Source organism: Pseudomonas sp. CFBP 13711 (assembly GCF_014842265.1).
In the GTDB taxonomy this organism is placed as follows: Bacteria; Pseudomonadota; Gammaproteobacteria; order Pseudomonadales; family Pseudomonadaceae; genus Aquipseudomonas.
In genome coordinates this window covers 1-56334 of sequence record NZ_JACYVI010000013.1, presented here as the reverse complement: position 1 = coordinate 56334, position 56334 = coordinate 1, and the positions used below count along the sequence as shown (strand labels likewise).

The window sequence follows — 56334 nt, the reverse complement described above, 5'->3', positions numbered from 1 at the left end:
GCCGACCCACAATCAGGTGTTCAGCCGGCCGCTGACGGGGGATACGGCGGTCGATGCGGTGAACAACCGCAGCAAGCGCAAGTTCGACGACCGCACCGGCATTCGCTGCGGCAGTCACCAGCAGCCGGTGCTGTTGCAGACCTACACCCGCGACACCGGCGAACTGATGCACGATCTTTCCGTGCCCATCGTCGTCAAGGGCCGACATTGGGGCGGGCTGCGGCTGGGTTATAGGCCGGAGAAAAGCTGAGGATCAAGCTGCAAGCTGCAAGTGAAGAGCAGTTATCAGTGATCGCGCGTCTTGTGGCTTGCCGCTTGAAGCTTGCAGATCTTCGGGGAGCGTCAATTGTACGACTTAGGCCCTTTAATTATTTAACCGTCCGATATTGAAGTAGGACGCGTCTGAAGTGCAGTTCCATCGGTTGACGGAACGTTAACTGCGATCATCCTGTGAGTATATGTCCGAATATGTAATCGCCTGTTCGGGACTCATGTCAGTACTCACGGATGAATCAAATGACAAAAACAACTATCAGTCACGCGTCGACCGATTCCCGCGCCGGCGCGCAGCAGGTCACCGTTCGCCTCGGTGTGTTTTTCGACGGGACCGGCAATAACCGGGTGAACAGCCAGATCGGCGCCGACTGCCAGGCCATGGCGGAAGTCTACGGCGGCGTGCATATAAAAGAATGTGGCGGTCGGCACACTGACGCCGGCAGCAGTTACAGCAACAGCCCGACCAATATCGCGCGACTGGCGGGGTTATATAAACAACAGCGCAAGGCAATCGTTAATGCAGACGGCCTGTTTGTGTATGGCGCGGTGTATGTCAGTGGCGTTGGCACAACATCTGGCGGGCGCGATTCTCGCTTGTCGGGCCAAGGCTTCGGTCGCGGCACCACTGGCGTGGTGGCGAAAGTGTCGCGTGGCATCAAAAAGCTTGCCGATGAACTTCACACGTTTGAAAGCGACAACCCGGGTTGTGTCATCGGGGCGCTGGAGCTGGACGTGTTTGGCTTCAGTCGGGGAGCGGCGTCGGCCCGGCATCTGGCCAACGAAGTGCTGAAAAAATCCCGTGGCGCGCTGGACCCCGTGCTCGACCCCCGCAAACTGCCGCTTTCGGACAGCTTTTCATGGGCCAGTGGCAGCGTGCGGTTGAAGGTCATCGGCCTGTTCGACACGGTCGCCGCCGTGGGCGGGATTTCCGATCTGGGCAGCGTTCGGGATGCGGTCAACAAGCGGGTCAATCTGTTTTTGCCCCCCGGGTGCGCGCAGCAAGTGCTGCACCTGGTGGCCGGCGATGAGCATCGGCGCAACTTCGTGCTCAACAGTGTCAAGCCCGACTGGCCCCAGGAAATCGTACTGCCCGGCAGCCATTCGGACATCGGTGGCGGCTATCAGCCCCAGGAAATGGAGAAAGTCTCGCTGTTCCGGCCTCGCCGCAGCCTGGTCAGCGTCAGCACGCCTTATGACACGACGGATGCCTGGCTGCAGGCCCACGCCGAGCTGTCCACTCTTGATGCGGGGCGTCTGCTCGACCCCACCGATGACAGCGCCTCGCTGGGCGTGGAATGTTTCGAACGGTTCGCCAGCAGCTCACGCGGGGTCAAGACAGTGGTGGCGACGGTGAAGCTGGAGCGACGCGTCTACAACCACCTCGCCCTTGTTTACCTGCGGCTGATGCACGCGCTCGCATGCGACGAGGGCGTGCCGTTCCTGCCCATCAAAGAATCAGCGGAAACAAGCTTGCCACCGGAGTTGCGGCCCATAGCCGCCAAGCTGATCAGCCACGCCAAAGGGGAGGGCGGTGCGTTGAGTGACGCCGAGCAGACGCTGTTGTATCGGCGCTACATCCATCGCTCGGCCCACTGGAACAATGCCCGACGCGACGCGTTGGTCGATGGGTTGTTCGTGCATGCCCCTGCGCTCAATGGCCGGCAGATGTTCACCAATCTCGGTCAACTTGCTTATCCACAGTGAGCGGCATTGAAGCAACGGGTGGCGATGATGGCGAATCCGGCAAAAAAAAGGCGGCCTTGGTAGGCCGCCATTTTTTTGCACGTGCGACGGGTCAGGTCGGAGTGTGCAGCAAGACGTTCAGCTCATCGACGATGGGTGCCCAGTCATCATCTAGCTGGATTTTTTCCTTGAGCAGCGCCCCTTGTTGCGGCGACCAGAACTCGGCTTCGGACACTTTCACACCTTCCGGCAGATGATGCCCGGCGACGAACGCGTCGATGCTGGCCTGATCGGACTCCAGCCCCAATTGTTCGAACAACAGCTCAAGCGACGGCGTCATGATTTCCATTTTTTCTCCCGAACGGGTCAAGGACCCGGATTGGCGTGGTCAGTGAGTAACCTTCTGTTGCATGGGAGTGCGCGGGGCAGGCAAGAGTTCTAACTGATTGCCTGAAGGGGCACTGACACTCGCGTGCTTTTAGAGGGACCGGCTTCAGCCGGGAAAGCGTCAGGTGTCACGCCGCAGAATTGAGGGCGCCCAAACAGGCCTCTACCCGGCTAAAGCCAGTCCTACGGACACCCTGCGTGCTTTTAGTGGGACCGGCTTCAGCCGGGAAAGCGTCAGGTGTCACGCCGCAGAATTGAGGGCGCCCAAACAGGCCTCTTCCCGGCTGAAGCCAGTCCCACTGAACATCGTCTGACAAAAACCACTTCACACCGTACGAAAGGGATATATCCCGTATAGACTCACTGCCGGTAGAATCCATGCTAACGCCAGCGTCCGGCTTCAGGACGCACCATTTCTCGTTTCTTTCCCGCCCGGTCCGCTGTCCGGGCGGGTTCCTATCTGGTTGGGAGTTTGTACATTGGCAGTAGGTAATCTGGATACCCACGCATTATTCGTGCTCGGAGACGTGCGCGCGAAGTTGGTAAAGCTGTTCCAGGCGCGATTCGTTTATGTCATCGAACAATCCCCTGAAGGCATTTACATGTCGGAGATCGACACCGAAACCGCACTGGTGGTCGATGATAAGCCCGGGCTGGAACTCAAAGTGGGTGACCACTTCCGAGCCGCCGTATTGCCCAGCCGTGAAGGCGGCAAGTTCGAAATCCGCTTCCGCGACATCAAGATGACCATCTACGGTCTGGGCGAATACGCGTTTGTCGAAGTGCCCGAAGGCCACGGCATCGTCTTCAAAGAGTCCCACAGCATTTTCATGGTGTTCGCCGCCCACGAACAGATTCAAACTGGCCTGAGCAAAGTCCTCAAAGCCGCCACCGCCAAAGCCGCCAAATGGCGCAAGGGCGAACTGACGTTCAAAGCCAGCGAGTAAGCACAGCGCTTCAATACGCCTGCACACGGATCGCGCCCACATCCCCCACGCCCAAGCGATGGGTAGCGGGCCCGTCTGCGCCCTGAAAAAACCTTTAGCCCAGGCTCAATGCCCCTGCTGTCTGCCGTCGCTGACCTCGGGTGGCACGTCGTCGCCGGCCATGCGCTTGCGGAACAGCCCGGTGCGTGCCAGCAGCAAAGTGGTCACCGGAACGGTAATGGCCAGCAGGATCGGGATCAGCCACGCGTGCAACACGGGGCCGTCCTTCAGCGCCGAGAAGTAGACGATCGAGGCCAGCGCCACACACCATGCGCCGAGGGTCGAGGCCAGTGCGGGCGGGTGCATGCGCTGAAAAAAGTCCTTCATGCGCAGCAGACCCAGCGCGCCGATCAGGCCGAACAGGCTGCTCAGCACCAGCAGCGCGGCGGTCAGGACTTCGACCCAGAACGGCAGAACCTGCAACGAATTCATTCGATCACCTCACCGCGCAACAGAAATTTGGCCAGCGCGAATGAGCCGACGAAGCCGAACAGCGCGATCAGCAGCGCCGCTTCGAAATAGGTATCACTGGCGTAGCGAATCCCCAGCACCAGCATCATCAGCATCGCCAGGATGTACAGGTAATCCAGCGCCAATACCCGGTCCTGCGCCGACGGGCCTTTGAACAGGCGAATCAGGGTCAGGACCATGGCGATGGCGAACACCGACAGCGTAAAAAGGATCGCGTTTGTGAGCAGGGCGCTCATTGGAAAATCTCCATCAGTGGCCGTTCGTACGTGCTTTTGAAGTGCTCGATGAAGGCCGCTTCGTCGTCCAGATCGAACACATGCATCAGCAGCACGCTGCGATCCAACGCCAGTTCGGACCAGACCGTTCCCGGCACCACCGTGCAGATCATCGCCAGCGCGGCGAGGCCGTGGGCGTCGTGCAGGTCCAGCGGGACTTTGACGAACATCGAGCGTGGCGGACGGCGCCCCGCGCGCAGCACGCCCCAGGCGACTGCCAGGTTCGACACCACCACGTCGCGACCCACCAGCAGGAACAAGCCCAGGGCGACGCCGGGTTTGCGGATCCGCGCCGGTGAGGGGCGCAACGGCGCGAAGATGTAGGGCGCGAAAAAACCGAGCAGGGCGCCCAGCAGCAGATTGCCCGGACTCAGGGACAGGTTGAGCAACAGCCACAACCCCCACAGCGACAGTGACAACAGCGGCGCTGGAAACAGACGCTTCATGGCTGCACCTCCGGCGTCGCCGAGGCCGGCCCCGGTATCGGCCTGGCTGCCTTGACCGACAGCACGTATTGCTGCGGATCATGCAGCGCCTGGGCGGTGTCCTGGGTGTAATGCAACAGCGCCTGGGCCTTGAACGTCAGTACGACCGCGCAGCCCACCAGCAAGGCGATCGGCAGGCATTCGTTGAGCCGCAGCAGGGGCGCCGCATGTTCCTGGGGCGTCCAGAAGCGCTTGATGCCGACACGCACGAAGGCAAACAGCGACGTCAGCCCGGAAATAATCAGCAGCGCCACCAGCGTCCAGCTGTCAGCTCGAATGGCTTCGGCCTTCGCCACATCAAGGCCCAGGGGATTGAGCAGGGCGCTGATCAGCGTCAGCTTGCCAAGAAAGCCTGACAGCGGCGGCATGCCGATAATCAACAGCGCGCAGGCAATGAAACTCAAGCCCAGAAACGCCATGGTCCAAGGGATGACATGGCCGACCACGGCTTTCTGCTCGTCATCCAGATTGGTCCCGGGCACTGGGTGCAACGACTCCAGCGCCTTGGGCAACTGGTCGGCGTCTTCGTCGAGGGCGATGTCATTGGCCGAGCGCGAGCGCTCGATCAACTCCGCCAGCAGGAACAGCGCACTCAGCGCCAGGGTTGAGCTGACCAGATAGAACAATGCCCCCGCCGTGAGGCTAGGCTGCGCGAAACCGACCGCCGACAGCAGAATCCCCGCCGACACCAGAATGCTCAGACTGGCCATGCGCTCCAGGCGCTGGGCGGCGACCACGGAAATCGCCGCCACGCTGACGGTGGCCATGCCGCCCCAGATCAGCCAGTCCCCGCCGAAGAACGCCGACGCGCCGGCCTGACCGGAAAACAGCAGCGTCCACAACCGCAGCAGGGTGTAGAAGCCGACTTTGGTCATGATCGCGAACAGCGCCGCCACCGGTGCGCTGGCGGCGGAATAGGCCGGCACCAGCCAGAAATTCAGCGGCCACATGCCGGCCTTGGCCAGAAACGCGACCGCCAGAATGGCCGCGCCCGCGTGCAGCAAGCCCAAGTCGCCTTCCGGCACCTGAGGGATCTTTATCGCCAGATCCGCCAGGTTCAGCGTGCCGGTCACGCCATAGATCAACGCCGCGCCGATCAGGAACAGCGACGAGGCCAGCAAATTGATGGTGATGTAATGCAGGCCCGCCGACACCCGAGCCCGCCCCGAGCCGTGCAGCATCAGGCCGTAGGACGCCGCCAGCAGCACTTCGAAGAACACGAACAGGTTGAACAGGTCGGCGGTGAGAAAGGCGCCATACAACCCCATCAGTTGAATCTGAAACAGCGCGTGAAAACTCGCCCCCGCGCGATCCCAGCGGGCCAGGGCGAAGAGCAGGGCGCAGAAGGCGACGATGCCGGTCAGCACCAGCATCAGCGCCGACAGGTGATCGACCACCAGCACGATGCCGAATGGCGCCTCCCAGTTGCCCGGCAGGTACACACCGATGGAACCGGTGGTGCCGGTTTTCTGCACCCACATCATCAGCGTGATGGCGATGGCGAGGCCGAGCCCGGTGGAAAACAGGTTGATCCGCGCTTTCAGCGGGCGATGTTTCTCGCCGAGCCACAGCATCAGCGCAGCGGTCAGCACCGGCAGCAGGATCGGTGCGACGATCAGTTGATTCATCACACTCATTCACCCAGCTCCCGACCGTCGACATGGTCATTGCCGGTCAAGCCGCGCGACGCCAGCAGCACCACCAGAAACAGCGCGGTCATGGCGAAACTGATGACGATGGCCGTCAGCACCAGCGCCTGGGGCAGGGGATCGGTGTAATTGAGCAAATCCTGGGGCACGCCGTCCTTGATGATCGGCTCCTTGCCGATGAACAGACTGCCCATGCTGAAGATGAACAGATTGACGCCGTAGGACAGCAGGCACAGGCCCATGACGACCTGAAAGGTCCGTGGACGCAGGATCAGCCACACGCCGGAGGCGGCAAGCACGCCGATGGCAATGGCAATGACTTCTTCCATCAGATGGCTCCTTGTGAAATCGGGCTGTCGGTCGGGACCGGTTCAATGGGCTGCGGCAGCGAGGTCGGGCGATGGCTGCGCACCGACTGGTGAGCCAGCGCCGTGAGGATCAGCAGGGTCGAGCCGACCACCACCGCGTACACGCCGATGTCGAAAAACAGCGCGCTGGCGATGTGCAGATCGCCCAGTATCGGCAGGACCACGTGTGCGGTGTGGGTGGTCATGAACGGATAACCCAAGGCCATCGAACCCAGCCCTGTGGCCAGCGCGAAGAACAGCCCGGTGCCCATCCAGCGCAACGGCCGCAGGCTCATGTTGGCCTCGACCCACTGGGTGCCGGCGACCATGTATTGCAGGATGAACGCCACCGACATCACCAGCCCGGCGACGAAACCGCCACCCGGCTGGTTATGCCCGCGCATGAACAGGTACATCGACACCACGAAGGCCACCGGCAAGAGCAGGCGCACCAGCACCGCCGGCACCATCATGAAGCCCAGTGCCGTGTCGGCGGCATGACGCGGATTGACCAGATCGGTGACCACGTCACGGGCCAGCAAACGCTGTTGGGCCGGCAGGGCGATGCTTTCTTTCGGCGGGCGGAAGCGACGCAGCAGCGCAAAGACCGTCAGCGCCACCACGGCCAGCACGGTGATTTCGCCAAAGGTGTCGAAGCCACGGAAGTCCACGAGCATGACGTTGACGGCATTGGTGCCGCCGCCCTGGGCCAGGGCGCGGCTCAGGTAAAACTCGGAAATGGCGTTCGGCGTCGGACGCGTCAGCATGGCGTAGGACAACACCGCCATGCCGCCACCCACTGCCACGGCGAGGACGAAATCGCGGATCCGGCGCACCTTGGCCCGGCGTCGCGCCTGGGAAGGGGGCGGCACGTTTTCGTTGCGTCGCGGCAGCCAGCGCAGGCCCAGCAGGATCAACACCGTGGTGACGACTTCTACCGCCAGTTGGGTCAGTGCTAGGTCCGGCGCGGAAAACCAGACGAAGGTCACGCAGGTCATCAGCCCGCAGACGCTGACCATGGTCACGGCAGCCAGTCGGTGATACTTGGCTTGCCACGCAGCGCCGATGGCGCAGGCAATGGCGATAAGCCAGAGCATCACGAACACGCCGGAACCCGGGATCTTCGGTCGATCGCCCCAGCTCAGCCCGCTCTCGTACATCGGCACGAAGCCGGCAACCAGCGCGGCCAGCACCATCAGAAACAGCTGCGCCTGCAAACGACGCGTGGTCAACAGCCCCACCAGTCGGCGGGCGCCGCGCATCTTCAGCACCAGCACGCGCTCGAACATGCGCTTGCCGTTCAGGCGCCAGATCAGCGGCGGCCCGTTCACCTGCTTGCGCTTGATCGGCCCGCGCAGCAGCAGGTACAGAACGATACCGCCGGCCATGGCGATCAGGCTCATGATCATCGGCGCGTTCAGACCGTGCCAGATCGCCAGGCTGTATTCGGGCAGTTCCCCCCCGACCACTGGCTGCGCTGCGGCGGCCAGCAACGGGCCGACGGAGTGCGTGGGAAAAATGCCGACGATCAGGCAGGCCAGCACCAGCAATTCCACCGGCAGGCGCATCCAGCGCGGTGGCTCGTGGGGCGTGTGGGGCAGGCGCGTGGCTTTCGGGCCGAAGAACACATCGACGGTGAAGCGCAGGGAATAGGCCACGCTGAAAATCCCGGCGATCGTGGCGATCACCGGCAGGGCGATCTCGACCCAGTCGGTTGAGGTGATGAACACCGTTTCCGCGAAGAACATTTCCTTGGACAGGAAGCCGTTCAGCAGCGGCACCCCGGCCATTGACGCGCTGGCGACCATCGCCAGCGTCGCGGTGTAGGGCATCAGCTTGATCAGCCCGCTGAGCTTGCGGATGTCGCGGGTGCCGCTTTCGTGGTCGATGATCCCCGCCGCCATGAACAGCGACGCTTTGAACGTGGCGTGGTTGAGGATGTGAAACACCGCCGCGACGGCGGCCAGCGGGCTGTTCAGGCCCAGCAGCAGGGTGATCAGCCCCAGGTGACTGATGGTGGAATAGGCCAGCAGGCCCTTGAGGTCATTTTGAAACATGGCCGAATAGGCGCCGATCACCAGCGTGGCGGCCCCTGCGCCGCTGACGATCCAAAACCATTGTTCGCTCCCCGACAGCGATGGCCACAGGCGGGCGAGCAGGAACACGCCGGCCTTGACCATGGTCGCCGAGTGCAGATACGCCGACACCGGCGTCGGTGCCGCCATAGCGTGGGGCAGCCAGAAATGGAAAGGGAATTGCGCGCTCTTGCTCAGCGCGCCTATCAGGATCAGCGTCAGCAGCACGGGGTACAGCGCGTGGGCGCGAATCGCATCGCCCGAGGCCAGTACGCGATCCAGGTCATAACTGCCGACGACGTGCCCGAGCAGCATCATCCCGACCAGCAGCGCGAGGCCGCCGGCGCCGGTGACCATCAGCGCCATGTAAGCGCCGCGCCGCGCGTCGGCGCGGTGGTGCCAGTAGCCGATCAGCAGGAACGAGAAGACGCTGGTCAGCTCCCAGAAGAACACGATCTGAATGAGGTTGCCGGACATGACCAGCCCGAGCATGGCGCCCATGAACGCCAGAAAGAACGAGAAGAAGCGCGGCACCGGGTCGTCCGGCGACATGTAGTAACGCGCATACAGCGACACCAGGGCGCCGATCCCCAGCACCAGCATCGAGAACAGCCAGGCAAAGCCGTCCAGACGCAGGACGAAATTCAGGCCCAGACTGGGCAGCCAGAAAAACTCTTCTCTGATGACCCCGCCGTGGGCGATCTGCGGATACCACAATGCCACCTGCACCGCGCCGATCAAGGCGATCAGGCCGGCGAGGATGGATTCACTGTTGCGTGCGTTGTGCGGCAAAAGCGCCGCCAGACAGCTGCCGACGAAGGGCAGAAGCAGTAGAACTATCAGGGACATAGGTTTCTAATCTGCGGAGAAATGTCAAGGATCATACGTGCAGGGTCCGGGATGACCAAACGCCAAGATGTCGCAGAATCCTACAAAGTTTGTAGGCAGCAGCGTAGTTGACAGTCTGTGTCGCGTAAGGTTGGCGGCTACCTGCCTTACTGTGGGAGCGAGCTTGCTCGCGAAGGGGCCGGGGCAAAGTGCCGATTGGCGACCTGTACCGATTAGGCGACAATGCCGGCCTGTTTTCGGAGCCCCCCTCATGTCTGATTCGATCACCCCCATGTCTGATTCCATTGAAAGCCCCGCCGTCGATGCCGTGCTCGACGCCACCGGCCTCAATTGCCCCGAGCCGGTCATGATGCTGCACCAGAAAGTACGCGACCTGCCCCCCGGCGGCCTGCTCAAGGTGATCGCCACCGATCCGTCCACCCAGCGGGATATCCCCAAATTCTGTGTCTTCCTCGGCCACGAGCTGGTGGACAAACAGGCGGGCGACGGCGAGTTCCTCTACTGGATCCGCAAGAAGTTCGACTGATTGTTTGCGTACCGGCTGACGCTTTTCGCATCGCGCTGGCTCGGCAGGGCGCTGGCGCCTACACTGCGGCCACTCCAGGAGCCCTGACATGCGCATAGTTGCCGACGAAAACATTCCCCTGCTCGACGCCTTCTTCGCAGGCATCGGTGACATCCAGCGTTATCCGGGCCGCACGCTCGACCGCGCTGCCGTCGCCGACGCCGATATTCTGCTGGTGCGCTCGGTGACCCGGGTTGACCGCGCCTTGCTCGAAGGCACGCCGGTGCGCTTTGTTGGCACTTGCACCATCGGTACTGATCACCTCGACCTCGATTACTTCAAGGAAGCCGGCATTCAATGGTCCAGCGCCCCTGGCTGCAACGCCCGTGGCGTGGTGGACTACGTGCTGGGCAGCCTGCTCACTCTGGCGGAAATCGAAGGCGTCGAGCTTGCCAGCCGCACTTACGGCGTGGTCGGGGCGGGGCAGGTCGGCAGTCGCTTGATCAAGGTTTTGCGCGGCCTGGGCTGGAATGTTCTGGTCTGCGACCCGCCGCGTCAGGCCAGCGAAGGCGGCGATTACGTCAGCCTCGACGAAATCATCGCCCGCTGCGATGTGATCAGCCTGCACACACCGCTGGATAAAACCGGCGATACACCCACCTGGCACCTGTTCGACCGCGCCCGGCTGCAGCAGCTCAAGCCGGGCGCCTGGCTGATCAACGCAGCGCGCGGACCGGTGGTCGATAACGCCGTCCTGCGCCAGGTGCTGCTGGAACGTGAAGACCTGCAAGCGGTGCTGGACGTCTGGGAGAAAGAACCGGCGGTCGACGTCGAACTGGCCGAGCTGTGCGTCATCGGCACCCCGCACATCGCTGGCTACAGCCTCGACGGCCGGCAGCGCGGCACGGCGCAGATCTATCACGCCCTGTGTGCGCACCTTGACCAGCCGGCGAGCATCCGTCTTGAAGACCTGCTGCCCAAGCCCTGGCTGGCGCAAGTCACGCTGGACGCTGCCACCGATCCGGTCTGGGCACTGAACGCGCTGTGTCGGGGCGTTTACGATCCTCGCCGCGACGACGCGGATTTCCGCCGCAGTCTGGTGGGCCATGCCAGTAGCCAACGCCTTGCCTTCGACGCCTTGCGCAAGCATTACCCGCCCCGCCGGGAAATCGACAGCCTGCAGGTGCGCATCAACGGCGAGTCGGCGGCCTTGCGTCAGATCGTCGAGGCCTTGGGTGCGACGGTTGTGGGTGACTGATAGGCGCCCATAAAAAACCCGGCGCCATGGCCGGGTTGGAATCAAATCTGCACATCAGTCTTGTTTTTCGGGCTGTACCCAGTACTTCTCGCATTCCTGACAGGCCGCCTGAACCATTTCTTCAGTGATCAGGATTTCCTGGCCGTTTCCGTCGAGAATCGCGCCGCCCAGCTGCAGCTCGGGTTGAGGGCGGAACACGGATTCTTGATTGCTGCTGCTTTGCAAGCTCATGGCCTGTCTCCTCATCAGGTAAGTGCGCGTCGATAGTAATCACGCCGGTATGACTGCGCCGTGACAGCATTCCTTGACTGACGACGGCCGACGGAGTTCAGCGAAAGCGGACGAGCGTGCGCGGGGAGGGAGGTGTAGGCTCTGCGGCTGATTCGTCTTCCGGGTGTCCTCCATGGCTTCAGTCTTTTCCGGCCGTCAGCGGCATGCCATTCGTCTTGCCCTGCGCATGATCGCGCCGTACCGCAAGCAAGCCATCGGTGCGTTGCTCGCGCTGGTGGTCACCGCCGCCATCACCCTGTCGATGGGGCAGGGCATCCGGCTGATGGTCGATCAGGGTTTCATGACCCGTTCGCCGACGCTGCTCAACGAAACCATTGGCCTGTTCATGGGGCTGGTGGTCGCCCTCGCCATCGGCACCTTCTCGCGTTTTTATCTGGTTTCCTGGATCGGCGAACGGGTGGTCGCCGATCTGCGCAAGCAGGTGTTCGACCATTTGGTCAGCCTGCACCCCGGCTTTTACGAGAACAACCGCAGCTCGGAAATCCAGTCGCGCCTGACCGCCGATACCACGCTGCTGCAATCGGTGATCGGCTCGTCGCTGTCAATGTTCCTGCGCAATGCGCTGATGGTCATCGGCGGGATCATCCTGCTGTTCTTCACCAACCCCAAGCTCACCAGCATTGTGGTCGTGGCGTTACCCCTGGTGATCGCGCCAATCCTCATTTTCGGGCGGCGCGTGCGCAGTCTGTCGCGGGAGAGTCAGGACCGCGTGGCGGATGTCGGCAGCTACGTGTCCGAGGCCCTGGGGCAGATCAAAACCGTGCAGGCCTACAACCATCAGGAGCAGGATCGGCAGCGTTTTGCACAGACCGCCGAAGGCGCCTTCGAGACGGCGCGCAAGAGGATATTGCAGCGCTCGTGGCTGATCACCCTGGTGATCGTGCTGGTGTTGGGCGCAGTGGGCGTGATGCTTTGGGTCGGCGGCATGGACGTGATCGCCGGCCGCATCTCCGGCGGCGAGCTGGCGGCGTTCGTGTTCTACAGCCTGATCGTCGGCAGCGCATTCGGCACCCTCAGCGAGGTCATCGGTGAGATGCAACGGGCAGCGGGCGCGGCAGAGCGCATCACCGAATTACTGCAGGCGCGCAGCGAAATCACTGCGCCTGCCAGTGATCTGCTCACGCTGCCCGAACGCATCAGCGGTCGCCTGGCGCTGGAAAACCTGAGTTTCGCCTACCCCTCACGCCCGGAGCGCAATGCGTTGGACGGCTTGAGCCTGACCGTCGAAGCGGGTGAAACCCTGGCGCTGGTCGGGCCTTCCGGTGCGGGCAAGTCGACGCTGTTCGACCTGCTGCTGCGTTTTTACGACCCGCAGCAGGGACGCGTGCTGATCGAAGGCATCCCCGCCGAACGCCTGGACCCGCTGGACTTGCGCCGCTGCTTCGCCTGGGTGTCGCAAACCCCTGCGCTGTTTTTCGGCTCGGTGGAGGACAACATTCGCTACGGCAACCCGGCGGCCAGCGTCGAGCAAGTGGAGGCGGCAGCGCGGATTGCTCATGCCCATGAATTCATCCAGCTGCTGCCCCAGGGCTATCAAACCCACTTGGGCGACGGCGGCATGGGCTTGTCGGGCGGGCAGCGTCAGCGGCTGGCCATCGCGCGAGCTTTGCTGGCCGATGCGCCGATTCTGTTGCTCGACGAAGCCACCAGCGCACTGGATGCCCAGAGTGAGTATCTGATTCAGCAGGCATTGCCGACGTTGATGAAGGGGCGCACGACCCTGGTGATCGCCCACCGACTGGCGACGGTGCAGAACGCAGACCGGATTGCGGTCATGGATCAGGGGAAACTGGTCGCGGTAGGAACCCACCGCGAGCTGATTGCGAGCAACCCGCTGTACGCGCGGCTGGCGGCCTTGCAGTTCAATGCCGGGGTGGAGCAGGTCGGCTGAGTGCCGACCTGAATCTGCGCATCAGTCTTTGCGGTATTCGCAGAGGTAGGCGGTTTCTTCGGTCGCTTCGACATCGAATTTGACGTTGGCCGGGATTTTGAAACTCTCACCGGCGTTGAAGGTTTCCCAGTCATTGGCGCCCGGCAGCAGCACTTTCAGGGAGCCCGAGATCACATGCATGATTTCGCGGTCGCTGGTGCCGAAGTTGTATTTTCCGGAAGCCATGACGCCGATGGTCGCGTCGCCTGCTGCTTGCTTGAAGGCGATGGATTTGACGGTACCGTCGAAATACTCGTTGACCTTGAACATGGCTGATCTCCTTGGGAAGGGCTGGAAAAGGCCGGACAGTATGCCGAACGTACAAAAGGCCGTCATCCGCTTTGAGAGATGCGTCACGCTTCAGCCGGGAATCACCAGCGGTAACAAACGTGCGGTATTGCGCGCGTCCGACAGTGCCCGGTGTTGCTGGCCGTTGAAATGCATTCCCGCCAGTTGCAGCGCAGTGTTGAGGCCGCAGGGTTTTTGCAGGTGACGGGCTTTGGCGAAGCGTTGTTTCAGGTTGATGTGGGGCAGGGTGGCAAGTTCGCTGGTGAGCTGGTGATGGCGCCAGTCCTGTTGCAGCTGCTGCCGATCGTAATCGCCCCAACTGGACCAGGCGACCAGTCGCTCGCGGTGTTGAGCAATCCAGCGTTCAAACTGTGGCCATACCGCCGGCAGCGTCAAGGCACTGTCGATAAAGCTCTGCTGGATGTGCGTCAGCTCCCGGCAGAAGGGCGTGAGCAACGGTCGGCGCACGGGCCGCACGAAGCGTTCGAAATGGTCGATTTCACGCCCGTCCTGATTGACCAGCGACGCACCGATTTCAATGATTTCCATTTCCGCCACCGGCCATCCGCCCTCTTCAGTGGTGGCCTCCAGGTCTATCACCAGCCAGTAGGGCATCTCGAACTCCTGTTTCATAACCTGCGGCAGCGCCATGGAGCGTAGCCACATCACGGCCGTCACGTCCAATTGCCCGGCGCGGATGATCCATGATTCGGACTCGCGGCAGGCGGGAAGGTTTGCAGGACCCTCTTCTTTTGTAGCGCCTGACTGGCAAATGGCCGGGACAGCCCTTGCCTGGCTGACGCGCCTCGGCATAAATTGCATGCGGACCCGCTCCTCATATAAAGCGCAGCGCGGTCGATAACGCAAAGGACAAGGACAGCTTCAGCGCTTTATGGTGGGACCGGCTTTAACCGGGAAAGCGTCGGGCGACACCCCACAAAGCGGGGTGGCACTCAGTCGGGGTTCTTCCCGGCTAAAGCCGGTCCTGCAAAGACATCGCGCGCACTCAGCCGGGATGTGGGCCAAAAGGGAAAGGGGGCAGCAAGGCGCAAGGAGGGCGAGAGTTGGAACGACAGAGGCGATTTAGCTTCCGTTTGACCGTTGTCTAATTGATCGCGAACGCATAGCTTACGTACTCCGTTTCGCCTGAGGTCCTTGTCTTGATGTCCACGCCGATGCGGATGGCTTTTAAAACCCTGCTGTTCACGACCACAACGCTGTGGGCCTGGCAGGCCGGTGCGACCCAGATCGTGCGAATTGGCGCGGCGCATTTCCCGCCGTACACGATCCGCCCCGAGCGCGGTGAAGACACCGGGCTCTTGCCGCAGATGATCAGCGCACTGAACGCGATGCAGAACGACTACCGCTTTGAAGCGGTGCCCACGTCCATCCCGCGCCGGTTTCGCGATTTCCAGCAGGCGCGCTTTGACATGGCCATTTTCGAAAACCCCGACTGGGGCTGGAAAGGCATTCCCCACGAAGATGTCGACATGGGGCTGGAAGACGCCGAGGTTTTCGTGGCGCACCGCTTGCAGGGCAGGACCCAGACGTATTTCGAGGAGTTGCACGGCAAGCGCCTTGCACTGTTCAGCGGCTATCACTATGCGTTCGCGGGTTTCGACGCCGACCCTAAATTTCTTGCCGACAATTACAACGCCACGCTGACCTATTCCCACGACAGCAACCTGCTGATGGTGCTGCGTGACCGCGCGGACATTGCACTGGTAACGCGCTCCTACCTGAGCACGTTCATGTCGAACAACCCGCAGGACGCCGATCAGTTTCTGGTGTCGGACCGCGTGGATCAGGTGTATCGGCACTACGCGTTGTTGCGCCCGGACGCACCCATCAGCGGCGAACGCTTCAGCGAACTGCTGAAGAAACTCCGAGAGAACGGGGAGATGTTCAAGATCTTTCAGCCGTTTCGCATCGCTGTGACGCCGCAGGCCACTCACCACGCGGTGGCTCAGGGCGAAGGTGCGAAGAGCGACTGACGAAGGCACCTATTACCTGCCGGGAACGCGCAGCGGGTGATAAGGCTGGTGCGATGGGGGAGCGCTGAAAACGCGCTCCCACAGCGTGCTTCAGCGGCATCGGTGGGCAGGGTAGTTCAGCGGTCTCGCGCTTCTTTTGCGTCCATCTCGGCATTGCGCTCGTGAACGCGCTTGAGCTGTTCATCGGTCAGGGGCAGTTTCTTCGCTGAATCCTTGAGCATCAGCAGACCGCCGACGATCGAGCCGATTGCAACGACCAGAATTAACCAGGCATACCAGGGCATAACGCTCTCCTTCTTGTGATAAGGCTTGGAGCAGCGGCGCTGTCCAGTGGTTCAATTGTGGAGATGCACGACGCCTGGCGCGGGTCGGGCAGGCATTTACCGATTGCCGGGTCCCGCCCTGCGGGATGTTCGGCTACAATGCGCGCCGATTTCGACTTGCCAGAGAACCCGCTCATGTCCGCCTGCCAGACCCCCATCATCGTCGCCCTGGATTTCCCGACCCGCGAAGCCGCGTTGAATCTGGCTGATCAGCTGGACCCTAAGTTGTGCCGGGTCAAAGTGGGCAAGGAGCTGTTCACCAGCTGCGCATCGGACATCGTCGAAACCCTCAACGCCAAGGGCTTCGAAGTGTTCCTGGACCTCAAATTCCATGACATTCCCAACACCACGGCGATGGCGGTGAAGGCCGCCGCTGAAATGGGCGTGTGGATGGTCAATGTGCACTGCTCCGGCGGCCTGCGCATGATGGCGGCTTGCCGTGACGTGCTGGATCAGCGCACCGGCCCCAAGCCGCTGTTGATCGGCGTGACCGTGCTGACCAGCATGGAGCGCGAGGATCTGGCCGGGATCGGTCTGGACATCGAGCCCCAGGAGCAAGTCCTGCGGTTGGCGGCGCTGGCTGAGAAAGCCGGGATGGACGGTCTGGTGTGTTCCGCGCTGGAAGCCCAGGCGCTGAAAGCGGCGCACCCGTCACTGCAACTGGTAACCCCGGGCATTCGTCCGGCCGGCAGCGCAGTGGACGATCAGCGTCGCATTCTGACGCCGCGTCAGGCGCTGGATGCGGGTTCTGATTACCTGGTCATCGGCCGCCCGATCAGCCAGGCGGTCGATCCGGCGAAAGCGTTGGCGGCGGTGGTGGCAGAGTTGGCTTGATCCGCTCTTGCAGTTGAATCGCCGGCAAATGCCGGCGGTTCTGGCTCAAAAACCGTTGCGTTTCAGGATTGAGTCCATGCTTTCCTTCGATGGTCGGCCGTAGAACTTCAGCAGTTCCGAAGCCCGGTTGGTGAAGAACCCGTCCACGCCTTGTTCGCTGATCGCCTTGAAATCCACGGCGTCATCCACGGTGTACGGGTGAACGATCATCCCGCGATCATGGGCCATCTTGTTCATCCACGGCTGCACCAGATCACTGTAGCTCTGGTCCCCGCCGTTCTTCAGCGCTGCCGACGGCCCGGTCCCCACCGCGCCGTGGGCTTTGGCCCAGTCCATCCAGGCGGCAAATTCCTCTTTCGATTTCACCTGCTGGCTGGCGTAGAAGCTGGCCTTGTCCTTGGCCCCCGAGTCCTTGAAGGTCTTGCCCGACGCCGTTTCGATGGAGCCATCACCCAGCCACAGCAGCAGGACTTTCGGCGTGTCGGGCATGCTCTTCTGCAGCAATTCCAGGCTTGGTTTTTCAAAGGTCTGCAGCACCACGCGGCCCGGCATGTGGGCGACGTTGACATAGCCTTTCTCGGCGGCAGGACGCTGGCTCAGCCAACCACGCTGATCGAGCTTCTTCTTCAAATCCTCTTCAATGCCCGGAAACTGCGCCGGCACCTTGGTTTCGATGTACAGGCCGGGTTTGTTCTTGCCGCCTTCGGCGATGTCGATGACCTCGTCCAGCGTCAGGATCTTCAGCCCGGCGTAGGTGGCGCGGGCGCGATCGGGGTAGGCCTTGTTGAACCAGGAGCCGGCGTCCAGGCGCTGGATTTCTTCCAGCGTGAAGGTGTTCAGCGGGTCCTTGGCCCGTTGCGGGTAAACCTCGGCGATGTTGGTGGTGCGCTCCAGCGTGTTGTCATGCAGGGCGATGAGCACGCCATCCCTGGTGCGCTGGATGTCCATCTCCAGGTAGTCCGCGCCCAGCTCGCGGGCCAGCGTGTAGGACGGGACCGTCTCCTCGGGCGCATTGAACGATGCACCGCGATGGGCAATGACCGCCGGCCATGGCACGCCGATCTTCGCCGCCAGCGCCCGACCCGGTTCCTTGCCGGTGTCAGTGGCCGCCAGGGCCACGGCGGATGACAACAACACACCGGCAATCGCGGCGCCGCTCAACGTTCTGGCTAATCCTTTCAACATGGTTCTGACGTTCCTTATTGTGCAAGTCCGTTCATGGCGCAGCCGTTGCCGCACCGCGTGGCACATCGTTTTGTTGTGAAAAATCAGGTGCCGCAGGGCTCAAACCTTAAACAGCAACGGGCATGGCGGGCAACCGGGGTTGTCGTTTTGGGGGAATGGCTGTCGGTTTGATGGAAATAGTTGAGGCCACAGCTGGTCCGTTGATCCGGTATTGGGTGCCTTAAAGTGTCGGCGTTCCGTGTGACGTTAATGGGTCTGCCGGGCTAATGCGCAGCGTCATAACTATGGATTTCCATGTTCGCCCCTGCCCAACCGCTCTCACTCGCGCTACTGTCAGCACCTCGAATTTCGCTTGGCGGAGGGATGATGAAAACGGTGTTGGTGCTGGTTGAAAGCGTGAACATGTATTTACCGATTCTGGAAAGCAGCGGCTTTCGCCTGATTCTGGCGCCGACGCCGGCGATGCGCGCCGAGGCGGTGGCGAATGGCGGTGAGGAGATTGATGCGGTGCTGACCCGTGGGCCGCTGGGGTTCACTGCCGAGGAAATGGCGGCGCTGCCGAACCTTGGGATCATCTGTGTGATTGGCGCGGGCTACGAGCGTGTCGACCTCGAAGCCGCCGAGGCGCGGGGCATTGTGGTGACCAATGGAGCAGGGGTGAATGCCCCGACGGTGGCGGACCACGCGATGGCCTTGCTGCTGGCGGCGGTTCGCGACATTCCCCAGGCCGACGCGTCGGTGCGCCGCAGCGAATGGCGCAAGGTCACACGGCCCTCGTTCGCCGGCAAACGCCTGGGCATTCTGGGCCTTGGTTCGGTCGGGATGGCCATCGCCAAACGCGCGCTTGGGTTTGACATGGTCATCCACTATCACAGCCGCTCACCCCGCGCGGGCGTGGATTTCAACTATTGCGCAACCCCGCTGGCGCTGGCCGAAGCGTCGGACTTTCTGGTGGTCGCGACGCCGGGCGGCGGGTCGACGCGGCACCTGATCGACAAGGCCGCCATCGATGCGTTGGGCGCGGACGGCTTCCTCGTCAACATCGCCCGGGCCAGTGTCGTCGACACCGATGCGCTGATCGACGCGCTTCAGCACGGCCGCCTGGCCGGGGCGGCGCTGGACGTATTCGATGACGAGCCCCACGTCCCCGATGCCCTGAAAGCCTTGAACAACGTGGTCCTTACGGCGCATCTGGCAGGATTGTCGCCGGAAGCATCCCGCGACACGGTGCAAATGGTCGCCGACAACCTGCTGGCGTTCTACGCGGGCAAGCCGGTGCTGACGCCTGTTCACAGCTGATACGCGGTGGGTGCGGCGATATCGACCGCAGTACGCTCTCTGACAAAAAAGGAATCGCCCATGTCTTCATCTTCTGTATTGAAAGTCGCTCTGGTCACAGGCGCCGGCAGCGGTATTGGTCGCCCCGTGGCGCTGCAACTGCTGGCTGACGGCTTTGCCGTGGTGCTGGCCGGACGTCGGCCCGAGCCGTTGCAGGCGCTGGTCGATCAGGCCGAGGCTGCCGGGCAGCAGGCGCTGGCGGTGCCGACGGATGTGCGCGATCCGGCCAGCGTCGAAGCGTTGTTCGCGACCATTGAACGCACATTCGGTCGACTGGACGTTTCGTTCAATAACGCTGGCATCGGCGCACCAGCGGTGCCGATGGATGAGCTGTCGGTGGAGCAGTGGAAGAACGTCATCGACACCAACGTCACCGGGATGTTTTTGTGTGTGCGCGCCGCCTTCGGCCTGATGCGCCGCCAGGTGCCTCAGGGCGGACGAATCATCAACAACGGCTCGATTTCGGCGCACACGCCACGGCTGTTCAGCTCGCCTTATACATCGAGCAAGCATGCGGTATTGGGCCTGACCAAAAGTACTGCACTGGACGGTCGGCAGTTCAATATTGCCTGCGGTCAGATCGACATCGGCAATGCCCTCACCGAAATGACCGATCGCATGACCAAAGGCGTTTTGCAGCCCAACGGTGAGCTGCAGGTCGAGCCAACCATGAACGTGCAGCACGTCGCCGAAGCGGTGAGTTACATGGCCGGGCTGCCGTTGTCGGCCAACGTGCTGAACATGACCGTCATGGCCAGTGGTATGCCGTTTGTGGGGCGTGGCTGATCTGTCGGCTCGGCTCGGCTCGTTGCGTTGCGTTGTTTTGTCCAAAACCAGATGGGATCTGTCCAACCCGGCTGAGCGATCAACCGCCACACTCAACCCCATGCCGAGCCACCTTTAATCAAGGACACTGCCATGACCGAGTTCGTTATCGCCCCCGTTGTCACACCGTCCCTGGCCGTCGCCGGGACGTCCAGCCGTTTTCCGATTCGTCGGGTGTTCTGCGTCGGCCGCAATTACTCCGATCACGCCCGGGAAATGGGCCACGACCCCGACCGCGAGCCGCCTTTCTTCTTCATGAAGCCCGCTGACGCCGTGGTGCCCGCTGAAGGCCAGATTGCTTACCCGCCGCTCACCGAGGACCTGCATCACGAGATCGAACTGGTCGTGGCGATCGGCAAGGACGGCGTGAATATCGACCCGCAGGACGCCTTAACCCATGTCTGGGGCTACGGCGTCGGCCTGGACCTCACGCGCCGCGACTTGCAGGCCCAGGCCAAGAAAATGGGCCGGCCGTGGGAGTGGGCTAAAGCGTTCGACGCCTCCGCGCCCGCCACGCCGCTGCGCCCGGTCAGCGAGATCGGCCATCCGGAAGCCGGCGCGATCTGGCTGGACGTCAATGGCGAGCGCCGTCAGCGTGGCGATCTGTCTGATCAGATCTGGGCGGTCAGGGACGTGATCGCCTACCTGTCGCAGTCGGTCGGAGTCAAGGCGGGCGACCTGATCTACACCGGCACGCCGGCCGGGGTAGGCGCTTTGCAGCGCGGTGATGTGGTCACCGCCGGGATCGAAGGCATTGCCGAGCTGAATGTGACAATCGGCTGATCCCACGTTACGCCCGCCTGAGAATCCTTTGGTTCGGCTGCCGCCGTTGCCCTACCATGGGGCAGTCCGAACCCGCGATTTCAGGTGTTTCAGCGATGGCCCATCCCTCCCGCATCCAGACCTATGGCATGCAGCAGCGCAGCGACCGCATGGATTTCTACATCCGTGACAAGTCCGCCCGACCCGCGCTGACGGCGCCCCATCGTCATGACTATTTCCAGATTCAGATCAACCTCGGCGGCGACACCGTGCAGCACATCGGTGGCGCGGTCAGGCCGTTTCCGCGCAACACCCTGGCGTTCATCCTGCCCCATCGCCTGCACGTGATTCCGCACCCGGAAGACGGCAACTTTGTCGTCATCAACTTTTCTCAGGAATTTCTCCTGCAGCATCTGCAGTGCGATCCGATGGACCTTGAAGACGTGCCCGTCGCCGAGGCGCCTGAGCTGGCGCCGTTCCGGTTTCAGGAACATCTGGATTTCACCCTTGGTGACGCCGACTTCGCCGAGGTGACCGCACTGCTGGTGCAGATGCGCGACATGGATCGCGGCAGGCAGTTGGGCTCCAGCGCCATTCTGCGGGGCTGCCTGCTGCAACTGATCGGCACGGTGTGCAATCGCTATGAAGCGCAGTTGCTGGCGCTGTCGGCGAACAAGGCCGAGCGGCGGGGACGGCGCGATGCGATGAGTCGGGTGATCGCCTATATTCGCGCGCACATTGCCGATCCTGCCATGACCCTCACCGATGCCGCGGCGGCGGCCTTTCTGTCGCCCAATTACCTGACCCACCTGCTGCGCAAAGAAACCGGCAACAGCTTTTCCGAGCTGGTCCTGGAGCGGCGCATGCGGCTGGCGCGCACGCATTTGATGAACAGCAGCAAACCCCTGAGCCACATCGCCGAGATCTGCGGGTTTACCGACGAAGCGTATTTTTCACGGCGCTTTCGCAAAGCCCACGGCATGCCGCCGGGCCAGTTTCGCCGGGAGCGGCGGGGTGGTTGAGCGGGGTTGAACGGGTTGGTTCTGCCCCACATCTATCTTCAGCGAACGCGGCCCTTGTGGGAGTGAGCTTGCTCGCGAAGGCTGCCTTCCATCCGCGAGTGATCTAGCGGATGTACCGGCCCCTTCGTGAGCAAGCTCACTCCCACAGGTTTTGTATCGAAGGGGCGAGACGCTTTTTACAGCTCAATCGCCCTGGTCAGCTCGCTGAACAACGCCGACACCGAGCGCAGCGCCCGGCAATCTGGCCTAGTCAGCAGCCACAGCCCGGTGTCATGCCCGTCGATTGCCTCGCTTAACGGCTGAACCTCGCTGTCCCGAACCATGAAATCCGGCAGCGCTGCTACGCCCATGCCTGCGCGCACCAGTTGGGCGACGGCAAGCATGGAGCTGCAGCGGTAAGCGAGGTTAACGCCGGGCAGATGCTGCCGGCGCCACATCACGGTGGGGTGGTCGGGGAGGAAATCGTCGGGGGCGATCCAGTCCATGTCGTCGAGGGCCCGATCACCGCAGCGTCGCGCGTAGGCCTCGCTCGAACAGACCCGATATCCGACCGTGCCCAGGCGAGTGCCGACCAGATGCTCGGGCGGCGTGTTGGTCAGACGCAGGGCAATGTCGGCGTCGCGGCGGCTCAGGTTGGCAAAGGTGCTGGACGTGTTCAGTTCCAGGCGCAGGCCCGGGTAGTCCGGCATGAAGCGGCTCAAGGCGGGAAGCAACAGGCTTTGCAGGACGGCTTCGGTGCAGGTCAGGCGCACAGTGCCGCTGACGACTTGCCGGCCCTGCTCGAGACTCAACTGCGCGAGGGCCAGCGCGTTTTCGGCACTCTCCGCCTGTTGGGCGAGCGCCAGTGCTGCGCTGGTCGGTACGTAGCCGGCGCGGCTCTTGTCGAAGAGCGTTGTGCCCACCGACTTTTCCATCCGCCGCACCGCGCGGAACACCGTCGAGACATCGACCTTCAGCAGATCGGCGGCCTTGGCCAGCGTCCTCCCCCGCACCAGCGCGAGGATGAGGGTGAGGTCGGCATGGTTGATTCGATAGTGCGCAGCTGCATTGATCACTTGCCCGGACGCCCATTCTGATTGCAGGGCCACAAGCTTATAGTCGCCTCCGGACCCCACGCAAAGCGTTTTGATATCAGGGAGCACACATGACTCAGCGGCAGAAAATCCGGATTGCATTGGTAGGTGACTACGACCCAAGCGTGCCGGCACATCAGGCCATACCCGTGGCGCTGGACAGGGTGGCGAACGAAACGGGGCTTAGCGTGCAGGCCACATGGGTGCCGACGACGGATGTTCGGCACGGCGTGAGCTTGCAGGCGTTCGAGGGCATCTGGTGCGTGCCGGCCAGCCCTTATCGCGACATGGACGGCGCGCTGACGGCGATTCGCTTCGCCCGGGAGCGGCAGGTTCCTTTTCTCGGGACGTGCGGCGGCTTTCAGCATGCGTTGCTGGAGTACGCGCGCAATCACCTGGGCTGGGCTGATGCCGAACACGCCGAGACCGCGCCGAAATCGGAGAACGCCATCATCACGCCCTTGAGTTGCTCGCTGGTCGAGGCCTTCGCGCCGATTCGCCTGCGCCCGGGTTCGCGAATTGCCGCCGCGTACGGCGCACTGGAAACCCACGAGCGCTACCGCTGCCGCTACGGTTTGCGCAAGGAACTGGAGGCCGACGTGTTTGCCGGTCCGCTGAAAGTATCCGGCTATGACGAAGACGACGAGGTGCGCGCGATGGAACTCGACGGTCATCCGTTCTTCGTCGCGGCGTTGTTTCAACCGGAACGCGCCGCGCTGGAGGGCAGCACCCCGCCGCTGGTGAAGGCGTTTGTGCTGGCCTGCGCGGCGGAGTTGATTTGACATGATGATGGCAAACACCTTTGGCGTGCCGTATTACGCAGTGATCTTCACTTCAATCCGCACTGAGCTCGACGCTCAGGAATATGACGACGCCGCCCGGCGGATGCTTGAACTCGTTCGTCAGCAGCCGGGGTTCCTCGGCGTGGAATCGGCACGCACCGACGATGGGCTGGGGATCACCGTGTCTTACTGGGCGAACGAAGCAGCGATCCTGGCCTGGAAGGAACATCCGCAACACCGGGAAATCCGCGAGCGTGGCCGTTCGACCTGGTATCGGCGATGCACGACCCGGGTTTCCAGAGTCGAGCGCGAATACAGCTTTGCAAAGTAACCGCGTACACGCCGTGGGATTGGCGGTGACCTCGACTGTAGGACCGGCTTCAGCCGGGAAGGGGCCGGTGTTGGCGCCATCAGTCTCGTGGTGTGACCGTTGACGCCTTCCCGGCTAAAGCCGGTCCTACATTCACCCGCCGGCGTTATTCACTCAATCAAGGCATGACCGGCGGGATGTACGCCAGCGTCGTGCCGAGCACCCACAACAGGAACAACACCAGCGGCGTATGCACCAGCAACTGCACGAACGAGAAGCCGATCAAATCCCGTGCCTTCAGGCCGAGCACGCCCAGCAGCGGCAGCATGTAAAACGGGTTGATCAGGTTCGGCAGGGCTTCGGCGGCGTTGTAGATCTGTACCGCCCAGCCGAGGTGGTATTTGAGATCGTTGGCGACCTGCATCACGTACGGCGCTTCGATGATCCACTTGCCGCCGCCGGACGGAATGAAGAACCCGAGAATCGCCGAGTACACGCCCATCAGCAGCGCATAGGTGTCGTGGGACGCGATGCTGGTGAAGAACGTCGAGATGTGGTGCGCGACGGTTTGCGCGTCACCGCCCTTGACCGTGGTCAGCAGCGCGGCGATCGAGCCGTACAACGGAAACTGAATCAGCACGCCGGTAGTGGTCGGCACTGCGCGAGCCACGGCATCGAGAAAGCTGCGCGGGCGCCAGTGCAGCAGCGCACCGACCATAATGAACAGGAAGTTGTAGGTGTTCAGGCCGGAGATCGCGGTGATCGCGGGTTTGGTGCTGAACTCGTTGTACAACCAGCCGGACGCCAGTGCGACCATCAGAATGATCAGCAGCGGGCTGTATTCCAGCCATTCGCCCGGGCGGGTTCGCGGCGGCAGCGGTGGCAGGCTAAAGCTCGGGTCAATCCCGCATTCCTTGGCATCGCGGGCATTGGCCGGGCCGGGCGCCGTGGCGTAGGCGACGATGATCGAGACCACCACCAGTGCGAACAGCATCACGCCGGACTGCCAGAGGAAGATGGTCTGGGTGAACGGAATCACCCCGGTGATCGCCAGGATCGACGGCGGCAGGCTGGCCGGGTTGGCTTGCAACTGCGCGGCGGACGACGACAGGCCCAAGGCCCACACCGCGCCCAGACCCAGATAAGCCGCGGCACCGGCGGCGCGGTAATCCATTTTCAGATCGGTACGCCGGGCGAGGGCCCGCACCAGCAAACCGCCGAAGACCAGCGACAGTCCCCAGTTGAGCAAGGAGGCCACCATGCTGATCAGCGCGACCCAGGCCACGGCCGAGCGGCCGTTTTTCGGGATGCGCGCCAGGCGGTCGATCAGTTTGACCGCCGGTGGCGAACTGGCGACGACGTAGCCGCCGATGACCACGAAGGCCATTTGCATCGTGAAGGGGATCAGGCTCCAGAAACCGTCACCGAAGGCTTTGGCGGTGTCCGCGGGTTTGGCGCCGATGACCAGCGTGGCAAGTGTGACGATGACCACGGCCAGGGCGGCGAACACCCACGAGTCCGGGAACCAGCGTTCCGCCCATTTGGCGCAACGCAGGGCAAAGCGGGCGGAGCGGCTTTCTTCGATGTCGGCGGCCACGTTTATTACCTCTTGGAGTTATTGTTCAGGTTTTTTGGACGGCAGTTTCAAGTGTTGGCGGTGACGCGAAAAAAGCACCGGTTCAGATACAGCAAAGCCCCTTCATCGCTGAAGGGGCAGGGCGGTCTGACCAAAGGTGCGGGTGTGTCGAATGCTTATGCTGCGGCGAAAACGTGGGGCATGACGCGGATCCTGCAGAACCGCGCCATTGCCGGGTCCATCAGAACGTCATTTCGACCACGTCATCCGGCACGATCAATTTGCCGGCGGTCTTGGCGATGATTTCATCGACGGTCACGCCCGGTGCGGTTTCGCGCAGCACGAAGGCGCCGTTTTCGATCTCCAGGTAAGCAAGGTCGGTCAGCACTTTCTTGATGCAGCCGGCGCCGGTCAGCGGCAGGCTGCAGCGTGAGAGCAACTTGGATTCGCCGTCCTTGGACGCGTGGGTCATGGTGACGATGATGTTGTCGGCGCCGGCCACCAGATCCATCGCGCCGCCCATGCCCTTGACCAGCTTGCCGGGGATCATCCACGAGGCGATGTTGCCTTCGACGTCCACTTCGAACGCGCCCAGCACGGTCAGGTCGACATGGCCGCCACGGATCATGGCGAAGGACTCGGCCGAGGAGAAAATTGACGCGCCCTTGCGCGCCGTCACGGTCTGTTTGCCGGCGTTGATCATGTCGGCGTCGATGGTTTCTTCGGTGGGAAAGGCGCCCATGCCGAGCAGGCCGTTTTCCGATTGCAGCATTACGTCGATGCCGTCCGGGACGTAGTTGGCGACCAGGGTCGGAATGCCGATGCCCAGGTTTACGTAGAAGCCGTCTTGCAGTTCGCGCGCAACGCGCTGTGCCATTTGTTCGCGGGAGAGTGCCATGGTCTTGGGTCTCTTTTATTCTGTCCGGCCTGTGGGAAGCCCCAGCGCCGGAAATACAAAGGGGAAATCGGTTCGAGGACGACGCTGATGTCAGGCTTTTCTGACGGTTCGCTGCTCGATGCGCTTCTCGAACGTGCCCAGGATCACGCGATCGACATAGATGCCGGGGGTGTGGATTTCGGTGGGCAACAGCACGCCGGGCTCGACGATTTCTTCGACCTCCACCACGGTGATCTTGCCGGCCGTGGCCACCACCGGATTGAAGTTCTGCGCGGTGTGACGGTAGACCACGTTGCCGAAGTGGTCGGCCTTCCACCCTTTGACGATGGCGAAGTCGCCGGTGATGGCTTCTTCGAGAATCACGTTGCGGCCGTTGAACTGGCGGGTTTCCTTGCCTTCCGCAACGGGGGTGCCGTAACCGGTGGCGGTATAGAACGCGGGAATGCCCGCGCCGCCAGCGCGCATTTTTTCGGCCAGGGTGCCCTGGGGGGTGAGTTCGACCTCCAGCTCGCCGCTGAGCAACTGGCGCTCGAACAGGGCGTTTTCACCGACGTAGGACGCGACCATTTTGCGGATCTGCCGGTCCTCAAGGAGGATGCCCAGGCCAAAGCCGTCAACGCCGCAGTTGTTGGAAACCACTGTCAGGCCCTTCACGCCCATGCGTTTGATTTCAGCGATGAGGTTTTCAGGGATGCCGCACAGTCCGAAGCCGCCCGACAGCACGGTCATGTTGTCGGTCAGCCCGGCAAGGGCTTCAGCGTAGGTTGCCACGCGTTTGTCGAGTCCAGCCATGGTGAGATCCCGCCTTATTTGTAGTTGTGTCCGACAATCTAAGCATCGGAGAGCGTTGGCCGCATCTTCTCTCGCATGCACTGATTTGTTAATTTTGTTTTTTTGATCGATTGATAAGTATTCCAAATATATGAATGTGAAGCAGCTTCGGGCGTTTCTGGCAGTGGCGCAGTGCTTGAGTTTCGCTCAGGCCGGAGAACGACTGCATCTATCGCAACCGGCGTTGAGCCTGACCATCAAGGCGTTGGAGGAAGACCTCGGCGGGCAATTGCTGACCCGCACCACGCGCAACGTCAGCCTGACGCCCGAGGGCGAGGCCTTGCTGCCGCTGGCCCGGCAGTTGCTCGCCGACTGGGACAATACCGAAGAGCTGCTGCGCCAGCGTTTCACCCTGCAAATGGGCAAAGTCTCGGTGGCGGCAATGCCGTCCTACGCAGGCAATCTGCTGCCGATCGCGCTGAAGGTGTTTCGCGAGCGCTACCCACGGGTGAACGTGGCGGTGCACGACGTGATCAACGAGCAGGTGGTGGAAATGGTCGGGCATCGGCGCGTGGAGCTGGGCATTGGTTTCGAACCTGAATCTGGCACCCACCTGATTTTTACGCCGTTCTACATGGATCGCTTCGTCGCCGTGGTGCCGAAGGATTCGCCATTGGCCGCGCGCAGCGAGGTGAGTTGGGACGAGTTGCTGCGTCACGACTTCATCACCCTGCAGCGCCCGTCCGCCGTGCGCTTGTTGCTGGAGCAGGACCTGCAGAGCCAGCACGGCAAACTGTCGGTGGCGTTTGAAAGCCATCAGCTGTCGACGGTGGGCCGCATGGTCGCCAACGGCCTGGGCGTCAGCGCGGTGCCGTCCCTGTGCATCGCGCAGATGGAAGAACTCGGTGCCCGCTGCATTGCCCTCGAAGGCCCGCGCATCGAGCGTCGCATCGGTCTGATGACCCAGGCGGACCACCAATTGTCAGCCGCCGCCCAGGGGTTGCGCGAGGTGCTGATCGAATGCGCACGTGACTCAAATGATGCCTTGGGGAGCAAGCGCGCTCCCACAGGGTGACATCGCGCTCCAGCTTGGAGACTGGTGGCGAAACGGCCAGATCCTGTGAAAATTTAACTGCGACGCAATGCCGCATCCGGTATGGTTCGGCCGGCTGAAACATATTGTTTCAATCCGTCCTGAAATAAAAACCGACCGATAAGGGGTTCCGCGTTGGATCTGTCATCTGCTGCCTGGGTGTTTCATGACACTCGCCTGATCATCTGCTGCCTGATCGCCATTGCCACCATCATCGTGCTGATCAGCGCGACCAAGCTCCCGCCGTTTCTGTCTATTCTGGTGGGCACATTCATCGCAGGGATAGGTGCGGGGTTGCCAGCGGAGGCAGTGGCGAAGGCGTTCAGCAAGGGCGCGGGCGGGATTCTCGGTGAGGCCGGGATCATCATTGCCCTCGGTGCCATGCTCGGTGCGCTGATGGCCGAGTCCGGCGCGGCGGATCGCATTGCCTCGACGTTGCTGGGGCTGGGCAAGGGCAAAGCCCTGCCGTGGGTCATGGCCCTGGTGGCCATGGTCATCGGCCTGCCGCTGTTCTTCGAAGTGGGTCTGGTGATGATGGTGCCGATCATCTTTGTCATGGCCCGCCAGTCGAATCAGCCGCTGCTGAAAATCGCCATTCCGGCGCTGGCCGGCATGACCACGCTGCATGCGCTGATGCCGCCGCACCCGGGGCCGCTGATCGCTGTCAGCGCCTTGCACGCCGATCTGGGCCTGACCATGTTGCTGGGTTTCTGCGTGGCGGTGCCGGCGGTGATTCTGGCCGGTCCTCTGTACGGCAACTGGCTGTCAAAGCGCATGCACATCGAGGAACCGGCAGAGCTGGGCGAGCTGTTCTCGGCCAAACCCAGCGCCTCCCGCCAACCGAGCTTCGGTATCTCGTTGTTGATCATTCTGCTCCCGGTGATCCTGATGCTCGGCAGCACCTTGGCGAAAATCGCCATGGAGCCGGAAAGCAACATCGCGCTGACGCTGAAATTCCTCGGTGAGCCGCTGGTGGCGTTGGGGATTGCGGTGCTGGCGGCGACGGTGTGTCTGGGCTGGGCCAACGGTATCTCCCGCGAGCAGGTGGGCGGCACGCTGCGTAAGAGCCTGGCGCCGATTGCCGTGTTGCTGTTGACCATCGGTGCGGGCGGCGGCCTGAAGCAAACGTTGCTGGACGCGGGCGTCAGCCAGACCATCAGCAAAGTGGCCGAAGGCGCGCACATGCCGTACCTGCTGCTGGCGTGGCTGATTGCGGTCGCGCTGCGTCAAGCCACTGGTTCAGCCACCGTCGCGACCACCACCACGGCGGGCATTCTTGCACCGATGATGGCCGGGCTGGCGCCGGTGGAAGCCTCACTGGTGGCGTTGGTGATCGGGGCGGGCTCGGTGTTCTTCTGCCACGTCAACGACGCAGGGTTCTGGATGGTCCGCGAATACTTCGGCCTGCAACTGAAGCAGACGATTTGGGTGTGGTCGGTGCTGCAGACGATTGTCTCGGTGGTCGGGCTGATCGGGACGTCGCTGTTGTGGCACTTTTTGGTCTGACCATTTCCGAGAGCCAAGGCTGAAACCCTGTGGGAGTGAGCAGCCTCACAGAATAGTATTGGCCAAGAAATTGATGGCGGTCATGCGGGCCTCTTCCCGGCTGAAGCCGGTCCTACAGTGGTTACGCGGGGTCTGTAGGACCGGCTTCAGCCGGGAAGCTTTTGATCTGCTTTTGATTTTGGTACGCAAAAAGTCCAAACACCGCCAATCGCGACTTGGGTGCAGGCTGAACGCAGGTCTCGCGCAGTGTGCCGAGCCGCATGGATGCGGCGAGAGCGCCGTCAGGACATGGATGTCCGTTCGGCGCGGGCCCACGGAGCGAGACCGGAGTGAAGGAACCCCGAGGAACGAGGGGCCAAACCGAGAGCAAGCACCCTTGGTTACTTGGGGTGCTTTTCCAAGTAACTCGCCGAAGGCGAAACCCGAGGCCGTTAGGCCGACGCACTCTACGCTTAGATAGATCGCCGAACAGCCAATTGCGCGCCAAACCCGATAGCCACTATCAAGACGACTGATTTCTGCTGGAAAGGCCCGGCGCGTAGCCTTGGCTTCATTCCAGAAACGAGCCGAATGGAGGCTCCCAATGAACCGTCTTCTTGCCCTCTCCCTGTTACTCTCCGCCTCCGTTCTCGCCGGTTGTGCCGCTGGCAATCATCCCGAACTGCGCCCTTACAGCGCTGAGGAAACCCACCAGCTGGCACTCGAAGACCTCAACCGTCGCGGCCTGTCCTACGACGAATTCCAGGCCCGCAAGGCGCAAATGATGGAACAGCCACAACTGCAACGCGCCCACGAGTTCGACAACCGTGGCGAATACAATGCCGAAGTCAGCGTTGCTTCGAAAGCACGTCAGGGTTAAGTCGAAGGCTTACAACGCCAGCTTCAAATGCCCGCCCGCTTCCTTGTGACGCGCCTGGGTCCGGTGTTGCAGGCCCAGTAAAAAGTGATCCAGACCGTCATGCAGGCGCTGGGTCAGCAGTTCATCCAGATCACCGCCCAACGCGTTCTCGCCGTAGCTGATCTGGCTGTCGATGGCGAACACCCCGTGCAGCACTTCCTGGCATTTCAGCGCCGACAGCACCGGTTTCAGCGCGTAATCCACCGCCAGCATGTGCGCAATGCTCCCACCCGTGGCGATCGGCAAGACCACTTTGCCGTGCAATGAACGCTCCGGGAGCAGGTCGAGCAGCGTCTTCAACGCCCCCGAAAACGATGCCTTGTACACCGGCGTGCCGATCAGCAAACCATCCGCCTTCGCCACTGCGTCGATGAAAGCCACCACCTGTGGGCTGTCGAATCGGGCGTAGAGCAAATCCTCGGCGGCGAAATCCTGAATGCGCACACCGTTCACTTCAACGCCACGGTCCTTGAGCCAGTGCGCGGCATGTTGCAGCACCACGCCCGAGCGCGATCGGGTGGAAGGGCTACCTGAAATCGAAACTACCAACATGTGTTGTTTCCTTGGGGTCAGTCACCCGGGGTGCTTGGCACCGTGCAGGCCGCGTTCAACGCGAAGTAATGGGCGTGAAGACCCTTTGAAGGGAGTGAAGCAGCATGTGTGCCAGCCCCCTCAATCGTCCGTTGCCCCCGTGAATCCGGCGATCAGCCTCAGCTGCAATACTGCCAGACACCCCAGACTGTTGATCCCGGCGCACGTAGTTGTTGATCCGGTGTTGCCTCAGCAACACTTGCCGCTGCCAAATTCAATCCAAAAAAAATCCCCGCAGTCGGACCACTGCGAGGATTTCTCTGTTGCTCTGTTGCTCTGTTGCTCTGTTGCTCTGCTGTCAGCTTGCAGCTCCAAACGTGCCGCTTGAAGCTGCCTGCCCCATCAATTCCTGAACATCGCACCGGTCTGGATGATGTTGTTCGAACCCAGCAACTGGCTCACGTAACGGCTCCAGCGGGTGATGTTGGCCGGGCCGACAAACACCACGTCCTGGGCCGCCAGCTCGAAGCCTTTCGCCAGTGCATAACTGGTCGGCTTCTTCGCAGCGAGGTGATAAACCGTCGCCCCGTGGGTGGCGTCCTGTGCACGAATCACATACACCGCATCGCCATCGGCTGCGTCAGGGCTCAAGCCGCCAGAGGTGCCGAGCGCTTCCAGCAAGCTCACGCTGGTGGTGCTGAACGAGATCACTTGCGGGCGCTGAACTTCGCCCAGCACGTAGATCTTGTTTTTCGAGTTGCTGTTGAGGTGCAGGTAGTCGCCGTCTTTCAGGAAGATCTTGCTGATCTGCGCGTCCTTGCGGTTCAGCGAGTCAACGTCGATCACGTAATCCTTGCCGTCGCGACGCAGGGTCAGGCCGGCGAGGTTGGCGTCGGTCAAATCAAGACCGGCCTGGCTGATGGCCTGAACCAGGCTCAGCGGAATGTTGGTGATCGCTTGCGGACCAGGGGTCTTGAACGCACCCGACAGCAGGACGCGCTGGCTGTTGTAGCGCAGCACTTTGACGTCGACTTTCACCTCGGTGTACTGCGGCGCCAGACCCATGCGCAGTTGCTCGCGGATCTGGGAAACAGTCTTGCCGGCGGCCTGAATACGACCCACGTACGGGAAGAACACGGTGCCATCGTTCAGCACTTCGCGGCTGTTGGCGTCCAGTTGTTCCTGGGAGCCCGGCGCGGTCAGTTCAGGGTGTTCGAAAACGGTCACCAGCAAGGCGTCGCCCGGACCGACGACGTATTCAGGGGTCTTGTAGTTCAGCAGTTCCGGGGGCAGCGGTTTGGCCGCGGCGTCCGCCGTTTTCTGCTGCTGCGCAAGGGTGGCAGGGGTGATGTTGATCAGCGTGACCTGGGGACCGTCGGGGTCGTTGTCGGTGACATCGCTGTAAGACATGTACTGACCGGGGGCGAATGCGCAGCCTTGCAACACCAGACTGGAAAGCAGCACGACCGCTAACGTTACTTTCATATGAATGTTCCTTCTAATCCTAATAGGTGCGTACTGGCACCGCAGTGATTTCTTTGCATCCCTTACTTACACCGAACATCGGATCACATTCGCTCATGCACCCGTGCACCTCCCGCCGAGCTTACTAGCCCTTGGCCATGTTTGTTGTTTTTGGCAGATTTTCTTTTTAGAAGGCGTTCTTGTTGACGAAGCCTTTGAAGAGCGTCAGCAGGATGATTTTCAGGTCCAGCCAGACCGACCAGTGCTCGATGTACTGCAGGTCGAATTCAACGCGTTTCTGCATCTTGTCCAGCGTGTCGGTCTCGCCGCGCCAGCCGTTGATCTGGGCCCAGCCGGTGATGCCCGGCTTGACCTTGTGCCGCAGCATGTAACCCGACACCTGCTTGCGGTATTGCTCGTTGTGCGCCACGGCGTGGGGGCGCGGGCCGACGACGGACATCTCGCCGCGCAGCACATTGAAGAACTGCGGCAGTTCGTCCAGCGAGGTACGGCGCAGGAACGCGCCCAGCGGCGTAATGCGGCTGTCGTTGCGCGTGGCCTGGGTCACCACCGAGCCGTTTTCCTGCACGCTCATGCTGCGGAATTTCCAGACCATGATCGGCCGCCCGTCCAGGCCGTAACGGCGTTGACGGAACAGCACCGGGCCGGGGGAGGTGAGCTTGATCGCCAGGGCGATGAGCATCAGCGGCAGGGCGATCATGGTCAGGATGATGCTCGACAGCACGATGTCTTCCAGACGCTTGACCACGCTCCAGGCGCCATCCATGGGCGAATCGAAAATGCTGATGCTCGGCAGGCCGTTGATGCTTTCGCTGCGGGCATGCAGCAACTCGAACATGAACACATCCGGGATCACATAGACCGACGCGGTGGTGTCGCTCAAGCCTTTGATCAGTTCCTGCAAACGCGCCTGTGCGCCCAGTTCAAGGGTGATGTGCACCTTGTCGATCTTGCCGTCGCGGGCGTCCTGGATCAGTTGATCCAGATCGCCCAGCACCGGAATGCGTCGGCCGATGCGCGCCAGGTCAATCTGCTGCGGCGCTTCGTCATAGAAGCCCAGCAGGTTCAGGCCCATCCACGGCGCGCGTTCGATGGACATCGCCAGGCGTTCGCCGCAATGGCCGGTGCCGACGATCGCCACGCGCCGGGTGTTGAAACCCTGGGCGCGCAACGCGTGCAGCACGCTGCGAATCGCCAGACGATAACCACACAGCGCCACCAGCACGGCGGCAAACCAGGCCATCTGGCTGTCGTCCGCCAGATCGTCGGGCTGCAACAGCAGGTAATCGACGAACAGCAGCAGCACGAAGGCCAGGCCCCAGTAATTGGCGACCTTCAGCAGCTCGCGCAAAATGCGCTCGCCACGCCACGAGCCGTACAACTGGTTGTATTCGGCCAGCCAGTGAAAAGCCACCGCCGCCAGCAGAATCTGCATCCAGGCTTCGGAGCTCATTGGCGTGCCGGTGAGCAGGTTGACGCCGTAACCGCCGACCGCGATGACCGCCAGATCGAGCAGCCGGTGAGCGACGGACAGCGACGATGAATGGGCATGCAGGATGCCCCTTAATGGAGTGCGCATAGGCTGGGCTCGCTCAGACGGATTTGATCGGAACAACGCGGGCGGAGAGGTCGCTGCTGACCAGCGTCGGCGCGATCTGCATCGGCCGGATGTGCGCAGGCTGGCGGCTTTGACGCGCAGCACTCAGGCGGGTCTCGACGAACTGGCGCATTTCCAGTTCGAAGCGGGCTTCGCTGAAGCGCTCGGCGTTAGTCCGACAGGCTTGCGCGGTGATGCGTGAACCGTTGATCTCGAACGTCTCGATGGCAGCCATCAGCGACGCCACACTCTGCTCCGGGTAGAGCACGCCGGTCGGCTGCGGATGATCCAGGCCGCAGACCGTTTCCACCACGCCACCCTTGGCGAATGCGATGACCGGCGTGCCGCAGGCCTGGGCCTCCACCGGGCTGATGCCGAAATCTTCCTCGGCAGCAAACACGAACGCCTTGGCGTTGCTCATGTGTTCCTGCAACACCGCGAACGGCTGATAGCCCAGCAGCGTGACGTTTGGCGCGTTGGCCGCAGCGGCCTTGGCCTTGTCCATTTCCGGACCGTCGCCGATCACCACCAGACGCTTGTTCGGCATCGCCGCGAAGGCTTCGATGATCATCGGCATGCGCTTGTACGGGACCATGCGCGAGGCGGTGAAGTAGTAATCCTGCTTCTGTTCCTGCAGCGCGAAACCGAGGGTGTCCACCGGCGGATAGATCACCGTGGATTCGCGACGGTAGGCCTTGGTGATGCGCGCGCCGATGAAGTGCGAGTTGGCGATGAAGTCGTCGACGCCCGCGGCCGTGCGCTGATCCCACATGCGCATGTAATGCAGGATCATCCGCGCCACTTTGCCTTTCAGGCCGGTGCTCAGGTTCGCCTCTTTGAGGTACTGATGCTGCAGGTCCCAGGCGTAACGGATCGGCGAATGCACGTAGCTGACGTGCAACTGGTCCGGCCCGCACAGGACGCCTTTGGCCACGGCGTGGCTGCTGCTGATGATCAGGTCGTAACCGGACAGGTCCAGTTGCTCGATGGCCATCGGCATCAGCGGCAGGTAGCGCTGGTATTTGGTTTTGGCCTTGGGCAGGCGCTGGATGAACGTGGTCTTCGCGACCTTGCCGCCCAGTCGGGCGCGGTCCTCGTCGCTGAGGAAATCGATGACGGAGAACAGATCCGCCTCGGGCCAGATGTTGATCAGCGATGCCAAAACCCTTTCGGCACCGGCGTATGTCACCAACCAGTCGTGGACGATTGCAATTTTCATTGGAATTCTCTGCATTAACGGCTGAGGGACGCCCGGCACGTCGAGCCAGGCTCGCGAGGGCCATCCCATGCCTTTCCATGTGCGCAGGCGCTAAATCAGACGCTGACAGGCTGCGTCTCGGCTTTGCGGTTATTGAGGCGTTTTCCGAGCTGGATGAACGGGTGTTCGATGTAGCGGAAGCACAAATGGGCAGCGCCCAGGGTCAGGACCGTTGCGACCAGCGCCACCAGCAGGCCCGGAGCGTCGGTGCCGCGCAGCAGGAATTCGCTGAGCATGCCCATCGACGGGTGCAGCAGGTACAGCGAGTAACTCACTGCGCCCAGCCAGACCAGCGCCGGGTGGTTCAGGCGCACGCTGCGCGTCAGCAGCACGAAGCTGACGATGGCCACGGCGTAGGTGAAGCAGTAACGGCCCCAGGTTTCGCCGGTGCCCATGTCCTTGCTGTACGCCATGATCAGCGTCGGCGGCAACAGCACGGCGAAGGCCACGAACAGCATCTTCAGGTTCCGCGTCAGCGCCGCGCTGTGTTCAGCCAGCAACCACTGACGCCACACCGAGCCGAAGAACATCAGCGACAACGCCAGGGGCAGCGCCACCGGCAGTTTGTGTTCGGTCAGCGCGCGGGCAACGCTCATCGCCAGCGCGGCGAGCAGAAACACCAGCGAACAGCGCGCCCGGAAGGCCATGTCGTACAGCTTGCCGGCGATGAACAACGCCAGGCACAGGCCGTAGAACACCAGTTCGATGAACAGCGTCCAGTACAGGCCGATCACGTCGTCGAAGCCCAGTGCCGCCTGCACCATGGTCAGGTTGGCGACGATCTGCGGCCAGGACGGCAGCGGCGCGCCGGTCAACTGCAGCATCAGCACAAACAGCAGCAGTGACAGCCAGTAGGCCGGGTACAAGCGCATGAAGCGTGAGATCAGAAAGCGTCGAGCGCCGTCCGGCACCGGCTTTAGGCTGTAGGGGATCACCACGCCGCTGATCATGAAAAACCACAGCACCCCCAATTTGCCGGGGTCGATCAGGTAATCCAGCACCCAGACGTGACCGATGACCGGTGCATACAAATGGGTGAAGACCACCATCAAGGCGGCGATGCCGCGCAATGCGTCGAGATAGGCAAGGCGTTTCATGGCAGTGCCTCAGTTGCTGGAAGATTCGCGACCCAGTGCATCGCTGCCCTGGCTGCTGCGCCGGTCTCTGGCCGGACTCTGCAGCGCGTCGATGCGTTGGGAAACCTGTCGTGCCGACTCTTCCCAGGAGAACCGCGCCACGTTGTTCAGCCCCCGTCGGCGCAGGGACTGGCGCAGCGGCATGTCCGTCAGAATGCGTTCCATGGCGGCGGCCATGTGGTCGATGTCCAGCGGGTCGAAATACAGCGCGCTGGCCTGCAGCACTTCGGGAATCGACGCCGCGTTCGCCGCCAGCACCGGGCAACCACAGGCCTGGGCTTCCAGGGGCGGAATGCCGAAGCCCTCGTACAGCGACGGAAACACAAAGGCCGTTGCGCCCTGGTACTGGCTGATCAGTTCGTCGTCGCTCAGGCGCCCCAGAAAGCGGATGCGCGGGTCACGACTGGCCAGACGTTGCAGGTTGTCGTCGCTGAAGATCCCGCTGGCGCCACCGACGATGCGCAGCTGCAGATCATCGTGGCCGCGCAGCAGCAGAAACGCCTGAATCATCCGGCTGAAATTCTTGTGCGCACTGGGCGAAGACACCGCCAGCAGGTAGTCCTGTTGCTCTTTAAGTGGCGGGCCCGGTTGAAACGCACCGCTGACGGCATTGGGCACCACGAAGATTTTCTTCTCCGGAAATCTGTAGAACTGCGAGATTTCACCCTTGGAGAAGGCGCTCACCGTCAGCAGCGACTTGATCCGCGACAGCATGATCGGCGTCATGGTCCGGTAGAGCAGGCGAAACGTGCGTGTGTAGCTTTCCGGGTGACGCACATAGGTGACGTCGTGGTGGGTCGCGATCTGATTGCCGTACAACAGCGGCGCGGTGCTGCACAGGGAAATCAGCAGCGGGTTGCCCTGACGGCGCAGGTACAGGGGCAGGTCCAGTTGTTCCCACAGGTGGCCGCTGTGACTGCCGATGCATTGCACGTCGAGGGCCTTGGCGCTCTCATGCATCTGAATGCCGTGGGGGGCAACAAACACCACGTCGTCGCGCAGTTGCTTGAGGGCCAGGCAGATCTGTTCGGCGAAGCGTTGAACGCCCCGCAGTTCCTGGGTCAGAAAACGTGCATTGATCACAATCATTGTGGTCGACCTGTAGAAGAGATAAAGGGGTCGTGCGCAGGAGCCATCAGCGCCCAGAGTGAAAAGGGCATCAGCGCTCTCAGTGAAGAGCCGTCAGCGCCCTGAATGAAGGGGCGCTCTAAAGGCGGACCGGAATAAAAAAGGCAGAATTCAGGGCAAGGCGAACAGTGCCGGGCGTGTGCCCAGGCTTATTATTTTCGGGAAGTCATCGATCGGCACTTGCGCCGAGCAACGCCCGTCGTTGCAGTTCCACGGGATACCGCTGTCGACCAGGCCGCGTTGCGGCTGGCGGGTGTCGATGTATTGCACGTTGCCGCGCAGCACGCTGCTGGCGTCGACCTTGATCGAACGCGGCAGCCCGGCGGTCCAGGCGACCATGATCTGCTCCGAACCCTTGGCGAACCGCAGCAGGTATTGCGAGTCGATTTCGCGACTCTTTTCAGCGTCGTAACGGAATTGATGCAGCGTCGGGCTGATGGCCTTCAGCGTCAGGTACGCCTGCTTGATGCTCAGGTCCTGATTGAGCAGGCCGAAGTTCTGCTCCGGATCAGTGCCGTCGGGGCCGTCGTTGAGCAGGCCGTTCCACCACATGCCCTTGACGTTGGGCATCGTCTGCGCCAGGAAGAAACTGCGTGCCAGAAACGCCGCCTGGGTCTTCTCATCACCGCCGCAGCGCCCGTCGTTGCTGGGCCAGCCCATTTCGGTGAGGTACAGCGGCACCGGGCCGTTGTTGCGGTTCTTGTCCTTCAGGTCCTCGCTGATCCGCCGCAGCCAGGCAATCCAGTTTTCCGGGGTGTTGCGCTCATCCGAACGGCAGTACACATACGGATGAAGCGACAACCCGTCGACATGGTTGAGCACGCCCGATTCCACCAGCCGATCGGCAAACCCCAGGTCCATCCCCTGACTGGTGACGGCGCCGGCCAGAATCACCATCGGCCGCTGGTTGGCGCGAATGCGCTGGGCGGTTTGTTCGATGAGCAAGCTGTAGTCCCTGGCGAACCCCGGATCGACCGGGTTTTCCTTGTCCCACTCATTCCAGATCTCGTAGAAGTCCACGCTGTCGGTGAGCTGGCGGGTGACGAAGCTGGCGTAGTTGCCGTAAGCGTCGCGCACCGAGGGTTTCCGCGGTTTGGCGTAGTTCTCGTAAAACGGGTTGCCGTAGCCCAGCACCAACAGCGGTCGCAATCGGTGTTCCTGGGCGGCGCTCAGGAACGACTGCCACGAAGGCTCGATCTTCAATAACCCTCGTCGGGGCTCGGCGCTGGACCAGTAGGCATCGTCGCGCACCGAGTCGACTCCCGCCGCTTTCAGCAGTTGGAACGCGCGGACGGAGGTGCCGGGTTTGTTCATCAAGTGCGTGTCGACGCCGATGATGAATGCTTCGTCCGCTCGCGTAATGCAGCTGATCAACAAGCCCAGCAACAGGACCGCCGAGGGTCGTCGTAACCGGGTCAGGTAAGGGATGAGCATGGCTTGTCTCAGTGAAGAGGCACGGTCCGGAGCGCTTGCTCAGGTAGGTCTCGGGCCGTCGGTGGTAATGTCGGCATCGCTTGCAGGCATGCCGATGTGTTCAGACCGGGTGGGGCAGGGCATGCCGGTTGCGCTGGGCGGTGTCGTCCAGCAACGTCTGGGCAAAAATGCTTTGGTAACTGTCGAGCATCAACTCCAGGTTCAGTAACGACGCCACGCTGACCCGCGCCTGGCCGCTCAGACGCGCCAGCAGTTCCGGGTTCTGGTGCAAGCGCAACATCGCCTGGCCCAGGGAGTCGGGGTCCTGGGGGTCACACAGCAATCCGTTGAGCGGGTCCTGAATGATTTCCGGCAAACCGCCCATGCGGCTCGCAATCACCGGCACCGAGTGAGCGCAGGCTTCAACGGCGACCATCCCGAACGGCTCGTTCCACAGCGAAGGCACCACGGCGACGTCGATCTGGCGGTAGAACGCTTCAGGCTTCTGGTAACCGACGAAGCTGATCTTCGACGAGTTCGCCAGCGCCTTGAACGTGGCTTCGTCATCCGTCTGGCCACGCCCTGCAATCTGCAGCGTGGCGTCGAAGGGCAGTCGCTGAAATTGCTCGATCAGCCAGGCCACGCCTTTCTGATGGGACAGCGTGCCCATGTAGCCGAAGCGCAACGGCGTTTTTTTCGTCGCCAGATCCGCTTGCCGCCGCTGATGGGGCGAGGCGGTCGGCGGCGTGAACGGGCTGGCGTTGTGCACGACGTACGGGCTGGCGGCGCTGAAGTAGCCGCGCTGCTGCAGCTTGTCCAGAATGAAGCGGCTGACCCCAACCACCGCCGCGACCTGGGCCGAGCGCGCGTCGTGGCCCTTGCGAAAGGTCTGGCAACTGCCGCATTGCTGCTGGCAGCACTGGCCGCGCTTGAACATGTTGCTGCTTGGGCACATCAGGTACATGTCATGCAGCACCTGCACGATCGGCAGTTTTGCAGCGGTGATCTCGTCCCAGACGGACACCGACCAGCCGGCCAGGTTGTGGCAGACCACCAGTTGCGGCTGCTCGCTGCCGATGACCTGTTTCACGTAGCTGCGCATCGCGCCGTTGCAGCGGTCGCGCAGATGCCAGCCCAGGCGCGCCAGACGGCCAGGCCGCTGCGCACCGAAATGCCAGTAGAAGTTACGCAGGCCGGCGCGGTAGACCTTGACGCCGTTCACCGCTTCGACGCTCAGGCCCGCGTCGGGACCGGTCACCAGCACGCTGACTTCACAGCCACGCTGCTGCAGGCCTTCGACGGTACGCTGAAGAATGATTTCCGCGCCGCCTCCAATGTGGGGGGCATACAGGCTGCTGATGAACAGTATTTTCATAGTGGATACGACTGATTCAGACCCAGTACCCCGGACTCACCGTCACGGATGGCTTGTTCGATCAGGCCAAGGCGCTCCTCGGCACCGCGTCGCTTGGCGATCAGCCGCAGCAGGCGGAAGAACACCCAGCGGTTGAGGCCGTACAGCAGCGACGAATTGGCCCAGATGTTTTTGTCGAACCAGGCCTGATTGCGCGCGCCGTAGTAGGCGCGCAAGTCCGAGCCACCGAGCAGGAAGCTCTCGTAGATGTTGTTGGTGCGTGCCTTGATGTTCCACGAGCTTTCCAGGTCGTCGAGCAAGGCGTCCGGCACCAGAAAGATCCGGCCACCACCGGCGGTGATGCGAAAGGTGTATTCGCTGTCGTCGGCGTAGAGCATCAACGCGTCCAGCGGCAGGCCGATGCGGCGATACAGATTGCGGTGGGCGAGCAGGCCGCCGTACGTGGCGAACGGCAATTGCACCATCGGCAGTTTGCGGTGCGGGCTTTGCGGCGCGCCCCACGGCAGCCGGCGCCAGATCTTGTAGGGCAGCTGTGCGATGTGAAAACCGAAGAAACTCGAACGGCGCTGAATGGCGAAGCGGTTCGGCACGCCGGCGGCGATGTCCGCCTGATGGGTGGGCCGAAAGCCCAGCACGGCGGCCTTGTCTTCGCCGTCGACGCGTTTACGTTCTTCGAGCACCTGATGCAGCGTGGCGATGGCGTTGATGGTCGGCGCGTTGTCGTCGTCCATCAGCCAGATGTGTTCGGCCCCGGCATCCAGTGCGGCCTGGATCCCCACCGAATAGCCCCGCGCGGAACCGGTGTTCTCGTGCATGTAGATCACGCTGACCTGATTCGGCCAGGTGCGGCGCAGGTTATCCAGCGGTGCGGTGGACGCGTTGCTGACGATGATCACGCGATCGATCAGCGGGCTTTCCAGCGAGCGGCTGACCAGCGTGTGCAGGTAGTTGAAACGATCACCATAGGTGAGCGTCACCAGTGTGGTTTTCTGGGTCATGGCGAGTTCCGGGCGAAGGGGGGTCAAGAGGCTGAAAGCATCAGCCCCGTGGGATTCAGGATGTGTGGGTCAGAATGTGTGGATCAGTACGGAAAACGCTAACGGCTCACGCCTGCGCTTGCATCCGCGACAGGCTGCTGACCGGCAGGGTGACCTTCTGCTCACGTTGCAGCAGATTGAGCAGAATCACCGCGCGCTCATCACCGTCGGCGGCGAGGAAGATCGCTTCGACGTCGTTGAAGCCCTCGGCCGTGATCCGCACCGTTTCCCCTTCTTGAAAGGTGACCCTGGCCGGCGGCGCCAGCAGACGCTGACGGATCTGCTCGATCAACGCATCCTGCACCGGAACCGGCATGCCGCCGAAGGTGACGATGCGCGCCACGCCTCGGGTCGAGCGGATCGGGTACCAGTTGTCGCTGGCCTGGTCCATGTGGATGAACAGGTAACCGGGGAACAGCTCTTCTTCGGCCGGTGCCCGTGAGCCGCGTTTTTTCTCGCCGTGCTTGACCGGGCGGTAGCACTCGAACTGCTGACGTTGCAGGTGCTCTGCCGCACGTGCTTCCTGGCGGGGTTTGGTCTGGATCAGGTACCAGCGCGCGGAGCCACAGGCGCTATTGACGACTTCAGACATACACTTCACTCCACTGCGATCCGGTGCGACCCGGTCAGGACAACGTCAGGTTTTTGCGCCAGCCCGTGCATCATGCCTGGCCGGGCGCTGGGTGGATTCTTGTCCAGCCCGTATTCGGTCAACATCTGCTGCACCTGCTCGACGCAGTTGAACATCAGCACATCGATGATCGACAGATTGGCGACGAAAGGTTGCCGGAACTGCCGGTACACCACGGGGTTCATCCGGAAGAACCGCACCAGCAAGCCGTTGCGGGCGAAGTGATCACGGTCATAGATGACCGATCCGCCTTCCGGGGTGATGAACGTCGTGGCTTCGAACGTGTGGGCGATGCGGATAATGCGCTCCTGCTTGTCCGCAGCGCTACCCAATATCAGGTCCGAGCTGCGCAGGATCGGCGTCACGATGTGCAGATAAGCACAGATTTCACGGATTGCGTGTTCGGCATACAGCGCGATGTTCTGCTGCGGGAAACGGATCAACCGCTCCAGCAAGGGCATGACCTGCGCGAAACAGGGCGCCTCTCGATAACTCTCGGCCAGCAGATCGATCAGCCGCGGCGCTTCATCGCTGAAATGATCACACAGTTGGCGCTGATTGATCTGCAACTGAAAGCGGTCTTTCTTCAACGGAAAGCTGATCAGCTTCGCTTCGTCGTTGTGCAGGATGCGGTTGCGATTGACCCAGCCGGACCGAACATACTGCAGATCGTCTCCCAGGACGAAGACGTCTGCGGCAGCAATGAGCTGAAAGTAACCCAGGTACGGGAACAGATAGGGCTGCATCACTGCAAGGGTCCTGGCCATGTGTGTCTCCTTGGCGTGCATGTCGATTTACTTGCGGACCGTGGTGTAGTCGTAACCGTAAGCGGCGCAGTCGTAGTCGGCGGTGGACGCCTTGCGCAGGACACCGTTGAAGATCGCACCCTTGATCAGAATGCCGTTGTGCATCAGGCGGCGTTTGCACGCTTCGATTTCCTTGGCGGTGCTCAGGCCGAAGCGGGTCACCAGCAGGCAGGTGCCGGACTGGCGGCCGACCAGCGTGGCATCGGTCACGGCCAGAATCGGCGGGGTGTCGATGATCACTAGGTCATACAACGGCGACAGCTCGCTGATCATTTTATTGAAGTTGTCGTGCATCAACAGCTCGGACGGGTTCGGCGCCGCGTAACCGCAGGAGATGAAATCCAGGTTGCGCACTTCGGTGTGGTTGATGACTTCCTTGCTGCCCAGACGCGCAGCGAGGGTGTCCGACAAACCGTGCTTGGGCGTCAGGTTGAACATCTTGTGCAGGTAGCCTTTGCGCATGTCGGCGTCGATCAGCAACACGCGTTTGCCGGTCTGGGCAATGATCACCGCCAGGTTGCTGGAGACGAACGACTTGCCCACGCCCGGCGTCGGGCTGGAAATCATCAGCACGTTGTTGCGGGCTTCGAGCATGGCGAAGTGCAGGCTGGTGCGCAGGCTGCGCAACGCTTCGATCGCCAGCTCCGTCGGCGCGCTGACGCTCAGCAGGCGTGGCTCCTTGCTCGCCGAACGGCTCTGGGCGGCCTTTTCCATGCGCTCCTGCAGTCGCGAATACGGCAGCGAGGCGTACACCGGCATGCCGAGGTTTTCGATGACTTCCGGGTTGTCCACGCCGCGATAGAACGCCTGGCGTACAAACACGGTGGCAACGGCCAGCAGCAGGCCGATCAGCGCGGCGACCAGCACGATGATTTTGCGCATCGGCTTGACCGGCTCTTCGACGTTGGCGTCGGCGTTGTCGATGATGCGGACGTTACCGATGCTGCCGGCGCGCAGAATGTCCTGCTCCTGGCTCTTGTCCAGCAACAGGGTGTAGGTCTGCGAGGTGACCTGCATGTCACGGTTCAGACGCAGCAACTCTTGTTGCGTGGCCGGCAGGGCTTCGATCTTCTTCAGCAGCGCGGCTTTCTGGGATTCAACCTGGCCGATCTGAGTCATCAGGGCGCGGTAGGTCGGATGCTCCGGCGTGTACAGACGCTCGACGTCGACGCGCTTCATTTTCAGGTCCGACAGGGTGCCTTCCAGCTTGACCACCTGATCCAGAACCGATTTGGTTTCAACGCTCAGGTCAACCGACTTGGCGCCCATCTGGAAGTTGTTCAGCGCGATTTCCGACTGTTCCAGCTGCTTGCGCACGGCAGGCAATTGCGAACGCAGGAATTCCAGACGCTGGGCGGCTTCAGCCGAACTGCGCTCGACGTTCTGGCGCACATACAGGCGGCTGACTTCGTTGAGGATGCGCTTGGCCAGTGCCGGGTCCGGGTCCTGAATCGACAGGTAGACGATCCCGGAATCCTTGCCCGCTTCCATGATTTTCAGACGGTCCTGATAATCCAGCGCGGCGGTCAGGGTGCGTTGACGCACGACGGTGAACTCGGTGCCCGGACGTGCATTGAGCGCAGCCACCTGGAGGGTGATGCCGCTGCCTTCGACGGTCTGACCGACTGGGCCGCTGAGCAGTTTGTTGCGGTCTTCGTCATACAGGGTGAAGGTGCCAGGCTTGCCCGCCACCATGGTCATCTTTTTGCCCAGCAGCGCGTCCGGCACCTCCAGCTGGAAGATGTCGATTTTCTCGCCGCCCCAGGCGTAGCTGTTCAGGCCGAACATCGGATCGGCCAGCGCGCCTTCACGCTCCGGCTTGAACCGACGCGCCATGTAGCTGCCCAGCCCCGGGATGTATTTGGGCTTCTGCACGATGTACAGCTTGAGATCATCAACGACCTTGCCCAGCACTGCGCGGGATTTGATCAGCTCGATTTCGGTGGTCGCCTGGGAAACCGACAGCGGCTTGCTGGAGACTTCGGTGCGGCCCTCGATGCCCACTTTGCGCGGCTCGATCTGAATCATCGCGTTGGCCTGGAAGATCGGCGTGGCGAGAATGGCGTAGGTGGCGCCGAGCAGGACGCAGATGCCGACAATCGACGCAATCAATCCTTTGTGATCGAAAAGTGTGCGCAAGATAGTCGCCAAATCGATCCGGGAGTCCTGGACCTCGTCCAGAGAAGTACGGTTCATAGCGGTCATTTATCTTGGATCTCCTGACTGAAGATAAGGAAGCCAGTCGTCGACACAACGCGAAAGCTGCTCGTAGGTCTGTTCAAAGGCTAGTTTCGGGCGCCGATAGGGATCGGCGATTTCCAGCGCTTGTTGCCATTTGCCAATCAGAAACGTCTTGCCGCGTACCTCGGGGGCCAGCTTGAGGACGCTCTGGGTCTGACGATGCTCCATGACCAGAATCAGCTCTGCTTCGTGGAGCATCTGCCGATCGATCTGACGGCTTCGATGTTTGTGGGCGAGGACGCCGTTGACCTGCAGAACGGCCTGGGCCAGCGGATCGATAGTGGAGCTGAGCATGGCGTGGGTGCCGGCCGACGAGATCTGGATGCGCGCGTTCGGCACGCGTTGTCGGAACAGGGCTTCGGCCATGGGGCTGCGACAGATATTGCCGACGCAGACCACCAGTACGTTATTGAACATGACCTTTGCTGAGGGTCGTCATCAGTCTCTTGCTGATGTTGGAGCTGAAGTTCTGCCCGACCGCCAGGAGCGTCTGCATCTTGCGTTTCGGGGTGATCGCCGACAGCGAGTACTCGACCAGCTCCATCAGGAAATGCTCATAGAGTTCCTGATGACCGAGCCGGTTGTAGTAGTTGGCCAGGGCGCCCGAGGTCTGCAGCGCCATGTGCAATTTGCGTTTGTTGGAGCGCATGGAAAACACGCCGCCTGGGTGCAACCGGTACATGGCCGGCTTGACCTCACCCATGAATTTGCCCTTGCCGTAGGCACCGAGCAGCGACCACCAGACCAGATCGTTGAGCGGCGCGGCGCGCAGCTCGGGCGGCAACGAATCGAAGACGTTGCGGAACACCGTGGTCAGCGTCGACACCGGCCGCGCTTTCTGCAGCTCCAGCGCCGTGGCATCCCCGCGCAGCTTGCCTTGCAGTTGAATCGGGTATTGGCCGCTGATGTCGAAGGGGATCGCGTCGTGGTAGGTCAGCACGTAATCCGGGTTGTTCTCGAGAAAATCCACCTGGATCTGCAGCTTGCGCGGGTCAGTCCAGTAATCGTCGCCTTCGCAGTAAGCGATGTAGCGGCCCCGGGCTTCGCCGAACAGGCCCGGCACCGGCGGGTTGTTCTGCGAGTACTGATTCGTCTCGTGATAGAAGGGGCGGATCAGCGTCGGGAAGCGTTTGACGTAATCGGCAATGATGCGAGCGGTGCCGTCCGTGGAGGCATCGTCGTTCACCAGGATTTCGAAGGCGAACGTGGTTTGCTGCATCAGAAAGCCTTCCAGCGTCTGCGCGACGTAGGCTTCCTGGTTGTAGGCTGGACAGACGATGCTGACCAAGGGCGCGGCGGACGGCGAAGAGCTCGTCTTATTGCTAATAGCATCCATGGCTTGGGTACTCGGAGTTAAACACTGGGTTTGCTGAACAGAACGGAAATCTTCATCACCAGCGGCTTGTAGCTGGCGGCCACAATCAGCAGCGTGAGCAGGCCGCAGACGGCCAGACCCAGAAAGACGCTGATGCGGTTATCATTGGCGATCAGGCGCAGCAAGGGCTCGGTAATCGCCAGGCCGACGCCGGTCATCACGCTGATGCGGATGATGTCGCGCAGCCATTGGCTGTGAATGCCCGGGGCCAGGCGCTGGTGGACGATGACCGGCCAGATGGCGAAGGACACCACCCGTAACACGAACCAGGCAATCGCCGCGCCGTAAGCGCCATAGCCGCGAATCGCCAGAAACATCACCGGCACCGTGATCAGCGCCGAAACAATGCTGTACCAGACGTGCAGGTGCATGCGCCCGTAGGCGTATTGCAGATAAAACTGGAACGCGCTGACCGCCATGATGGCGCTGCCCAGGGAGTACCACGGCAGAATCGTCCGGCTCCACTCGGCGGCAGGGCGATCACCCGACCAGGCAAACACCATCTCGTCGGCGTGCAGCGCGATCAGTGCCGCGAGGGGAAACAGGAACGTGCACACAAACCGGTTGGCCGCCAGGTACAGCTGATGCATGTCATCCCGGCGCCCTTCGGCCATCAACACCGTGAGGCGCGGCAGTAACGTCTGCGCCAGCGGGTTGGAGAGCATCATGATCCCGGTGGTGATCAGTGCCACCAGCGAGAAATAACCGTATTCATTAAGTGGCAGCAGCTCGGACAGCAGCACCTTGTCGATCTGGGTCAGCACGATCCACAGCACCGCGGTGCCGGACATGCTGGCCGCGAACGGGATGATCGGCTTGACCAGATCCCAGTCGAAACCGGTCAGCGGCGACGGCCTCGGCATCTGCTGATAGGCACGGGCGGCGAAGATCAACGCTTCGATCAAGCCCACCAGCGCCTGGAATTCGAAGAAGTGCACCGGGTCGTTGGAGATCGTGCTCACCAGCAGCAGCCCGCCGAAGTAGCGCAGCGTGGCGATAATCACGTTGGCGATGTTCAGCCATGCATGCTGCTCAAGGCCTTGAATCCCGCTTTTATAGAGCGTCGAAAACAAGCGCAGAGCGATGACAATGCCCATCAGCGCGATGCACTGCACCACGGTCTGCGTCGACAGCTCCTGGGCATTGAGCCAGTGAACGGCAATCCATTCGCTGCCGGCATACATCGCCACGCAGCAGAAACCCGCCAGTGGCAGGAAGATAATCTCGAACGAACGCAGCAGGCGACCGGTGTAGCGGTCCAGTCCGTCGCTTCCTTGTCGATGCGCCACCGCCCTGACCAGACTCGGCGACAACCCTGCGTCCAGCAATTGCAGCCAGGCTTGCAGCACCGAGAAGAACCCGATCAGCCCATATGCCTCGGCGCCCATGTGGCCGAGGTAGAACGGCATGATCAGGATCCCCACGAGCAGCGTGTAGGCCTGGCCTGCATAGCTCAACGCAGTGTTGCGTATGACTGAGCGCTTGGTTGGCATCGAAAGTCCTTCCGGCGAATCTAGGTGAATGGCGCGATGGCGTTACATGACCTGCGCGAGGGACGGTACACGGTACGGCGAGTGGGCGGTGCTGGTTTCGGCGATCACCGTCTGAATGACGCGGTCCTGATCGTCGCGCAGCAGGCCCGGGTAAATCGGCAGGCACAACACGCGCTCGCTCAGTGAACGCGAGGCGGTTTGTGCCGCTTGCGGCTGCAGGTATTCAAGGGTGTCCAGCGACGGATAGAAGTAGCGGCGCGGGTTGATCCCGTTGGTGTTCAGCGCCGAACGCAAACGCAGCAGTTGTTGTTCGTCGCGCAGGGCGATCGGGTAATAGCTGTGGTTGAGTTCGCTGTTGCTTTCCGGCCGCTGCAGGTCGACGTAATCGCCCAGGCGGGTGGTGTAGCGGTCAGCGATTTCAGCGCGTTCCTGAAGAATGTTCTCGATGTCGTCGAGAATGCACAGGCCCATCGCGGCGGAGAATTCGTTGAGCTTGGCGTTGATGCCGATGCCGTCGATCTTGTCGACGTCAACGATGCCGAAGTTGCACAGCAGGTGAACCCGGCGCGCTGTTTCGTCATCGTTGGTGATAATCGCGCCGCCTTCGATGGTGTGAAACAGCTTGGTGGCGTGAAAACTCAGTGTGCTGACGTCGCCCCAGTTGAGCACCGACTGGCCGGCGTGACGCACGGCGAAGGCATGGGCGCCGTCGTACACGACTTTCAGATTGCGCCGACGGGCGATTTCTTCGATGCGTTCAACGGCGCACGGGTTGCCGAAGACGTGGGTGCCGACAATGGCGGTGGTGTCGGAGACGATGCGGCTCTCGATGTGGTCGGGGGAAATGTTCCAGGTCTGCGCGTCGATGTCGGCGAAGATCGGGCGAATGCCTTCCCACTGCAGCGAACTGCTGGTGGCGACAAAGCTGAACGGCGTGGTCACTGCGCTGCCGCTCAGGCCCAGTGCGCGATAGGCGACCTGCAGGGCGAGGGTGCCGTTGTTGGTCAGAATGACGTGCTTGACGCCCAGGTAGTCTTTCAGGCGTTGTTCGAGCTCGCACACCAGCGGCCCGTGGTTGGTCAGCCAGCCGCGCGCATAAATGCCCTCGACGTAGCCCTTGAACTTGTCGATATCGCCCAGGTAAGTCTTGGTGACGTTGATCATCGAATTCTCCATTTCAGATGCAAAGCTTTTAAAAAATGCTTTCTGGGCAGTGATGCGGTTGCGCCGGTCTGAGGCCAGGCCGCCAACGCCAGGTTCGAGGGAAATCAATTGGGGGTGGATGCCGGCGGCGGGCTGCCTGCCTTGCTACTCATCCGTCGCGCACGGCCCTGATTGATTTTCAGGATCAACCGGGTGGCCAGGCTGCCTGCATGGGGGTCGCCGAAGTGGAAGAGCGCGGTGGCGCGCTTCACGTCCGGTCGGCAGGCCTGATTGGCGTGCAGGCTGCGATAGCCCCAGAAGAAATAAACGCTGCCCGGCTCCAGGCGCAGGACATACGGCTTGAGCCAGTTGCGCTGCATGCCCTTGATGATCCAGCCGCGGGTGATCTTGTTCTGCAGCAGGGCCTTCTCGATGACGTTGAACACCACCCATGAGCGCACTCGGCGGATATTCGGAAACAGCATCAGATCGCCGCGTCCTTCGCCTTCACTGGGGATGAACACCGGGATCAGTGCGGTCACCAGGCTGGCGTCGTAGTGGAAACTGTTGGATTCGCGCTTGCCCTGATTGCCCTGCACGCAGCGCAGCACCGGGAAAATGCGGTCACTGGCAGCGTCGCGGCGGGCTGCATGCTTGTAGAGGCGACCGAGCAGCGTCTTGAAACGCGGGTCGGACCAGTAACTCGCCAGCAGGCTTTCGCTCAGTGCCGCTTCACCGTGGTAGGCAAAGTATTCGCCCTGGTGTTTCTGCGCCTGTTCGTCAGTCCAGGCCCGCAACTGCTGCAGGTCCGTGTCAGGCACGGCCGCGTTCAGTTTTGCAAAGCCGTTGGTATCGATTTCGTCAGCCAGTCGCTGAACCAGCTGCTCATCCATGTCGAAAGATAAAGGCATTGCATCAGGCCCTCGTAGAGAGTGAGGAGTGCAGGGCAGCGGAGTGAATTGTGCTTCAGGCACGCTACCGCCCGAATCTGCAGATCCTGCCGTTGTACTAATTAGGCGTGCATTTCAAACGGTGACTTCATTCAGCACTGGCTGACAAAAGCGTTGGGCAAAGCTACCGCCCCACCGAGCACATTCAGTAATTCGAAAAAAACTTTCTTTGAACCAAAAACTGCCCACCGGCGCTGATTTCACACCGTTTGAATCGTCAACTTTTTGGGCAGTCTCAGGGTAATTAAGTCGGAATGCTCTCGGCGCACGGCTCTAGGGCCGCACTGCAAAAACAGGAAAACATTGGACGTGCCTATATATCGACGGAGGCAGAGTTTCTGTCAAATTATTTCGCCATCATTCTGTTAATTTTTTGATAAGCGGATCATTGGCATGCCTAAGTGATTGATTTTAAACAGAGTCAATAAAACATCACTGCCCTGTCGTGGTGCGCGACGCTTTTTAGGCACTGCCGGAGACCCCCTGTTTGGCTATCGAAAATTACCGGGAAGACGTTTTTCCAACGTCAGAACTTGGGCGCGGATGGGGGGTAACGGTTTTATGGCGCTCGATTATTGAATCCCGTCATACACGCGTACTTATGCGGAGGGGTAACTAATCAAGTGAGAGGTAAGTTTGTAATTAAGCGATCACGGTGGTGTTGCGGTTTTATAGATAGAACTGTGTTCGGTTATATATACATCGATGTGGGTGAGGTGGTTGATATGACCGAAGACTTCATCAGTGCGCCATGCAGTGGCCCCGGCGCGTCATTACTGCGGCCAAGGGTGGATGCGGCGCTGCGGTTGCTCAGCCTTGATCGCTGCTCCATTATCCGGGTCTGCGACGCAAACAATTCGGGTCACCAGGAGATTCAATGAATACGCAGTCGAAAACCACTGGAGTGGCGATGCAACGCCTCGCGCAGGCGCGCGCCCTGATGAGCCGTGAGGGCATCGACGCCTGGCTGGTGCCGTCGGCCGACCCTCATCTCTCTGAATATCTGCCGGGTTACTGGCAAGGGCGGCAGTGGCTGTCCGGCTTCCACGGTTCCGTCGGCACCTTGATCATCACCCAGAACTTCGCCGGCCTCTGGGCAGACAGCCGTTACTGGGAGCAGGCGAGCAAGGAACTGGCAGGCAGCGGCATCGAACTGGTCAAGCTGCAGCCCGGCCAGACCGGCCCACTTGAATGGCTCGCCGAGCAGGCCAAAGCGGATTCCGTCGTCGCGGTGGATGGCGCGGTGCTGGCCGTGGCGTCCTCGCGCACGCTGGCTGCCAATCTGTACGAAAAAGGTGCGCGCCTTCGCACCGACCTCGACCCTCTGACGGAGTTGTGGAACGACCGCCCTGCGTTGCCGGCCCAGGCAATCTATGAGCACGCCGCGCCCCACGCCACCGAAAGCCGCACGGACAAACTCACTCGATTGCGCACGGTGATGGCCGAGCGCGGCGCGGATTGGCATTTTCTCGCCACCCTGGACGACATCGCCTGGCTGTTTAATCTGCGTGGCGCCGACGTCTCCTACAACCCGGTGTTCATCTCCTTCGCCCTGATCGGGCCGAACAGCGTCAACCTGTTTGTCGCATCAGAGAAAGTCGACGCCGGACTGCGCAGCACCCTGGAGCAAGACGGCATCACCCTGCATGAATACACCCGCATCGGCACTGCGCTGCGCAACGTGCCCAAGGACGCGCGGTTGCTGGTGGATCCGGCGCGGGTCACCTGTGGCCTGCTGGACTATCTCGACAGCGAAGTGACGCTGGTCGAAGGCTTGAACCCGACGACCCTGTTCAAATCGCAGAAAAGCGCTGCTGATACCCGGCACATCCGTCAGGCGATGGAGCAGGATGGCGCGGCGCTGTGCGAATTCTTCGCCTGGCTGGATTCAGCGCTGGGCAAAGAGCCCGTCAGCGAGCTGACCATCGACGAGAAACTCAGCGCGGCGCGGGCCCGTCGGCCGGGCTACGTGTCCCAGAGTTTCGCCACCATTGCCGGCTTCAACGGTAACGGGGCGATGCCTCACTACCGCGCCACCGAAGAAGAGCACGCGCAAATTGAGGGTGACGGCTTGCTGCTGATCGACTCCGGCGGCCAATACCTGGGCGGCACGACCGATATCACCCGCATGGTGCCCATCGGCACGCCGACCGCTGAACAGAAGCGTGACTGCACGCGCGTTTTGAAGGGCGTCATCGCGTTGTCCCGTGCGCACTTTCCGCGGGGCATTCTTTCGCCGCTGCTCGACTCCATCGCTCGCGCCCCGATCTGGGCCGAGGGCGTCAATTACGGGCACGGCACCGGTCACGGCGTCGGCTATTTCCTGAACGTGCACGAAGGCCCGCAGGTGATTGCCTATCAGGCCGCCGCCACGCCGCAAACCGCGATGCAGCCGGGGATGATCACGTCGATCGAGCCGGGGACGTATCGGCCGGGGCAGTGGGGCGTGCGCATTGAAAACCTGGTGATCAATCAGGAGGCGGGCAAGACCGAGTTCGGCGAGTTTCTCAAGTTCGAGACACTCACGCTTTGTCCGATAGACACGCGCTGCCTGGAAATCGGCCTGCTGACCCAAGAGGAGCGTGAATGGCTGAACGAATACCACGCCCAGGTCAGGCAGCGCCTCAGTCCACTCGTGGAGGGCGCTGCGTTGGCCTGGCTGGAAGGTCGGACAGCGGCGGTTTGACCCTGAACGCCACCGTCCTGTTTGGCGGTGGCATTACAGGCGGTTACTCGGTTAGCGCTTCCCGGACGAAATCGAGTCGGTCCTGACCGAAATAGAGCTCGTCGTCGACGAACATGCTCGGGGCGCCAAACACGCCTCGTGCAACAGCTTCTTCGGTATTGATTTTCAGCTGGCCCTTGACGCTGGGGTTGCTGACCCAGCCAAGGATTTCTGCCGGATCAAAGCCAGATCTTGTGAGGGCCGCTGACATCACCCCAGGGTCGTTCAAGTCCAGCGCTTCTACCCATATCGCCCTGAAAGTGATTTCCAGCAATTCAATGAACCGTTGTGGCTGGAGCATCTGCGCAGCAGTCAACGCGCGCATCAGGCTGAGCGTGTTGATCGGGAAGTGAGGGTTGAAGGTGAGGGGAACCTGATAGCGCTTGGCGAAGCGCGCCAGATCCTTGATGGAGTAACGCGCTTTGGCAGGCACGTCGTTGGGCGACGCATTGCCTGTCGCCTTGAACACTGCGCCCAGCAAGATGGGCCGATGGATCAGGGTCGCTGACGTCTCGTCGCAGATCTTCCGCAACTGGGTGTAGGCCAGGTAACTGGTCGGGCTGCCCACATCGAAGTAAAACTCCACGCTTCGGCTCATCGTTGCATTCCTTCTTCTTATATAGATGCGGGCGTGCGCCCATGTGATTCGCTCACGCAGGGGCTTACCAGCGTTCGTTCCAGGGGCGCAGGTCCAGCTCGAACGTCCATGCGTCCCGGGGCTGGCTGTGCAGATACCAGTAATTTTCTGCGATGTGTTCAGGGTCGAGAATGCCGTCCTCATCCTTGAGCGCGTAACGTTCGGGAAACTGTGTGCGGATGAAGTCAGTGTCGATCGCGCCATCCACCACCACATGAGCCACGTGGATGTTCATCGGCCCCAGTTCACGGGCCATGCTTTGCGCCAGTGCCCGTAGCCCGTGCTTGGCGCCGGCGAAGGCCGCGAAATTGGCAGCGCCGCGTAGACCTGCAGTCGCCCCGGTGAACAGAAGGGTGCCGCGTTTGCGTTTGGCCATACGAAGGGCGACCTCCCGGGCGTTCAGAAATCCGGAGAAGCACGCCATCTCCCAAATCTTGAAGTACTTGCGCGCCGTCTCTTCGAGAATGCTGCAGGGCACGTTGGCGCCGATATTGAAAACGAAGGCCTCGATCGGGCCTATCTCAGTCTCGATCCGCTCAATCAGCGCCACCACGTCATCTTCCTTGCGCGCGTCCGAGGCGAACCCGTGAGCTTCGCCGCCGCTCTGCCGAATCGAGCCAACTAAGGGCTGAAGTTTGTCGGCGCTCCTGCGAGTGACACACGCCACGTAACCCTCCCGGGCGAAGCGTCTGGCAATCGCGCCTCCTGTCGCGTTGCCTGCACCCACAACCAGAACGACCTTCTTGTTATTCAATGTAATGGTCATCACGACACCTTTATTAAACGATCGTTTACTTAACGGACGTTATGCTAGGGTCGCAAGGGCGTCAAGGCACTTACTTAAGTAAACGGTGGGAAAACAATGCGCTACTCGGTCGACCATAAAGAGCAAACCCGGCGCGCCATGCTCGACAGCAGCGCCGCTCTGGTGAAGGAGAAAGGCTTCGCGCCTATGGGGGTGGACAGTCTGATGAAAGCCGTCGGCCTCACCGGAGGGGCTTTCTATAGCCACTTCTCTTCGAAGGATGCGTTGTTTCAGGCGGTGGTTGAGCGCGAGTTGACCCGCAGCCTGGCGTTACTCGGTGCCGATGAGTCGCTGACCAGGGACCGAATCAAGCAGTGTCTACGGCATTACCTGACACTGGCGCATGTACAGAATCCTGCGGGTGGATGTGTCATTCCTGCATTGGGCGCCGAAATTGCCCGCGCAGAAGGACCGGCTCGCCTGCGCGCCGAGCACTGGTTGTGCGAATTACAAAAGGCATGGGCTGAAGTGCTGGGGGACCAAGATCTGGCGTGGGCAGCCATTGCTCAGTGCGTTGGTGCTCTGACGGTCGCGCGAATGATGGCGACGCCCGAGCTCCAGCAACGCGTGGTGGACGCCAGCCATGACCTGCTGTGTCAGCAGGTGGATGCGCTGTCGGTAGCCGACTAGGGGTTAGTCGGCTTCTTGCAGATGATGATCATGCTGCGGCTGGTATAGCCGGCTGGATTCAGACCGAGCGGATAGCCCCCCGTGTCTTCGGCGCCGTCACCGGACTTGGCGATCACACGATACTGCTTGGATACGCAGGAGTTGGTTGCCATGTCATAGCACTGCTCCCACGAGGACGACAGGCCCGAGCAATTTATGTGGATGCCGCGTTTGCCCATGACCGGTTTAGACGTCGCTGCGCATCCAGCGACCGCCAATGCTGCCAGTGCCATTAAAAAGTACTTCATTCATATCCTTACCTGACCAACACGTTGCGGTCAGTGACTATCCAGAATTCGCATGCTGCCACCAACGGTCACGTCCATGTGGAGGGGCGGCACCATGTCAAGGCGCGCCGGCTAAACATCGCTCAATAGTGAGACAAATGCCAGTGACATCGTGTATCACGCCGATGGCCGTGCGAGCGGCTGCTTTCTGGATCCCTATAGAGAGCGGTTAAAGAAGCGCACGCTCCTATAAGAACCCATGGATAGCGGTCTGTTAAGCAGCAAAGGCGCCAAATATCAGTGATTGTTCTGTCTGTTGAAATAAGTGCTTGACGCCCCTCTGGATCTGTCTATAATTCGCCCCACTTCCGGCGCAGACGAAACGGAAAACTCCTTGATAATCAACGAGTTGGACGAAGTAAGCAGCGAGGAATGCTTCGGTTCAGATGCTTGAATCGACAGCGGTGAAAAAGGCAGTTGACAGCAGGTTTTAACGCTGTAGAATTCGCCTCCCGCTGACGTGAGACGTTAAGTCGAGCGAAGCGCAAGTGGTTGAAGTTGATGAGGAAACTTTGAAAACTTCTTAAAATAACCGCTTGACAGAAACAAGAGACGCTGTAGAATGCGCGCCTCGGTTGAGACGATAGATCTTAACCACCCGCTCTTTAACAACTGAATCAAGCAATTCGTGTGGGTGCTTGTGCTGTAAGACTGAAGTCGCAAGATT

The 56334-nt window shown here is 61.5% G+C and carries 55 protein-coding genes (1 of these 55 only partly in view); 19 read left to right on the top strand and 36 right to left on the bottom strand.

Translation table 11 applies throughout. The features are described from left to right. Window positions 1-250, top strand: the 3' portion of a protein-coding gene (locus IFT47_RS21680; protein WP_192174046.1) for a methyl-accepting chemotaxis protein. Its footprint begins 1445 nt before the window's first position; only the last 250 of its 1695 coding nucleotides appear in the window; its start codon lies off the left edge, out of view; its stop codon occupies window positions 248-250. A 266-nt stretch (window positions 251-516) separates the two neighbouring features. Further along, entirely contained in the window at window positions 517-1980 is a 1464-nt protein-coding gene (locus IFT47_RS21675; protein ID WP_192174045.1) for a T6SS phospholipase effector Tle1-like catalytic domain-containing protein, read from the top strand. A 91-nt stretch (window positions 1981-2071) separates the two neighbouring features. Here the strand turns inward: IFT47_RS21675 and IFT47_RS21670 are convergent, their stop codons facing one another. Further along, entirely contained in the window at window positions 2072-2308 is a 237-nt protein-coding gene (locus IFT47_RS21670; RefSeq protein WP_192174044.1) for a DUF2789 family protein, read from the bottom strand. A 517-nt stretch (window positions 2309-2825) separates the two neighbouring features. On the opposite strand from IFT47_RS21670, the gene IFT47_RS21665 reads away from it, so the two are divergent. Then, window positions 2826-3293, top strand: coding sequence for a hypothetical protein (locus IFT47_RS21665; protein ID WP_192174043.1), 468 nt, complete (start codon window positions 2826-2828; stop codon window positions 3291-3293). Window positions 3294-3398: 105 nt separating this feature from the next. Here IFT47_RS21665 and IFT47_RS21660 read toward each other — a convergent pair whose 3' ends face one another. From IFT47_RS21660 to IFT47_RS21635, 6 genes are read right to left on the bottom strand one after another with little or no spacing between them, the layout of a single operon-like run. Next, on the bottom strand, window positions 3399-3764 hold the full coding sequence (locus tag IFT47_RS21660; protein ID WP_192174042.1) for a Na+/H+ antiporter subunit G: 366 nt from the start codon (window positions 3762-3764) through the stop codon (window positions 3399-3401). After that, on the bottom strand, window positions 3761-4039 hold the full coding sequence (locus tag IFT47_RS21655; RefSeq protein ID WP_192174041.1) for a K+/H+ antiporter subunit F: 279 nt from the start codon (window positions 4037-4039) through the stop codon (window positions 3761-3763). Before IFT47_RS21655 ends, IFT47_RS21660 begins: the two co-directional genes overlap by 4 nt. Next, window positions 4036-4524, bottom strand: coding sequence for a Na+/H+ antiporter subunit E (locus IFT47_RS21650; protein ID WP_192174040.1), 489 nt, complete (start codon window positions 4522-4524; stop codon window positions 4036-4038). The genes IFT47_RS21655 and IFT47_RS21650 overlap by 4 nt, the downstream gene beginning before the upstream one ends. Continuing rightward, complete coding sequence (locus IFT47_RS21645; protein WP_192174039.1) at window positions 4521-6200, bottom strand: monovalent cation/H+ antiporter subunit D; 1680 nt, start codon at window positions 6198-6200, stop codon at window positions 4521-4523. The genes IFT47_RS21650 and IFT47_RS21645 overlap by 4 nt, the downstream gene beginning before the upstream one ends. Beyond that, window positions 6197-6541, bottom strand: a complete 345-nt coding sequence (locus tag IFT47_RS21640) for a Na+/H+ antiporter subunit C (RefSeq protein ID WP_065986226.1) — start codon at window positions 6539-6541, stop codon at window positions 6197-6199. Before IFT47_RS21640 ends, IFT47_RS21645 begins: the two co-directional genes overlap by 4 nt. Beyond that, on the bottom strand, window positions 6541-9483 hold the full coding sequence (locus IFT47_RS21635; RefSeq protein ID WP_192174038.1) for a monovalent cation/H+ antiporter subunit A: 2943 nt from the start codon (window positions 9481-9483) through the stop codon (window positions 6541-6543). Before IFT47_RS21635 ends, IFT47_RS21640 begins: the two co-directional genes overlap by 1 nt. A 271-nt stretch (window positions 9484-9754) precedes the next feature. Here IFT47_RS21635 and tusA point away from each other — a divergent pair, with 271 nt between their 5' ends. After that, window positions 9755-10009, top strand: coding sequence for a sulfurtransferase TusA (gene tusA / locus IFT47_RS21630; protein WP_192174037.1), 255 nt, complete (start codon window positions 9755-9757; stop codon window positions 10007-10009). An 88-nt stretch (window positions 10010-10097) separates the two neighbouring features. Continuing rightward, on the top strand, window positions 10098-11246 hold the full coding sequence (gene pdxB / locus IFT47_RS21625) for a 4-phosphoerythronate dehydrogenase PdxB (protein ID WP_192174036.1): 1149 nt from the start codon (window positions 10098-10100) through the stop codon (window positions 11244-11246). Between the two features lie 54 nt (window positions 11247-11300). On the opposite strand, the gene IFT47_RS21620 is transcribed toward pdxB, so the two are convergent. After that, window positions 11301-11477 (bottom strand): PA1571 family protein, encoded by a 177-nt coding sequence (locus IFT47_RS21620; RefSeq protein ID WP_192174035.1) that lies wholly within the window; start codon window positions 11475-11477, stop codon window positions 11301-11303. A gap of 172 nt (window positions 11478-11649) precedes the next feature. On the opposite strand from IFT47_RS21620, the gene IFT47_RS21615 reads away from it, so the two are divergent. Then, window positions 11650-13428 carry an ABC transporter transmembrane domain-containing protein gene (locus IFT47_RS21615; RefSeq protein ID WP_192174034.1) on the top strand — a complete coding sequence of 593 codons (1779 nt, stop codon included), beginning with the start codon at window positions 11650-11652 and terminating at the stop codon, window positions 13426-13428. A gap of 21 nt (window positions 13429-13449) precedes the next feature. Here IFT47_RS21615 and ppnP read toward each other — a convergent pair whose 3' ends face one another. After that, window positions 13450-13737 carry a pyrimidine/purine nucleoside phosphorylase gene (gene ppnP, locus IFT47_RS21610; RefSeq protein WP_192174033.1) on the bottom strand — a complete coding sequence of 96 codons (288 nt, stop codon included), beginning with the start codon at window positions 13735-13737 and terminating at the stop codon, window positions 13450-13452. Window positions 13738-13827: 90 nt separating this feature from the next. Further along, window positions 13828-14370 (bottom strand): exonuclease domain-containing protein, encoded by a 543-nt coding sequence (locus IFT47_RS21605; protein ID WP_192174032.1) that lies wholly within the window; start codon window positions 14368-14370, stop codon window positions 13828-13830. A gap of 548 nt (window positions 14371-14918) precedes the next feature. On the opposite strand from IFT47_RS21605, the gene IFT47_RS21600 reads away from it, so the two are divergent. Continuing rightward, window positions 14919-15749: a substrate-binding periplasmic protein gene (locus IFT47_RS21600; RefSeq protein ID WP_192174031.1), complete on the top strand. Its 831-nt coding sequence runs from the start codon at window positions 14919-14921 to the stop codon at window positions 15747-15749. Between the two features lie 116 nt (window positions 15750-15865). On the opposite strand, the gene IFT47_RS21595 is transcribed toward IFT47_RS21600, so the two are convergent. Then, window positions 15866-16033, bottom strand: coding sequence for a DUF2897 family protein (locus IFT47_RS21595; protein ID WP_065986232.1), 168 nt, complete (start codon window positions 16031-16033; stop codon window positions 15866-15868). 174 nt (window positions 16034-16207) lie between these two features. Here IFT47_RS21595 and pyrF point away from each other — a divergent pair, with 174 nt between their 5' ends. After that, complete coding sequence (gene pyrF / locus IFT47_RS21590) at window positions 16208-16906, top strand: orotidine-5'-phosphate decarboxylase (protein ID WP_192174119.1); 699 nt, start codon at window positions 16208-16210, stop codon at window positions 16904-16906. Window positions 16907-16951: 45 nt separating this feature from the next. Here pyrF and IFT47_RS21585 read toward each other — a convergent pair whose 3' ends face one another. Next, entirely contained in the window at window positions 16952-18091 is a 1140-nt protein-coding gene (locus IFT47_RS21585) for a glycerophosphodiester phosphodiesterase (protein WP_192174030.1), read from the bottom strand. A 366-nt stretch (window positions 18092-18457) separates the two neighbouring features. Between IFT47_RS21585 and IFT47_RS21580 the strand changes: the two genes are divergently transcribed. The 4 genes from IFT47_RS21580 to IFT47_RS21565 all read left to right on the top strand — a co-directional run bounded on the left by IFT47_RS21580 (window position 18458) and on the right by IFT47_RS21565 (window position 22038). After that, complete coding sequence (locus tag IFT47_RS21580) at window positions 18458-19390, top strand: 2-hydroxyacid dehydrogenase (protein ID WP_192174029.1); 933 nt, start codon at window positions 18458-18460, stop codon at window positions 19388-19390. Window positions 19391-19450: 60 nt separating this feature from the next. Continuing rightward, window positions 19451-20215, top strand: coding sequence for an SDR family oxidoreductase (locus IFT47_RS21575; RefSeq protein WP_192174028.1), 765 nt, complete (start codon window positions 19451-19453; stop codon window positions 20213-20215). Between the two features lie 132 nt (window positions 20216-20347). Then, window positions 20348-21037, top strand: coding sequence for a fumarylacetoacetate hydrolase family protein (locus IFT47_RS21570; protein WP_192174027.1), 690 nt, complete (start codon window positions 20348-20350; stop codon window positions 21035-21037). A 95-nt stretch (window positions 21038-21132) separates the two neighbouring features. Next, window positions 21133-22038, top strand: coding sequence for a helix-turn-helix transcriptional regulator (locus IFT47_RS21565; protein ID WP_192174026.1), 906 nt, complete (start codon window positions 21133-21135; stop codon window positions 22036-22038). A gap of 176 nt (window positions 22039-22214) precedes the next feature. On the opposite strand, the gene IFT47_RS21560 is transcribed toward IFT47_RS21565, so the two are convergent. Next, a complete protein-coding gene (locus tag IFT47_RS21560) occupies window positions 22215-23093 on the bottom strand; it encodes a LysR family transcriptional regulator (RefSeq protein ID WP_342345386.1) in 879 nt (292 codons plus the stop codon). Window positions 23094-23182: 89 nt separating this feature from the next. Between IFT47_RS21560 and IFT47_RS21555 the strand changes: the two genes are divergently transcribed. Together IFT47_RS21555 and IFT47_RS21550 are read left to right on the top strand one after the other, a co-directional pair. Then, window positions 23183-23893, top strand: coding sequence for a CTP synthase C-terminal region-related (seleno)protein (locus IFT47_RS21555; protein WP_192174024.1), 711 nt, complete (start codon window positions 23183-23185; stop codon window positions 23891-23893). Between the two features lie 4 nt (window positions 23894-23897). Then, window positions 23898-24224 carry an antibiotic biosynthesis monooxygenase family protein gene (locus IFT47_RS21550; protein WP_192174118.1) on the top strand — a complete coding sequence of 109 codons (327 nt, stop codon included), beginning with the start codon at window positions 23898-23900 and terminating at the stop codon, window positions 24222-24224. 157 nt (window positions 24225-24381) lie between these two features. Here IFT47_RS21550 and IFT47_RS21545 read toward each other — a convergent pair whose 3' ends face one another. The 3 genes from IFT47_RS21545 to IFT47_RS21535 form a co-directional block, all read right to left on the bottom strand. Beyond that, window positions 24382-25800 carry a TIGR00366 family protein gene (locus tag IFT47_RS21545; protein ID WP_192174023.1) on the bottom strand — a complete coding sequence of 473 codons (1419 nt, stop codon included), beginning with the start codon at window positions 25798-25800 and terminating at the stop codon, window positions 24382-24384. A 220-nt stretch (window positions 25801-26020) separates the two neighbouring features. Continuing rightward, window positions 26021-26677, bottom strand: a complete 657-nt coding sequence (locus tag IFT47_RS21540) for a CoA transferase subunit B (protein WP_192174022.1) — start codon at window positions 26675-26677, stop codon at window positions 26021-26023. A 90-nt stretch (window positions 26678-26767) separates the two neighbouring features. After that, window positions 26768-27469 carry a CoA transferase subunit A gene (locus IFT47_RS21535; RefSeq protein WP_037013408.1) on the bottom strand — a complete coding sequence of 234 codons (702 nt, stop codon included), beginning with the start codon at window positions 27467-27469 and terminating at the stop codon, window positions 26768-26770. Between the two features lie 130 nt (window positions 27470-27599). Here IFT47_RS21535 and IFT47_RS21530 point away from each other — a divergent pair, with 130 nt between their 5' ends. The 3 genes from IFT47_RS21530 to IFT47_RS21520 all read left to right on the top strand — a co-directional run bounded on the left by IFT47_RS21530 (window position 27600) and on the right by IFT47_RS21520 (window position 30906). Beyond that, window positions 27600-28523: a LysR family transcriptional regulator gene (locus IFT47_RS21530; RefSeq protein WP_192174021.1), complete on the top strand. Its 924-nt coding sequence runs from the start codon at window positions 27600-27602 to the stop codon at window positions 28521-28523. 153 nt (window positions 28524-28676) lie between these two features. Next, window positions 28677-30047, top strand: coding sequence for a GntT/GntP/DsdX family permease (locus IFT47_RS21525; protein ID WP_192174020.1), 1371 nt, complete (start codon window positions 28677-28679; stop codon window positions 30045-30047). A gap of 583 nt (window positions 30048-30630) precedes the next feature. Continuing rightward, window positions 30631-30906 carry a hypothetical protein gene (locus tag IFT47_RS21520; protein ID WP_192174019.1) on the top strand — a complete coding sequence of 92 codons (276 nt, stop codon included), beginning with the start codon at window positions 30631-30633 and terminating at the stop codon, window positions 30904-30906. 9 nt (window positions 30907-30915) lie between these two features. Here the strand turns inward: IFT47_RS21520 and ssuE are convergent, their stop codons facing one another. The 17 genes from ssuE to IFT47_RS21435 form a co-directional block, all read right to left on the bottom strand. Beyond that, a complete protein-coding gene (gene ssuE, locus IFT47_RS21515; RefSeq protein WP_192174018.1) occupies window positions 30916-31497 on the bottom strand; it encodes an NADPH-dependent FMN reductase in 582 nt (193 codons plus the stop codon). A gap of 381 nt (window positions 31498-31878) precedes the next feature. Next, window positions 31879-32961 carry a polysaccharide biosynthesis/export family protein gene (locus tag IFT47_RS21510; protein ID WP_192174017.1) on the bottom strand — a complete coding sequence of 361 codons (1083 nt, stop codon included), beginning with the start codon at window positions 32959-32961 and terminating at the stop codon, window positions 31879-31881. 166 nt (window positions 32962-33127) lie between these two features. After that, window positions 33128-34540 (bottom strand): undecaprenyl-phosphate glucose phosphotransferase, encoded by a 1413-nt coding sequence (locus IFT47_RS21505; protein WP_192174016.1) that lies wholly within the window; start codon window positions 34538-34540, stop codon window positions 33128-33130. Between the two features lie 13 nt (window positions 34541-34553). Next, window positions 34554-35777, bottom strand: a complete 1224-nt coding sequence (locus tag IFT47_RS21500) for a glycosyltransferase family 4 protein (RefSeq protein ID WP_192174015.1) — start codon at window positions 35775-35777, stop codon at window positions 34554-34556. A 95-nt stretch (window positions 35778-35872) separates the two neighbouring features. Further along, window positions 35873-36913: an acyltransferase family protein gene (locus tag IFT47_RS21495; RefSeq protein WP_192174014.1), complete on the bottom strand. Its 1041-nt coding sequence runs from the start codon at window positions 36911-36913 to the stop codon at window positions 35873-35875. A 9-nt stretch (window positions 36914-36922) separates the two neighbouring features. Then, window positions 36923-38041: a glycosyltransferase family 4 protein gene (locus tag IFT47_RS21490; RefSeq protein WP_192174013.1), complete on the bottom strand. Its 1119-nt coding sequence runs from the start codon at window positions 38039-38041 to the stop codon at window positions 36923-36925. A gap of 150 nt (window positions 38042-38191) precedes the next feature. After that, window positions 38192-39514, bottom strand: coding sequence for a hypothetical protein (locus tag IFT47_RS21485; protein WP_192174012.1), 1323 nt, complete (start codon window positions 39512-39514; stop codon window positions 38192-38194). A gap of 100 nt (window positions 39515-39614) precedes the next feature. Further along, window positions 39615-40868, bottom strand: coding sequence for a glycosyltransferase family 4 protein (locus IFT47_RS21480; protein WP_192174011.1), 1254 nt, complete (start codon window positions 40866-40868; stop codon window positions 39615-39617). After that, a complete protein-coding gene (locus IFT47_RS21475; RefSeq protein ID WP_192174010.1) occupies window positions 40865-41866 on the bottom strand; it encodes a glycosyltransferase in 1002 nt (333 codons plus the stop codon). The genes IFT47_RS21480 and IFT47_RS21475 overlap by 4 nt, the downstream gene beginning before the upstream one ends. Before the next feature lie 106 nt (window positions 41867-41972). After that, window positions 41973-42497: a transcription/translation regulatory transformer protein RfaH gene (gene rfaH, locus IFT47_RS21470; RefSeq protein ID WP_192174009.1), complete on the bottom strand. Its 525-nt coding sequence runs from the start codon at window positions 42495-42497 to the stop codon at window positions 41973-41975. A 5-nt stretch (window positions 42498-42502) separates the two neighbouring features. Further along, window positions 42503-43303: a WbqC family protein gene (locus IFT47_RS21465; RefSeq protein WP_192174008.1), complete on the bottom strand. Its 801-nt coding sequence runs from the start codon at window positions 43301-43303 to the stop codon at window positions 42503-42505. Window positions 43304-43330: 27 nt separating this feature from the next. Beyond that, on the bottom strand, window positions 43331-45547 hold the full coding sequence (locus IFT47_RS21460; protein ID WP_192174007.1) for a polysaccharide biosynthesis tyrosine autokinase: 2217 nt from the start codon (window positions 45545-45547) through the stop codon (window positions 43331-43333). Beyond that, entirely contained in the window at window positions 45548-46000 is a 453-nt protein-coding gene (locus IFT47_RS21455) for a low molecular weight protein-tyrosine-phosphatase (RefSeq protein WP_192174006.1), read from the bottom strand. It abuts the gene before it with no gap. After that, window positions 45990-46919 carry a glycosyltransferase family 2 protein gene (locus IFT47_RS21450; RefSeq protein ID WP_192174005.1) on the bottom strand — a complete coding sequence of 310 codons (930 nt, stop codon included), beginning with the start codon at window positions 46917-46919 and terminating at the stop codon, window positions 45990-45992. The genes IFT47_RS21455 and IFT47_RS21450 overlap by 11 nt, the downstream gene beginning before the upstream one ends. 17 nt (window positions 46920-46936) lie before the next feature. After that, window positions 46937-48451: a lipopolysaccharide biosynthesis protein gene (locus IFT47_RS21445; RefSeq protein ID WP_192174004.1), complete on the bottom strand. Its 1515-nt coding sequence runs from the start codon at window positions 48449-48451 to the stop codon at window positions 46937-46939. 42 nt (window positions 48452-48493) lie between these two features. Next, window positions 48494-49615, bottom strand: coding sequence for a DegT/DnrJ/EryC1/StrS family aminotransferase (locus tag IFT47_RS21440; protein ID WP_192174003.1), 1122 nt, complete (start codon window positions 49613-49615; stop codon window positions 48494-48496). 104 nt (window positions 49616-49719) lie between these two features. Beyond that, entirely contained in the window at window positions 49720-50505 is a 786-nt protein-coding gene (locus IFT47_RS21435; RefSeq protein ID WP_192174002.1) for a hypothetical protein, read from the bottom strand. A 916-nt stretch (window positions 50506-51421) separates the two neighbouring features. On the opposite strand from IFT47_RS21435, the gene IFT47_RS21430 reads away from it, so the two are divergent. After that, entirely contained in the window at window positions 51422-53230 is a 1809-nt protein-coding gene (locus IFT47_RS21430; RefSeq protein WP_192174001.1) for an aminopeptidase P family protein, read from the top strand. Window positions 53231-53273: 43 nt separating this feature from the next. Here the strand turns inward: IFT47_RS21430 and IFT47_RS21425 are convergent, their stop codons facing one another. Together IFT47_RS21425 and IFT47_RS21420 are read right to left on the bottom strand one after the other, a co-directional pair. After that, entirely contained in the window at window positions 53274-53867 is a 594-nt protein-coding gene (locus tag IFT47_RS21425; RefSeq protein WP_192174000.1) for a 2-hydroxychromene-2-carboxylate isomerase, read from the bottom strand. 64 nt (window positions 53868-53931) lie between these two features. Beyond that, on the bottom strand, window positions 53932-54672 hold the full coding sequence (locus tag IFT47_RS21420; RefSeq protein WP_192173999.1) for an SDR family oxidoreductase: 741 nt from the start codon (window positions 54670-54672) through the stop codon (window positions 53932-53934). Between the two features lie 96 nt (window positions 54673-54768). On the opposite strand from IFT47_RS21420, the gene IFT47_RS21415 reads away from it, so the two are divergent. Continuing rightward, window positions 54769-55341, top strand: a complete 573-nt coding sequence (locus tag IFT47_RS21415; RefSeq protein WP_192173998.1) for a TetR/AcrR family transcriptional regulator — start codon at window positions 54769-54771, stop codon at window positions 55339-55341. On the opposite strand, the gene IFT47_RS21410 is transcribed toward IFT47_RS21415, so the two are convergent. Continuing rightward, complete coding sequence (locus IFT47_RS21410; RefSeq protein ID WP_192173997.1) at window positions 55338-55628, bottom strand: hypothetical protein; 291 nt, start codon at window positions 55626-55628, stop codon at window positions 55338-55340. The genes IFT47_RS21415 and IFT47_RS21410 overlap by 4 nt on opposite strands. Window positions 55629-56334 lie beyond the last annotated feature (706 nt).

Bases quoted from the DNA above. Each gene is read 5' to 3' on its own strand.
- IFT47_RS21650 (WP_192174040.1), bottom strand. From the start codon at position 4,524: ATGAAGCGTCTGTTTCCAGCGCCGCTGTTGTCACTGTCGCTGTGGGGG.
- IFT47_RS21490 (WP_192174013.1), bottom strand. From the start codon at position 38,041: ATGATTGTGATCAATGCACGTTTTCTGACCCAGGAACTGCGGGGCGTT.
- IFT47_RS21460 (WP_192174007.1), bottom strand. From the start codon at position 45,547: ATGACCGCTATGAACCGTACTTCTCTGGACGAGGTCCAGGACTCCCGG.
- IFT47_RS21495 (WP_192174014.1), bottom strand. From the start codon at position 36,913: ATGAAACGCCTTGCCTATCTCGACGCATTGCGCGGCATCGCCGCCTTG.
- IFT47_RS21635 (WP_192174038.1), bottom strand. From the start codon at position 9,483: ATGTCCCTGATAGTTCTACTGCTTCTGCCCTTCGTCGGCAGCTGTCTG.
- ssuE (WP_192174018.1), bottom strand. From the start codon at position 31,497: ATGTTGGTAGTTTCGATTTCAGGTAGCCCTTCCACCCGATCGCGCTCG.
- IFT47_RS21555 (WP_192174024.1), top strand. From the start codon at position 23,183: ATGACTCAGCGGCAGAAAATCCGGATTGCATTGGTAGGTGACTACGAC.
- rfaH (WP_192174009.1), bottom strand. From the start codon at position 42,497: ATGTCTGAAGTCGTCAATAGCGCCTGTGGCTCCGCGCGCTGGTACCTG.
- IFT47_RS21485 (WP_192174012.1), bottom strand. From the start codon at position 39,514: ATGCTCATCCCTTACCTGACCCGGTTACGACGACCCTCGGCGGTCCTG.
- IFT47_RS21675 (WP_192174045.1), top strand. From the start codon at position 517: ATGACAAAAACAACTATCAGTCACGCGTCGACCGATTCCCGCGCCGGC.
- IFT47_RS21420 (WP_192173999.1), bottom strand. From the start codon at position 54,672: ATGACCATTACATTGAATAACAAGAAGGTCGTTCTGGTTGTGGGTGCA.
- IFT47_RS21580 (WP_192174029.1), top strand. From the start codon at position 18,458: ATGAAAACGGTGTTGGTGCTGGTTGAAAGCGTGAACATGTATTTACCG.
- IFT47_RS21480 (WP_192174011.1), bottom strand. From the start codon at position 40,868: ATGAAAATACTGTTCATCAGCAGCCTGTATGCCCCCCACATTGGAGGC.
- IFT47_RS21430 (WP_192174001.1), top strand. From the start codon at position 51,422: ATGAATACGCAGTCGAAAACCACTGGAGTGGCGATGCAACGCCTCGCG.
- IFT47_RS21540 (WP_192174022.1), bottom strand. From the start codon at position 26,677: ATGGCACTCTCCCGCGAACAAATGGCACAGCGCGTTGCGCGCGAACTG.
- IFT47_RS21410 (WP_192173997.1), bottom strand. From the start codon at position 55,628: ATGAAGTACTTTTTAATGGCACTGGCAGCATTGGCGGTCGCTGGATGC.
- IFT47_RS21510 (WP_192174017.1), bottom strand. From the start codon at position 32,961: ATGAAAGTAACGTTAGCGGTCGTGCTGCTTTCCAGTCTGGTGTTGCAA.
- IFT47_RS21620 (WP_192174035.1), bottom strand. From the start codon at position 11,477: ATGAGCTTGCAAAGCAGCAGCAATCAAGAATCCGTGTTCCGCCCTCAA.
- IFT47_RS21505 (WP_192174016.1), bottom strand. From the start codon at position 34,540: ATGCGCACTCCATTAAGGGGCATCCTGCATGCCCATTCATCGTCGCTG.
- IFT47_RS21605 (WP_192174032.1), bottom strand. From the start codon at position 14,370: ATGCCCTACTGGCTGGTGATAGACCTGGAGGCCACCACTGAAGAGGGC.
- IFT47_RS21615 (WP_192174034.1), top strand. From the start codon at position 11,650: ATGGCTTCAGTCTTTTCCGGCCGTCAGCGGCATGCCATTCGTCTTGCC.
- pyrF (WP_192174119.1), top strand. From the start codon at position 16,208: ATGTCCGCCTGCCAGACCCCCATCATCGTCGCCCTGGATTTCCCGACC.
- IFT47_RS21440 (WP_192174003.1), bottom strand. From the start codon at position 49,615: ATGATCAACGTCACCAAGACTTACCTGGGCGATATCGACAAGTTCAAG.
- IFT47_RS21660 (WP_192174042.1), bottom strand. From the start codon at position 3,764: ATGAATTCGTTGCAGGTTCTGCCGTTCTGGGTCGAAGTCCTGACCGCC.
- pdxB (WP_192174036.1), top strand. From the start codon at position 10,098: ATGCGCATAGTTGCCGACGAAAACATTCCCCTGCTCGACGCCTTCTTC.
- IFT47_RS21530 (WP_192174021.1), top strand. From the start codon at position 27,600: ATGAATGTGAAGCAGCTTCGGGCGTTTCTGGCAGTGGCGCAGTGCTTG.
- IFT47_RS21450 (WP_192174005.1), bottom strand. From the start codon at position 46,919: ATGGATGCTATTAGCAATAAGACGAGCTCTTCGCCGTCCGCCGCGCCC.
- IFT47_RS21575 (WP_192174028.1), top strand. From the start codon at position 19,451: ATGTCTTCATCTTCTGTATTGAAAGTCGCTCTGGTCACAGGCGCCGGC.
- IFT47_RS21465 (WP_192174008.1), bottom strand. From the start codon at position 43,303: ATGGCCAGGACCCTTGCAGTGATGCAGCCCTATCTGTTCCCGTACCTG.
- IFT47_RS21425 (WP_192174000.1), bottom strand. From the start codon at position 53,867: ATGAGCCGAAGCGTGGAGTTTTACTTCGATGTGGGCAGCCCGACCAGT.
- IFT47_RS21500 (WP_192174015.1), bottom strand. From the start codon at position 35,777: ATGAAAATTGCAATCGTCCACGACTGGTTGGTGACATACGCCGGTGCC.
- IFT47_RS21640 (WP_065986226.1), bottom strand. From the start codon at position 6,541: ATGGAAGAAGTCATTGCCATTGCCATCGGCGTGCTTGCCGCCTCCGGC.
- tusA (WP_192174037.1), top strand. From the start codon at position 9,755: ATGTCTGATTCCATTGAAAGCCCCGCCGTCGATGCCGTGCTCGACGCC.
- IFT47_RS21595 (WP_065986232.1), bottom strand. From the start codon at position 16,033: ATGCCCTGGTATGCCTGGTTAATTCTGGTCGTTGCAATCGGCTCGATC.
- IFT47_RS21445 (WP_192174004.1), bottom strand. From the start codon at position 48,451: ATGCCAACCAAGCGCTCAGTCATACGCAACACTGCGTTGAGCTATGCA.
- IFT47_RS21435 (WP_192174002.1), bottom strand. From the start codon at position 50,505: ATGCCTTTATCTTTCGACATGGATGAGCAGCTGGTTCAGCGACTGGCT.
- IFT47_RS21475 (WP_192174010.1), bottom strand. From the start codon at position 41,866: ATGACCCAGAAAACCACACTGGTGACGCTCACCTATGGTGATCGTTTC.
- IFT47_RS21600 (WP_192174031.1), top strand. From the start codon at position 14,919: ATGTCCACGCCGATGCGGATGGCTTTTAAAACCCTGCTGTTCACGACC.
- IFT47_RS21570 (WP_192174027.1), top strand. From the start codon at position 20,348: ATGACCGAGTTCGTTATCGCCCCCGTTGTCACACCGTCCCTGGCCGTC.
- IFT47_RS21520 (WP_192174019.1), top strand. From the start codon at position 30,631: ATGAACCGTCTTCTTGCCCTCTCCCTGTTACTCTCCGCCTCCGTTCTC.
- IFT47_RS21550 (WP_192174118.1), top strand. From the start codon at position 23,898: ATGATGGCAAACACCTTTGGCGTGCCGTATTACGCAGTGATCTTCACT.
- IFT47_RS21565 (WP_192174026.1), top strand. From the start codon at position 21,133: ATGGCCCATCCCTCCCGCATCCAGACCTATGGCATGCAGCAGCGCAGC.
- IFT47_RS21415 (WP_192173998.1), top strand. From the start codon at position 54,769: ATGCGCTACTCGGTCGACCATAAAGAGCAAACCCGGCGCGCCATGCTC.
- IFT47_RS21655 (WP_192174041.1), bottom strand. From the start codon at position 4,039: ATGAGCGCCCTGCTCACAAACGCGATCCTTTTTACGCTGTCGGTGTTC.
- IFT47_RS21585 (WP_192174030.1), bottom strand. From the start codon at position 18,091: ATGTTGAAAGGATTAGCCAGAACGTTGAGCGGCGCCGCGATTGCCGGT.
- ppnP (WP_192174033.1), bottom strand. From the start codon at position 13,737: ATGTTCAAGGTCAACGAGTATTTCGACGGTACCGTCAAATCCATCGCC.
- IFT47_RS21645 (WP_192174039.1), bottom strand. From the start codon at position 6,200: ATGAGTGTGATGAATCAACTGATCGTCGCACCGATCCTGCTGCCGGTG.
- IFT47_RS21535 (WP_037013408.1), bottom strand. From the start codon at position 27,469: ATGGCTGGACTCGACAAACGCGTGGCAACCTACGCTGAAGCCCTTGCC.
- IFT47_RS21670 (WP_192174044.1), bottom strand. From the start codon at position 2,308: ATGGAAATCATGACGCCGTCGCTTGAGCTGTTGTTCGAACAATTGGGG.
- IFT47_RS21455 (WP_192174006.1), bottom strand. From the start codon at position 46,000: ATGTTCAATAACGTACTGGTGGTCTGCGTCGGCAATATCTGTCGCAGC.